General features: G+C 62.7%; 58 protein-coding genes and 1 pseudogene. 26 read left to right on the top strand and 33 right to left on the bottom strand.

All coding sequences use genetic code 11. From position 1 onward, the window contains the following. Positions 1–255: 255 nt before the first annotated feature. Both NKH28_RS21685 and NKH28_RS21680 read left to right on the top strand, forming a co-directional pair. Entirely contained in the window at positions 256–651 is a 396-nt protein-coding gene (locus NKH28_RS21685) for an acyl-CoA thioesterase (RefSeq protein ID WP_023678380.1), read from the top strand. 143 nt (positions 652–794) lie between these two features. Continuing rightward, entirely contained in the window at positions 795–1,115 is a 321-nt protein-coding gene (locus tag NKH28_RS21680) for a hypothetical protein (RefSeq protein ID WP_352541039.1), read from the top strand. Between the two features lie 50 nt (positions 1,116–1,165). Here NKH28_RS21680 and NKH28_RS21675 read toward each other — a convergent pair whose 3' ends face one another. Beyond that, a complete protein-coding gene (locus NKH28_RS21675; RefSeq protein WP_352774308.1) occupies positions 1,166–1,534 on the bottom strand; it encodes a winged helix-turn-helix transcriptional regulator in 369 nt (122 codons plus the stop codon). Positions 1,535–1,624: 90 nt separating this feature from the next. Between NKH28_RS21675 and NKH28_RS21670 the strand changes: the two genes are divergently transcribed. Further along, a complete protein-coding gene (locus NKH28_RS21670) occupies positions 1,625–2,230 on the top strand; it encodes an NADPH-dependent FMN reductase (RefSeq protein WP_352469781.1) in 606 nt (201 codons plus the stop codon). Between the two features lie 74 nt (positions 2,231–2,304). Here NKH28_RS21670 and NKH28_RS21665 read toward each other — a convergent pair whose 3' ends face one another. Next, the gene (locus tag NKH28_RS21665) at positions 2,305–2,697 is read right to left on the bottom strand and encodes a winged helix-turn-helix transcriptional regulator (RefSeq protein ID WP_352450464.1); all 393 of its coding nucleotides are present in this window, start codon (positions 2,695–2,697) and stop codon (positions 2,305–2,307) included. Positions 2,698–2,795: 98 nt separating this feature from the next. Between NKH28_RS21665 and NKH28_RS21660 the strand changes: the two genes are divergently transcribed. Next, on the top strand, positions 2,796–3,776 hold the full coding sequence (locus tag NKH28_RS21660) for a quinone oxidoreductase family protein (protein ID WP_352774310.1): 981 nt from the start codon (positions 2,796–2,798) through the stop codon (positions 3,774–3,776). 49 nt (positions 3,777–3,825) lie between these two features. Here the strand turns inward: NKH28_RS21660 and NKH28_RS21655 are convergent, their stop codons facing one another. The 5 genes from NKH28_RS21655 to NKH28_RS21635 form a co-directional block, all read right to left on the bottom strand. Then, positions 3,826–4,554 carry an HAD family acid phosphatase gene (locus tag NKH28_RS21655; RefSeq protein ID WP_352980395.1) on the bottom strand — a complete coding sequence of 243 codons (729 nt, stop codon included), beginning with the start codon at positions 4,552–4,554 and terminating at the stop codon, positions 3,826–3,828. A gap of 702 nt (positions 4,555–5,256) precedes the next feature. Beyond that, the gene (locus NKH28_RS21650; protein ID WP_352468461.1) at positions 5,257–5,691 is read right to left on the bottom strand and encodes an FKBP-type peptidyl-prolyl cis-trans isomerase; all 435 of its coding nucleotides are present in this window, start codon (positions 5,689–5,691) and stop codon (positions 5,257–5,259) included. 229 nt (positions 5,692–5,920) lie between these two features. Continuing rightward, on the bottom strand, positions 5,921–6,646 hold the full coding sequence (locus tag NKH28_RS21645) for an SDR family oxidoreductase (protein ID WP_352775099.1): 726 nt from the start codon (positions 6,644–6,646) through the stop codon (positions 5,921–5,923). Between the two features lie 34 nt (positions 6,647–6,680). Further along, positions 6,681–7,166, bottom strand: a complete 486-nt coding sequence (locus NKH28_RS21640; RefSeq protein ID WP_352980374.1) for a VOC family protein — start codon at positions 7,164–7,166, stop codon at positions 6,681–6,683. A gap of 72 nt (positions 7,167–7,238) precedes the next feature. Beyond that, a complete protein-coding gene (locus NKH28_RS21635) occupies positions 7,239–7,424 on the bottom strand; it encodes a DUF1127 domain-containing protein (protein ID WP_352567970.1) in 186 nt (61 codons plus the stop codon). 205 nt (positions 7,425–7,629) lie between these two features. Between NKH28_RS21635 and gcvA the strand changes: the two genes are divergently transcribed. Next, positions 7,630–8,523 (top strand): transcriptional regulator GcvA, encoded by an 894-nt coding sequence (gene gcvA / locus NKH28_RS21630; RefSeq protein ID WP_352775091.1) that lies wholly within the window; start codon positions 7,630–7,632, stop codon positions 8,521–8,523. A 56-nt stretch (positions 8,524–8,579) separates the two neighbouring features. Here gcvA and NKH28_RS21625 read toward each other — a convergent pair whose 3' ends face one another. From NKH28_RS21625 to NKH28_RS21610, 4 genes are all read right to left on the bottom strand, one after another. Beyond that, positions 8,580–9,053 carry a VOC family protein gene (locus NKH28_RS21625; protein WP_352450557.1) on the bottom strand — a complete coding sequence of 158 codons (474 nt, stop codon included), beginning with the start codon at positions 9,051–9,053 and terminating at the stop codon, positions 8,580–8,582. 247 nt (positions 9,054–9,300) lie between these two features. Next, positions 9,301–11,298 carry an ABC transporter ATP-binding protein/permease gene (locus tag NKH28_RS21620; RefSeq protein ID WP_352980373.1) on the bottom strand — a complete coding sequence of 666 codons (1,998 nt, stop codon included), beginning with the start codon at positions 11,296–11,298 and terminating at the stop codon, positions 9,301–9,303. Between the two features lie 236 nt (positions 11,299–11,534). Continuing rightward, entirely contained in the window at positions 11,535–12,023 is a 489-nt protein-coding gene (locus tag NKH28_RS21615) for an SRPBCC family protein (RefSeq protein WP_023678366.1), read from the bottom strand. Further along, the gene (locus NKH28_RS21610) at positions 12,020–12,337 is read right to left on the bottom strand and encodes an ArsR/SmtB family transcription factor (protein WP_023678365.1); all 318 of its coding nucleotides are present in this window, start codon (positions 12,335–12,337) and stop codon (positions 12,020–12,022) included. Before NKH28_RS21610 ends, NKH28_RS21615 begins: the two co-directional genes overlap by 4 nt. Before the next feature lie 195 nt (positions 12,338–12,532). Between NKH28_RS21610 and NKH28_RS21605 the strand changes: the two genes are divergently transcribed. Further along, the gene (locus tag NKH28_RS21605) at positions 12,533–12,823 is read left to right on the top strand and encodes a hypothetical protein (protein ID WP_352980372.1); all 291 of its coding nucleotides are present in this window, start codon (positions 12,533–12,535) and stop codon (positions 12,821–12,823) included. A gap of 52 nt (positions 12,824–12,875) precedes the next feature. On the opposite strand, the pseudogene NKH28_RS21600 reads toward NKH28_RS21605, so the two are convergent. Then, positions 12,876–13,168: pseudogene (locus NKH28_RS21600) on the bottom strand (hypothetical protein). A 179-nt stretch (positions 13,169–13,347) separates the two neighbouring features. Between NKH28_RS21600 and NKH28_RS21595 the strand changes: the two are divergent. Continuing rightward, positions 13,348–13,608 (top strand): NAD(+)--rifampin ADP-ribosyltransferase, encoded by a 261-nt coding sequence (locus NKH28_RS21595; RefSeq protein ID WP_352933218.1) that lies wholly within the window; start codon positions 13,348–13,350, stop codon positions 13,606–13,608. Positions 13,609–13,727: 119 nt separating this feature from the next. Here NKH28_RS21595 and NKH28_RS21590 read toward each other — a convergent pair whose 3' ends face one another. From NKH28_RS21590 to NKH28_RS21580, 3 genes are all read right to left on the bottom strand, one after another. Next, complete coding sequence (locus tag NKH28_RS21590; protein ID WP_352819948.1) at positions 13,728–14,465, bottom strand: class I SAM-dependent DNA methyltransferase; 738 nt, start codon at positions 14,463–14,465, stop codon at positions 13,728–13,730. A gap of 76 nt (positions 14,466–14,541) precedes the next feature. Beyond that, a complete protein-coding gene (locus tag NKH28_RS21585; protein WP_352469792.1) occupies positions 14,542–15,852 on the bottom strand; it encodes a hemolysin family protein in 1,311 nt (436 codons plus the stop codon). Positions 15,853–15,911: 59 nt separating this feature from the next. Continuing rightward, a complete protein-coding gene (locus NKH28_RS21580; RefSeq protein ID WP_352819949.1) occupies positions 15,912–16,853 on the bottom strand; it encodes a LysR family transcriptional regulator in 942 nt (313 codons plus the stop codon). 127 nt (positions 16,854–16,980) lie between these two features. Between NKH28_RS21580 and NKH28_RS21575 the strand changes: the two genes are divergently transcribed. Next, positions 16,981–18,000 (top strand): zinc-dependent alcohol dehydrogenase family protein, encoded by a 1,020-nt coding sequence (locus tag NKH28_RS21575; protein WP_352816108.1) that lies wholly within the window; start codon positions 16,981–16,983, stop codon positions 17,998–18,000. Between the two features lie 47 nt (positions 18,001–18,047). Here NKH28_RS21575 and NKH28_RS21570 read toward each other — a convergent pair whose 3' ends face one another. The 4 genes from NKH28_RS21570 to NKH28_RS21555 all read right to left on the bottom strand — a co-directional run bounded on the left by NKH28_RS21570 (position 18,048) and on the right by NKH28_RS21555 (position 21,186). Next, positions 18,048–18,755: an LssY C-terminal domain-containing protein gene (locus NKH28_RS21570; protein ID WP_352980371.1), complete on the bottom strand. Its 708-nt coding sequence runs from the start codon at positions 18,753–18,755 to the stop codon at positions 18,048–18,050. Between the two features lie 66 nt (positions 18,756–18,821). Then, positions 18,822–19,676 carry an extensin-like domain-containing protein gene (locus NKH28_RS21565; protein ID WP_352980370.1) on the bottom strand — a complete coding sequence of 285 codons (855 nt, stop codon included), beginning with the start codon at positions 19,674–19,676 and terminating at the stop codon, positions 18,822–18,824. Between the two features lie 111 nt (positions 19,677–19,787). Continuing rightward, positions 19,788–20,651 carry an extensin-like domain-containing protein gene (locus tag NKH28_RS21560; protein ID WP_502906649.1) on the bottom strand — a complete coding sequence of 288 codons (864 nt, stop codon included), beginning with the start codon at positions 20,649–20,651 and terminating at the stop codon, positions 19,788–19,790. A gap of 109 nt (positions 20,652–20,760) precedes the next feature. Further along, positions 20,761–21,186: a DUF3775 domain-containing protein gene (locus NKH28_RS21555; RefSeq protein ID WP_023678354.1), complete on the bottom strand. Its 426-nt coding sequence runs from the start codon at positions 21,184–21,186 to the stop codon at positions 20,761–20,763. A gap of 236 nt (positions 21,187–21,422) precedes the next feature. Between NKH28_RS21555 and NKH28_RS21550 the strand changes: the two genes are divergently transcribed. Continuing rightward, positions 21,423–21,980: a tetratricopeptide repeat protein gene (locus NKH28_RS21550; protein ID WP_352541060.1), complete on the top strand. Its 558-nt coding sequence runs from the start codon at positions 21,423–21,425 to the stop codon at positions 21,978–21,980. A 318-nt stretch (positions 21,981–22,298) separates the two neighbouring features. Beyond that, entirely contained in the window at positions 22,299–22,772 is a 474-nt protein-coding gene (greA, locus tag NKH28_RS21545) for a transcription elongation factor GreA (RefSeq protein ID WP_023719113.1), read from the top strand. 207 nt (positions 22,773–22,979) lie between these two features. Here greA and waaC read toward each other — a convergent pair whose 3' ends face one another. Genes waaC through rfaD form a run of 3 tightly spaced genes read right to left on the bottom strand, consistent with a single transcriptional unit; the run spans position 22,980 to position 25,890 of the window. Then, positions 22,980–23,963 (bottom strand): lipopolysaccharide heptosyltransferase I, encoded by a 984-nt coding sequence (gene waaC / locus NKH28_RS21540; RefSeq protein WP_352816117.1) that lies wholly within the window; start codon positions 23,961–23,963, stop codon positions 22,980–22,982. Beyond that, positions 23,960–24,967, bottom strand: coding sequence for a lipopolysaccharide heptosyltransferase II (gene waaF / locus NKH28_RS21535; protein WP_352980368.1), 1,008 nt, complete (start codon positions 24,965–24,967; stop codon positions 23,960–23,962). The genes waaC and waaF overlap by 4 nt, the downstream gene beginning before the upstream one ends. Beyond that, complete coding sequence (gene rfaD, locus NKH28_RS21530) at positions 24,940–25,890, bottom strand: ADP-glyceromanno-heptose 6-epimerase (protein WP_352980367.1); 951 nt, start codon at positions 25,888–25,890, stop codon at positions 24,940–24,942. The genes waaF and rfaD overlap by 28 nt, the downstream gene beginning before the upstream one ends. A gap of 424 nt (positions 25,891–26,314) precedes the next feature. Here rfaD and NKH28_RS21525 point away from each other — a divergent pair, with 424 nt between their 5' ends. From NKH28_RS21525 to NKH28_RS21515, 3 genes are all read left to right on the top strand, one after another. Further along, complete coding sequence (locus tag NKH28_RS21525; protein WP_352980366.1) at positions 26,315–26,947, top strand: LysE family translocator; 633 nt, start codon at positions 26,315–26,317, stop codon at positions 26,945–26,947. A 139-nt stretch (positions 26,948–27,086) separates the two neighbouring features. Continuing rightward, positions 27,087–28,565, top strand: coding sequence for a D-glycero-beta-D-manno-heptose-7-phosphate kinase (rfaE1, locus tag NKH28_RS21520; RefSeq protein WP_352980365.1), 1,479 nt, complete (start codon positions 27,087–27,089; stop codon positions 28,563–28,565). Between the two features lie 7 nt (positions 28,566–28,572). Next, the gene (locus NKH28_RS21515; protein ID WP_023678348.1) at positions 28,573–29,148 is read left to right on the top strand and encodes a D-sedoheptulose-7-phosphate isomerase; all 576 of its coding nucleotides are present in this window, start codon (positions 28,573–28,575) and stop codon (positions 29,146–29,148) included. 325 nt (positions 29,149–29,473) lie between these two features. On the opposite strand, the gene NKH28_RS21510 is transcribed toward NKH28_RS21515, so the two are convergent. After that, complete coding sequence (locus NKH28_RS21510; RefSeq protein ID WP_352469300.1) at positions 29,474–29,950, bottom strand: Lrp/AsnC family transcriptional regulator; 477 nt, start codon at positions 29,948–29,950, stop codon at positions 29,474–29,476. 255 nt (positions 29,951–30,205) lie between these two features. On the opposite strand from NKH28_RS21510, the gene trxB reads away from it, so the two are divergent. Next, positions 30,206–31,180, top strand: coding sequence for a thioredoxin-disulfide reductase (gene trxB / locus NKH28_RS21505; RefSeq protein WP_352980364.1), 975 nt, complete (start codon positions 30,206–30,208; stop codon positions 31,178–31,180). A gap of 98 nt (positions 31,181–31,278) precedes the next feature. Further along, entirely contained in the window at positions 31,279–32,175 is an 897-nt protein-coding gene (locus NKH28_RS21500; protein ID WP_023678345.1) for a LysR family transcriptional regulator, read from the top strand. Between the two features lie 104 nt (positions 32,176–32,279). Here the strand turns inward: NKH28_RS21500 and NKH28_RS21495 are convergent, their stop codons facing one another. Further along, positions 32,280–32,924, bottom strand: a complete 645-nt coding sequence (locus NKH28_RS21495) for a TetR/AcrR family transcriptional regulator (protein WP_352450432.1) — start codon at positions 32,922–32,924, stop codon at positions 32,280–32,282. Positions 32,925–33,045: 121 nt separating this feature from the next. On the opposite strand from NKH28_RS21495, the gene NKH28_RS21490 reads away from it, so the two are divergent. Continuing rightward, the gene (locus tag NKH28_RS21490; protein ID WP_352469808.1) at positions 33,046–33,798 is read left to right on the top strand and encodes an SDR family oxidoreductase; all 753 of its coding nucleotides are present in this window, start codon (positions 33,046–33,048) and stop codon (positions 33,796–33,798) included. 19 nt (positions 33,799–33,817) lie between these two features. Here NKH28_RS21490 and NKH28_RS21485 read toward each other — a convergent pair whose 3' ends face one another. The 4 genes from NKH28_RS21485 to NKH28_RS21470 all read right to left on the bottom strand — a co-directional run bounded on the left by NKH28_RS21485 (position 33,818) and on the right by NKH28_RS21470 (position 38,214). Further along, positions 33,818–34,315, bottom strand: a complete 498-nt coding sequence (locus NKH28_RS21485; protein WP_352541068.1) for a methyltransferase family protein — start codon at positions 34,313–34,315, stop codon at positions 33,818–33,820. A gap of 48 nt (positions 34,316–34,363) precedes the next feature. Beyond that, positions 34,364–34,681, bottom strand: coding sequence for a hypothetical protein (locus tag NKH28_RS21480; protein WP_352980363.1), 318 nt, complete (start codon positions 34,679–34,681; stop codon positions 34,364–34,366). 451 nt (positions 34,682–35,132) lie between these two features. Next, a complete protein-coding gene (locus tag NKH28_RS21475) occupies positions 35,133–37,184 on the bottom strand; it encodes an elongation factor G (RefSeq protein WP_352683561.1) in 2,052 nt (683 codons plus the stop codon). 163 nt (positions 37,185–37,347) lie between these two features. After that, the gene (locus tag NKH28_RS21470; RefSeq protein WP_352475048.1) at positions 37,348–38,214 is read right to left on the bottom strand and encodes an alpha/beta fold hydrolase; all 867 of its coding nucleotides are present in this window, start codon (positions 38,212–38,214) and stop codon (positions 37,348–37,350) included. Between the two features lie 144 nt (positions 38,215–38,358). Between NKH28_RS21470 and NKH28_RS21465 the strand changes: the two genes are divergently transcribed. Then, on the top strand, positions 38,359–38,958 hold the full coding sequence (locus NKH28_RS21465) for a methyltransferase family protein (protein WP_352541071.1): 600 nt from the start codon (positions 38,359–38,361) through the stop codon (positions 38,956–38,958). Positions 38,959–38,988: 30 nt separating this feature from the next. After that, positions 38,989–39,384 carry a (R)-mandelonitrile lyase gene (locus NKH28_RS21460; protein WP_352980362.1) on the top strand — a complete coding sequence of 132 codons (396 nt, stop codon included), beginning with the start codon at positions 38,989–38,991 and terminating at the stop codon, positions 39,382–39,384. A gap of 6 nt (positions 39,385–39,390) precedes the next feature. Here the strand turns inward: NKH28_RS21460 and NKH28_RS21455 are convergent, their stop codons facing one another. After that, complete coding sequence (locus tag NKH28_RS21455; protein WP_352980361.1) at positions 39,391–40,593, bottom strand: pyridoxal phosphate-dependent aminotransferase; 1,203 nt, start codon at positions 40,591–40,593, stop codon at positions 39,391–39,393. Positions 40,594–40,795: 202 nt separating this feature from the next. On the opposite strand from NKH28_RS21455, the gene NKH28_RS21450 reads away from it, so the two are divergent. From NKH28_RS21450 to NKH28_RS21440, 3 genes are all read left to right on the top strand, one after another. Beyond that, a complete protein-coding gene (locus NKH28_RS21450) occupies positions 40,796–41,689 on the top strand; it encodes an EAL domain-containing protein (RefSeq protein ID WP_352541073.1) in 894 nt (297 codons plus the stop codon). Then, positions 41,686–42,540, top strand: a complete 855-nt coding sequence (locus NKH28_RS21445; protein ID WP_352980360.1) for an EAL domain-containing protein — start codon at positions 41,686–41,688, stop codon at positions 42,538–42,540. Before NKH28_RS21450 ends, NKH28_RS21445 begins: the two co-directional genes overlap by 4 nt. Positions 42,541–42,803: 263 nt before the next feature. Beyond that, a complete protein-coding gene (locus tag NKH28_RS21440) occupies positions 42,804–43,412 on the top strand; it encodes a glutathione S-transferase family protein (protein WP_352541074.1) in 609 nt (202 codons plus the stop codon). Between the two features lie 332 nt (positions 43,413–43,744). Here the strand turns inward: NKH28_RS21440 and NKH28_RS21435 are convergent, their stop codons facing one another. After that, on the bottom strand, positions 43,745–43,957 hold the full coding sequence (locus NKH28_RS21435) for a cold-shock protein (RefSeq protein ID WP_023678332.1): 213 nt from the start codon (positions 43,955–43,957) through the stop codon (positions 43,745–43,747). Between the two features lie 295 nt (positions 43,958–44,252). Between NKH28_RS21435 and NKH28_RS21430 the strand changes: the two genes are divergently transcribed. Further along, entirely contained in the window at positions 44,253–44,579 is a 327-nt protein-coding gene (locus NKH28_RS21430; protein WP_352541076.1) for a hypothetical protein, read from the top strand. Positions 44,580–44,631: 52 nt separating this feature from the next. Here NKH28_RS21430 and NKH28_RS21425 read toward each other — a convergent pair whose 3' ends face one another. After that, the gene (locus tag NKH28_RS21425; protein WP_352541077.1) at positions 44,632–45,201 is read right to left on the bottom strand and encodes a methylated-DNA--[protein]-cysteine S-methyltransferase; all 570 of its coding nucleotides are present in this window, start codon (positions 45,199–45,201) and stop codon (positions 44,632–44,634) included. A 207-nt stretch (positions 45,202–45,408) separates the two neighbouring features. On the opposite strand from NKH28_RS21425, the gene NKH28_RS21420 reads away from it, so the two are divergent. The 4 genes from NKH28_RS21420 to NKH28_RS21405 all read left to right on the top strand — a co-directional run bounded on the left by NKH28_RS21420 (position 45,409) and on the right by NKH28_RS21405 (position 47,795). Continuing rightward, positions 45,409–46,185: a transglycosylase SLT domain-containing protein gene (locus NKH28_RS21420; protein WP_352774805.1), complete on the top strand. Its 777-nt coding sequence runs from the start codon at positions 45,409–45,411 to the stop codon at positions 46,183–46,185. Further along, positions 46,178–46,666: a GNAT family N-acetyltransferase gene (locus NKH28_RS21415; RefSeq protein ID WP_352816141.1), complete on the top strand. Its 489-nt coding sequence runs from the start codon at positions 46,178–46,180 to the stop codon at positions 46,664–46,666. The genes NKH28_RS21420 and NKH28_RS21415 overlap by 8 nt, the downstream gene beginning before the upstream one ends. Positions 46,667–46,952: 286 nt before the next feature. After that, positions 46,953–47,336 (top strand): DUF6152 family protein, encoded by a 384-nt coding sequence (locus NKH28_RS21410; RefSeq protein ID WP_352772968.1) that lies wholly within the window; start codon positions 46,953–46,955, stop codon positions 47,334–47,336. Beyond that, positions 47,337–47,795: a hypothetical protein gene (locus tag NKH28_RS21405; RefSeq protein WP_352980359.1), complete on the top strand. Its 459-nt coding sequence runs from the start codon at positions 47,337–47,339 to the stop codon at positions 47,793–47,795. It abuts the gene before it with no gap. A gap of 126 nt (positions 47,796–47,921) precedes the next feature. On the opposite strand, the gene NKH28_RS21400 is transcribed toward NKH28_RS21405, so the two are convergent. Then, a complete protein-coding gene (locus tag NKH28_RS21400) occupies positions 47,922–50,027 on the bottom strand; it encodes an ATP-binding protein (protein ID WP_352980358.1) in 2,106 nt (701 codons plus the stop codon). 316 nt (positions 50,028–50,343) lie between these two features. After that, the gene (gene carB, locus NKH28_RS21395; protein ID WP_352980357.1) at positions 50,344–53,847 is read right to left on the bottom strand and encodes a carbamoyl-phosphate synthase large subunit; all 3,504 of its coding nucleotides are present in this window, start codon (positions 53,845–53,847) and stop codon (positions 50,344–50,346) included. Between the last annotated feature and the right edge of the window lie 276 nt (positions 53,848–54,123).

The following is a 54,123-nucleotide window of genomic DNA, read 5'->3' as shown; positions in this document are numbered from 1 at the left end:
CACACGCAAGAAGGTGCTCGACATGGTGTCGGCGGATGGCCTGCTCGTCGCAGGCATGCACCTGCCCTTTCCAGGAATCGGTCATGTTATTCGCGAGGGCAACGCCTATGCCTACGTCCCGCTCCGCACAGCATCTTTTCAACACTGTCGACCGATAGCCGAACCTCAGGCCGCGACACTGTTCAGTGGCGCGTTGACCTGCCCGTGCCATGACGATACGGGATCGGGACAATCGGCTTCGAGAGGATTGGCCAAATGGTGCATTACGCGGACGGGCGGCCGATCGGCGATCTGACGCTCAGGACGCTGGCCATGCCTTCCGACGCCAATGCGGCAGGCGACATTTTTGGCGGCTGGGTGATGGCGCAGATGGATCTCGCCTGCGGCATCCGCGCCGCCGAGCGCGCCAAGGGCCGCGTGGTGACGGCGGCGGTTAAGGAAATGTCCTTCGCCAAGCCGATGAAGATCGGCGACACGCTGTGCATCTATACGCATGTCGAACGCGTCGGCCGCACCTCGATGACGCTCAAGGTCGAGGCCTGGGCGCAGCGCTATCTCTCCGACCTGATGGAGAAGGTCACCCATGCCGACTTCGTCATGGTGGCGCTGGACGGCGAAGGCAAGCCGAAGGCGGTTCCGGCCGAAGGCTGACCCGGCCTGATTCCAGAAGACGGATTTAAACAGCCGTCTCTCCCGCGCGGGGGATGCGGACAGCGATACCGCGTGGTCTTTGGCTAACGGGTTCCCGCATGCGCGCCTGCAGCGCGACCGACGGGATATTGGGAGGAAAGACAATGCGTCAACACATGCTGAACGCTGCCCTGGCGGGTGCCTTTGCAGCCTTGCTCTGCCTGTCGTCCGCAAGCGCTTTTGCCGAGGTCAAAAAAGGCGATCCAGGCGCCACCTGCACGTCGGAAAACCGCACCATCAACGGGCAAGCGGCCAAGTGCGAGATCTGCTCGGCGACGAAATGCGACACCAGCGGCACGACGGTGAGCAATTGCCGCAAGGAGACGACCACGACCTGCACGATTGGCGGCAGGGTGGTCAGTCCCAACCCGAAATGGAACCGGATCGAGAAGCTGCCGAAGACCAAGATGCAGTTACAGCAGTAGCGCTCATCCGGAGGCTCCCGGGCAGGTTCAAACCTTTGCAGCACAAGGGTTCAGCTGTGCACGGCGTCGAACTTCTCGCGCGCCGCCTTGACGCGCTCGGTGTTCTTGCGTGCCCATTCGCCGAGCGCATCGACCGGCACCAGCAGTTCGTAGCCAAGATCGGTCAATTCGTAGTCGACCCGCGGCGGGATGGTCGGGAACACGGTGCGTGTAACGAAGCCGTCGCGCTCGAGCCCGCGCAAGGTCGTGGTCAGCATCTTTTGCGAAATGCCGCCGACCGCGCTGCGCAACTCGTTGAAACGCAGCGGCCCGTTGCCAAGCTTGCCGACGACGAGCACCGTCCATTTGTCGCCGACGCGCTGCAGGATTTCCGAGATGGCGCGGCAGTCCTCGGTGCGGTGCGGGTGCCTTGGTAACAAAAAAGTGCCTCCTTGCACATTGAGCGGCCAGTTACTCATATAGCTCAGGTATCTAAACGATACCAGTATTCCCGTAAGGAGAGCCCCTCTATGTCAAAACCCAAAATTGCCATCGTCATTGGTTCGACCCGCGCCGCGCGCTTTGCCGACGTCCCGGCCGAATGGATTGCCAAGATCGCCAAGTCGCACGCCGATATCGACGTTGAAGTCGTCGACCTGCGCGATTTCCCGCTGCCGTTCTTCGATGAGGTCGCATCCTCCGCCTGGGCGCCGTCGCAGAACGAAGTGGCGCAGCGCTGGCAAAAGAAGGTCGCCGGATTCGACGGCTTCATCTTCACCGCCGCGGAATACAATCATGGCCCGACGGCCGTGCTGAAGAACGCCATCGACTACGCCGCCAACGAGTGGAACAAGAAGCCGGCCGGCTTCGTTGGCTATGGCAGCGTCGGTGGCGCGCGCGCGGTCGAGCAGCTGAGGTTGCATGCGGTCGAGTTGCAGATGGCGCCGGTGAAGTCCGCCGTACACATCTCCTGGGCCGATTTCCTTGCGGTCAAGCAAGGCGACAAGAAGCTCGACGAGTTCGAGCACCTCAACCAGGCGGCAACCGCGCTGGTCAACGACATTGCATGGTGGGCCAGGGTGCTGAAGACGGCGCGTCAGGCCGATGCCGTCGCCGAGGAAGTCAAGGCGGCCTGAGCACAGGTTCGAACAGTCCTCCCAAGGATTAAGTCTCCCAAGCATTGGGGCGGCGCGTGCGCCGCCCTTTTTGTTCATACGGCATGGGCGTCCTGCGCTTGCCGTGGTCTGATGATGCAATCGGCAAGGCGGTCCATCTCATTCAGCTCGTCGGCGTGATGCTGGCCCCACTGGCAAAGTGCCAGCAGGATCGGCTCGAGGCTGAGGCCGAGCCGCGTCGCCGAATATTCGACGCGCGAAGGTATCTCGGCAAAGATCTCGCGGCGGACGAGACCGTGCTCTTCCATTTCGCGAAGCTGCTGGATCAGCACTTTCTGGGTGATATCGGGCATCAGCGCCTGCAGCGCCGACAGCCGCCGGGGCGCGTCGAAGAGATGGTACAGGATGACCGCCTTCCAGCGGCCCGAAATCACTTTCAGCGCGCGCTCCGCCGGCAGCATCGGCAGTCTCTTGATCGGCTTGGCCATGGTCACCTCCCGGTCAGCAGCGGACAAATTGGTGTGTAGTCGAAGCCAGGCAGATAGTGGCAAACAGCGGCCGATGCCAACAGCGATCGGTGCATGCGATGAGAGCCATTCAACTGAGCCGCTTCGGCGGGCCCGACGTTCTCGACATAGTCACGGTGCCGAAGCCTGAGCCGCAAGCCGGCGAGGTCCTGGTCCGCGTTCATGCGGCCGGGGTGAATTTCTTCGAAGTGCTGATGCGCGCGGATCGCTATGCGGTGACGCCGCAACTGCCGATGATCCCTGGCGTCGAGGCCGCCGGGATCGTGGAGGCGCTTGGGCAGGGGGTGGACGCTTCCTTGCTCGGCACGCGCGTCGCCGCGCCGTTGTTCGCCTCGAGCCGCCCGTTTGGCGGCTATGCCGAGTATGTGACGATCGACGCAAGCCTGGCCGTGCCCTTGCCGGATTCGCTCTCGTTCGAAAACGCGACGGCATTGATGGTGCAAGGACTGACGGCATTGTATCTATCGCGGCAAAGCCCGCCGGCCCGCAGATCGGTGCTGGTCGCCGCTGCCGCGGGCGGCGTCGGTTCGTTGCTCGTCCAGCTTGCCAAGCGCGCCGGCGCGAGCCGTGTCATCGCGGCAGCCGGCAGCAAGGCCAAGCTCGACCTTACTTTGTCGCTGGGAGCCGATGCTGCCGTCAACTACAGCAACACGGATTGGCCGGTGCACGTCCGGGCAGCCACAGACGGCGCCGGCGTTGACATCATCTACGACATTGTCGGCGGCCCGCTGACGGCGGTTGCGCTGGAGGCTCTGGCACCTCGCGGAGAGTTGGTGTTTGCAGCACTCGGCAGATACGCGCTCGGCGCCCCGGAGATGGAGGCGATGATCGGCCGCAACCAGTCGCTGAAGGGTTTTGCCCTGCTGCCGTTGCTGTCTACGGACGGGCTCCGTGACGGCCTTTTGGAGCTGTTCGATCTGGCCGCTGGTGGTCAGCTTGTGGTGACCAAAGGTGGCCGCTTCCCGCTCGACCAGGCCAGCCACGCACATCGCCTGCTGGAGGAGCGCGGCGCGACCGGCAAAGTTGTCTTGATACCTTAGTAGGTGCTCGGCAAGGAGCCGAGGATCCGGGCTTGTGCCGTTCCGGCCGTCAACGAACCCGGTAGAACGGATTAGGCAGCAGGAACAGCTTCTCGGCATGCCCACCGAACAGGTCGGATGGCTGGTCACCGACATTGGCAATTATTGTGTAGCCGGCCTTTTCGATTTCGGCCCTTATGGGTGCCTTGAAATCTGCGGCGGAACCGTATTTGGCCCCAGGCTGGACCATGTAAAGGTGCTCGTAGCCGGCATAGCCGGCCGACTGCAGGTTCTGTTCGGTTGCCTGACGCTGGTCCTCCGGACGTCCGGTGATGAAGAACACCGCGACTTTCGCCGTTCGCGCCTGCCGGAAAACCTCCAGCACCGGGTCGATCGCCGGATCCTTCGCAAGCTGATCCCAGGCGGCCCAGCCACAGGGACCGTCGATTGCGATGTCGCAGGCGCCGCCGATAGGGCGGCCGAAATTGTCACGTGTGATCACTTCCCAGTTGGCCAAAGCCGTCTCGTCGATATCGAGCACCAGTGCGGGGCGAGGCACCTCCATTGCGCGCTTGACGACCCAGTCGCCTGCCTGCTTCGCCACAGCGGCCAGGTCGCGATCATAGTCGCCGGAATCATGATAATTGGCAGCCGCCAGCATCGCATCGCCGACATTGGCCGGCTGGGACGGGCTTGTGAGAAGGAGCGAGTCGGAACGTGCCGGCGCAGGAACATTTGTGCCAATCATCAGCACGATTGCCCCGACACGCGCAATTCTATTCCAGCCAATCGCCCGCATCACGGGACTTTGCGGTCACGAGAAGTCGGCTGTCAAGCGAGGTCTTCCACAGGTAGTGTCTCAGTTTGAAATTTGAAATATGCGAAAGCGCCTATCCCGGTTTGCTCGTCTAGGCGAAACCGCCTATGTGCTCAGCGGAAAGCATGGAAGGCACCCAATGTCAGATCCGATTCAGTTGCTACCATTCGCCTTGTTGACAGTCCTCACAGCAATCCCCGCGTGGGTGCTGTTTGGGCGACTAAGAATGTCTCGGGCGTGGGTGCTTCTCTCTGTGGTCCCGTTGGGAATGATAATCATTCTCTGGGTCGTCGCGTATAAGCGCTGGCCAATTCAGGAGGCAGCAATTGCCCACCGGACCTAGGGGCCAGAAGCGCCCCGCCGATGTGATCGGCAACGCCGTCCGCGTCATGCGCATGCAAGACTCCTGCGAGGAAGTCGAGCTTCGGTGGCCAGGCACGCCGCCACCGCCTGACTACGATGGACAGTCGTCTTAATTTCAAACTGAGACACTACCCTTCCACAGGTCCGCGAACCTGCGACGCTGAATTGGACATTCCAGATGCCGAATGTCTCTATGGGTTGCTGCACGCTACACGATTTCCGCCGTCGCGGTCTTTGCCTCCGAACAGGTGACGCACCGCCGGAACCGCCGGTCGAAATGCGTCACCCGAAAATCATGGCCGTTACGCGCTTTGCCGTGCCCTACGCCGCCTGAACGATCTCGACCAGTTCAACGTCGAACACGAGATCGCGTCCGGCCAACGGATGATTGCCGTCGAGCTTGACGCTGGTGTCGTCCACGCCGACGACTGTTACCGGCATCGGGCGCCCTTCCGGGGTTCTGACCTGCAATCGAGCGCCGATATCGACATTGATGTTGTCTGGTACGCGGGCGCGATCGACGGTCATGACCGCTTCGGGGCGGTGGGGGCCATAGGCGGCCTCGGCGGGAATGGTGACGGTGCTTTTCGCGCCCACCTCCATACCCTCGACATGGGTTTCGAGACCGGCGATCACTTGTCCTTCACCCAACGTGAATTGCAGCGGTTCGTTGCCGGAAGAATCGAACTGAGTGCCGTCAGCCAGGCGGCCATTGTAATTGATGCGCACGGTGTCGCCATTCTTGGCCTGTGTCATGATAGCCATCCTTTGAAAGTTTCGAGGGGCCGGCCAGAGCTCACGGTCCCGTCCTCGATCATCCACACACTTAGGTGCGCGGCGCGAAACGCTAAAACTAGGGACCTGGCTGCCGATGTAAACCCCGATTGCGCCGGCATGACCCGCCGGCGTTCGTCGCCTTCGGCAGCAGTGCACCGGTCCAGCAGTCATGCCGGCTCAACCCATCCAGGCGGCGTGCAAATGGCGGCTAGATCAGGTTATGGCCGCCATCGATGCGGATCGTCTCGCCGGTCGTGAAGTCGCTTTCCATGAGGTAGAGGTAGGCGGCGGCGACGTCCGCAGCGGTCGGAATTTTTCTCGATGGCAACCGGGCAGCCATGTCGGCAAAGAAGCTGGATTTGGCTTCTCCAACAATGTCCCACATCGGTGTATCGACCCATCCGGGCGACACGACATTGACGCGCGTCGGGGCCAGTTCGAGCGCCAGGGCGCGGGCGAAGTAGCTGAATGAACCGGCAATCGCGGAGACGACCGAGCCTCCCGGCACCGGCGGCCGATCCTTATTTATTCCCGAGGTGAAGGTCATCGAGCCGCCGGCTTTCAGGGTGCGCACAGCGTGCTTGGAAAGCATGACGGCGCCAATCAGCTTGTTATCGACGAAGCCTCGCACAGCCTCCATGTCGGTACTGCCGATGGGATCGACGGGCGGCAGTGTTCCGGCGGTCGATACGAGGTGATCGAAGGGACCGACCTCGTCGAACAGGCGAGCGACGTCCGCTTCGTCGGTCATGTCGGCGACCACGCTGGTCACGCGGCCCGCATTGAGCGTCCGTTCGGCAGCCAGCAGTTTCTCGGGCGAGCGTCCGACGATCACGACCTTCGCTCCGCCGTTGAGAGCAGCTTCCGCGACGCCGAGACCGATGCCGGAACTACCGCCGACGACGATGACTTTCCTGTCCACGAGCGATGTCATGAGGGTTCTCCGTTCGTTGCGATTGCGGTGAGGGTCAGGCCTTGCCGGCATATGCGGCTTCGAGGTCGGCGATGATGATCTTGCGCATCCCGTACATCGCCTGCCGGACGCGGTTGGCCTTTTCGCGGTCCGGATCGGCACTCAGCCGCGGCAGGATTTCCGGGATGACCTGCCAGTAGACGCCGTATCTGTCGGTGAGCCAGCCGCAGGGTTGTGCCCTGCCGCCGCCGGCGGTGAGCGCCTCATAGTAGTAGTCGGTCTCGGCCTGGTCCCTGGTCTCGATGTAGAGCGAGAGCCGCTCGTTGAAGGGCGGCTGCGGCCCGGCATTGAGCGCAGTGAGGTGCAGTCCTTCGAGCTCGAAATCGAAGATGGCATGCGGGACCGTCTTGTTGGTTCCGGACACCCAGTCGGTGTATTCGACGGTCTGGAGCGCTGTGCTGTTCTTGAAGACCGAGAGATAGAAATCGCGAGCTTGCTCCGCGTCGGTGTTGAACCAGAGGAATGGGTGGATGGTGGCCATGTCCGTTCTCCATTAATTCCTTGCGACAGCGATCTTTTGCGAAGAGCCTGTCCGCTGTTGCTTTCGTTCAGGCTAGCGGTGGTCCGACGGCCGATAGACCGAGCCGTCCCAGTCGCGGGCAAATCCGAGGTCTTCGAGCCGGCGGGTGGAGAAGCGTGCAATCTGCCGCCCAGTCCGGCGCCGGCTGCTCGAGGCGAGGATGCGGCCGGCCATGCCGGTCAGGACGTCGACGATCGGTTCAACTCGTTTGGCGTTCATGGTGCTCTCCCAGAGTGGCGGCAGTTTTGGTTTCAGCAGTTGCCCCGCGACTTTTGTCAGCGAGAGTATCAGTCACATCAAATTCGCCTTTTGCAGCGACGGTGAATGACTGATTACGCGAACAAACATGCCGGCTTCTGGCCTGGACGACAAACGACTTATCGGCGACAATGTGTGAGCGATGCTCACACATAGGTCTCGGTCCATGCCCCGGAAGCTGCCTCCCCTCACCACCTTGCCGAGCTTCGAGGCCGCGGCGCGCCTGTTGAGTTTCTCCAAGGCGGCAGAGGAACTTCATGTCACCCACGGCGCGATCAGCCGGGCGATCAAGAACCTTGAGGATCAGCTCGGTGTGCAGCTGTTCGAGCGCGGTACGCGTTCGGTGAGTCTGACAGCCGTTGGCGAGCCCTATGCGCGGGCGGTGCGCGAGGCGCTCGCCCAGTTGGCCACCGCCACCGCTGCAGCAACAGCCCGCTATTCGAGCTCGACATTGAACGTCAGCACCTCCGATGGCTTCGCGGGGAGATGGCTGGTGCCGCGCCTCTATCGCTTTCACCGTGCGCATGGCGACGTCGATGTGCGGGTTTCGACAAGCGGGAAGCTGACCAACTTCCTCGGCGACGGCATCGATGTCGCCGTCCGTTATGGCAATGGAAACTATCCGGGGCTCACGTCGGAGTTCCTCACCGGCGAGGAGGTGTTTCCAGTGTGCAGCCCAAAGCTTCTTGAGGGTGCACATCCGCTCCGCACGCCTCAGGACCTCAAACACCACACGCTGATCCGTGACAGCTTTCCGATCGACTGGGCGACCTGGCTGGCTAGCGCCGGGGTCGAGGGCGTGGACCCGCAGAGCGGGATTACCTTCGACTCTGCCACCTTTGCCATGGAGTCGGCCGCACAAGGCGAGGGGGTGGTGCTCGGCCGGACCATGCTCGTTGCGGCCGACCTTGCCGCCGGGCGACTTGTCCGCCCCTTCGGCTACGCCCTGAAATCCCCCTCCAGCTTCTATTTCGTCTACCCGCCGGAGGCGATCCGTCAGCGCAAAGTCAAGGCTTTCAGGGATTGGCTGCTTTCAGAAGTCACGCCGCAAATGGACTGACGGGAAGGCCGGACCGGGTGATGCACCGACTTCCGCTTCGGGTCACCGCAGGACTGTCAGCCGCGCCGCGCCGCCTCGATCGCTGCAACGTCAATTTTCTTCATCTCCATCATCGCCTCGAATGCGCGCTTTGCTTCATCGCCGCCGGCGGCCATCGCTTCGGTCAGCACGCGCGGCGTGATTTGCCAGGAGATGCCCCATTTGTCCTTGCACCAGCCGCAGGCACTTTCCTGGCCGCCATTGCCGACGATGGCGTTCCAATAGCGGTCGGTCTCCTGCTGATCGTCGGTGGCGATCTGGAAGGAGAAGGCTTCGTTGTGCTTAAACGCGGGCCCGCCATTGAGGCCGAGACAGGGGATGCCGGCGACCGTGAACTCGACCGTCAGCACGTCGCCTGCCTTGCCGGACGGGTAGTCGCTGGGAGCGCGGTGGACGGATTTCACCGAACTGTCGGGAAAAATCTCGGAATAGAAGCGGGCCGCAGCCTCGGCGTCCTTGTCGTACCAAAGGCAGATCGTGTTCTTGGCGATTGTCATTGCTGGTCCCTTTGCTTTCGAAATCAATCTGGGCTTTTGAAATCAACCCGGGTTGCATCGGCGTTGCACCGGACATGGAAATGCGCTCGTGCCATCGACGTTCCGACAGCAGCAGCTGCCCGGAATCAAGGTACCACGACTGCTGCTTTCAGGACCAGATGCGGGCAGTGACTCGAACCGGCGATGGTCCGCCTGATCCGACCGGCGGCCTCACTCTTTGCGTAGGGCAGCGCCGCTTTGCTCAAGGTCGCGCTGGCTTTCCGTTGGCGCGCCGTTGCCTCAGAAGGCGCATGAGCAAGTTCCGTCTGTCCTTGCGCGGGACGAGTTCGATATCGCTGACAAGTTTTGCGCCGCCCTTGTGCCGCTCCAATGTGATCTTGCGGCTGTGGAAGGCCTCCAGCTCGGCGCGGTGCGCTACGCTTATGATGGTGACCTTCGGCAATTCGCGAATAATCATCTCCATCATCTTGTCCTGGCTCTTCTCATCGAGTGCCGACGTTGCCTCGTCCAGCACGATGATATCGGGGCGGTGCAGCAGAAGACGCGCGAAGGCGAGGCGCTGCTTTTCGCCACCCGACAAGGTCTGGTCCCATGGCGCGTCCTCCTCGATCCGGTCGTTGAGGTAGTCGAGCCCCACCTTGTCGAGGGCAGCCTTGATCTTATCCAGCGTCCAGTTGTCGGCGGCGCCTGGATAGGCGACAGCGCGGCGAAGCGTCCCGGTCGGGATGTAGGGCCGTTGCGGCAACATGAACAACCGTCTGTCGGCGCGGATGTTGACGCTGCCGCTGCCCCATGGCCACAGACCCGCGACGGCCCGCACCAGCGTACTCTTGCCCGAGCCGGATTCGCCGGCGACGAGCACCCGCTCGCCTGGTTCGATCACGACCTCGGTTTCCTTGACCACGGCGGTGCCGTCGTCGAGCGACACGGAGAGATTGTTCAGGCTGAGCATCGCATTGCCGCCGGTCTCGCCGCGCTTTATGCGTCCCAGCGTGTTGCTCTGTTCCGCCCGCTCGAGCCCGTCGAGCGACATCATCAGCGAAGCGATGCGTCGAGCACAGGCGTTCCAATCGGCGAGACGGGGATAGTTGTCGACCAGCCATCCGAACGCGCCCTGCACGATGGCAAAGGCCGAGGCAGCCTGCATGACCTGTCCAAGTGTCATGCTGCCTTCGAGGAACTTTGGAGCGCAAAGCAAGACCGGCACGACAGGCGCAAACAGGCTCGACCCCTGAGACACCAGCGCCGTGCGCATGTGCTGGCCTGCAAGGAGCGCCCATTGCCTGAGCACATGGGCAAATGTCTTGTCCATGCCGCTGCGCTCCTCCTCCTCGCCGCCGAGCAATGCGATGCTCTCGCCGTTTTCCCGCACGCGCGTCAGCGTGTAGCGGAACTCGGCTTCCGCCTGATTTTTTTCCTCGGAGAGGTGGACGAAATGACGGCCAATGACCGCCATCGAAGTGGACGTGATCGCGGAATAGAGCACTGCGGTGATGACCAGGAAGCCGGGAATGGTGACGGTCGAACCTGCAATCGTCAGGGTCAGGGCGCCGCCGATCGTCCACAGCACCACGATGAAGGTCGAGGCCGACAGAAATGCGACGATGACACCGGCGATGAAATCGACGGGCGATTCGGTGGCAATCCGCAAATCCTCGGCGATGCGGGCTTCGGGGTTGCTATGATCGCCGCCGACGAGGTTAAGCTGATAGTAGCGGCCGCTTGCGAGCCAGCGCGCAATGACCGCGGTGGTGAGCCAGGACCGCCAGCGGCGCTGTATCCTCATGCGAAAGAAGACCTGTGCCACCACAAGGCTGGCGCTTCCGAGCACGAGTGGCAGGAATACGGCGCTCAGCCAATATACGGTGTGGGCATTGCGTTGCTCAATGGCGTCGAAAATTGCGCGGTTCCAGACATTGATCCCATACTGGAAGCCGACATTGGCGATGATCAGGACCAGCAGCCCGATCGTCAACGGCCAGGCCACCCTGTCGCCGCTGCCGCCCCAGTAACCGCGCGCGCTGATCCAGAAGCGCTTAAGCAGGTATCTCTTGCGCGCCCGCTCGGCCTCTTCAGGTGTCAGCTCAGGATCGGGTTCGGTGACGTCCGGCGGCGGCGCGGGCTGGCCGACGACCTCTGACGCGACTTCGACAGTCGATTGTTTCTCGCGGCGCGACTTCTCGGAATCGCGCGTTCGGGCGCCGTCAACCGATTTCAGCTTAAATTTAGCCTCGGGCATCCGGCGATAACGGCTTAAAAATCAGAAGGTTTCATAGCGTCAGCCGCCGAGTCTCGCGAACTGTAGCCTCAAGAAGTGGCGCCAACGTCAATTGAGCGCTGCCCATCCAGTCAAAAGGATGAGGGCCAACGTGACCAACGCTCCAGAGACGTACAGAATCGTCCCGAGACTATCTCCCTTGGCGGCGTTTCCGCCATTGGTTCTTGCCAGTCACGCCCTCAAAGTCGCCAACGGTGTCAGGCGGTCGCACCGGGGAAAAGGTCGTGGAACCGCCGCAAGTACAGCGGCCAGCCTTGATCGCTATCAACCCCCCCGCGCACGCCCTCCCAGCCTTCGCCATGGCGTTCGAGATTCCGGTGCTCGATCTCAACCCGGGTTCGGTTCTCCGTCTCAGCCGTGAACCGGACTTCCCATTCGCTGGTTTTGTTCAGGTCGCTCTCAATCTGCCACCGAGGGCTGATGTCCCAGCTCAGAATCAGCCGGCTGGGGGGATTGTAAGCCAACACACGAGCCCAGCGGCACTCGCTGCCGTCCACGCCGCGATCGTAAACGTGGCCCCCGACCCAGGGTTCGAAGATCGTCTCTGCGATCGGTACGGCAAGAAGATTGTGCTCGCGAGGTTTGAATTTCCCGAAATCCTCGGTGAAGACCTTGAAGGCACGCGCGATAGGTGCCTCGACAACGACGAAATGCCTTACGGGCGCGGTTGCAGGAAGCTTGCTCATGGCTGGTCCTTCTTTGGGTGCTCGACGGCCAGTTTGTAGCTCGCCAGGGTCTTGCTCCAGAACTGATCGATTTCCGCGCGCAGACTTGCTAGGCCGTCCGGATCGATACGGTATATTCGTTCCTTGCCTGAGCGCGTGTCGGCCACAAGCCCGGCATCCTTGAGTACTTTCAAGTGCTGAGAGACCGCCGGCCTGGTTACAGGCAGCACACGAGCAAGTCCGCTGACCGAACAAGGCTGTTCGACCAACAATTCGAATATCGTGCGCCTCGTCGAGTCTCCGAGCGCTGTCCAATGTTTCGCGTTAGTGGCCACTAACGCGAACTTAAATCGATGGGCCTGCGCTGTCAACCTGGAGGGGTCGACGGTGCGGAACCACAGCCCCGGTCGGACCCTATCGGTTAACGGGAAAACTGTTGCTCGCGTTTTCGGAATTGCTCACGTGCCGTCGCTGGATTCCGGAACAAGGGTGCGATTTTGCCGTTGAGCCAGAAACTGGAAGCGACCCGCATGTCCGAATTGCCGAATGAAGAGATCGAAGGGCGGCTGAACGCCCAGCGCGAGACTCTGGCGCTGGTCGTTGCGCTGCTTGCCAGCAAGGATACGGCACCCGAGCGAATATGGGCCGAACTGGAGGCCCGATTTCAGTTTCAGAACAGTCAGGAGGACCCCGGCGTTTTGCCTAGCCGTGCGTTTGCCATCGAGGCTGCGAAGATGCGGGAGTTCAAGCTGATCGCCGAAGAGGCGCGGGCGCGCAATGCGGAATGGAACGACAGGGACAAGCCACAGGGCGCCAGCTGAAACCGCGGCGAGTGGATGCAAGACCGGCTATTTTACGATGACTGAGCAAGCGTCAGCTTTGCTGCAAAAGTGTACCTGCCAACTCTTGCCATTCCTCGTCAAGCGTCAAGGTCGACGGCGCCGCGTTGCTGCGGCGATACCAATATTCCGCATTCGACTGGTCGCCTTCCTTGCGGTGGAGATAGGCATGCACGTGCATGCCCGCCGTATCGTCGCGCTGCTGCGCGCACTCGTGCGCCTTAGCCCAATCGCCCTTTGCATCCCACCACAGCGCCTGCAGGGCAGGGCTCAAGCCGGCTGGCGGCTGTGGTTTCGCAATCGTTCCCTGAAGGCTTGCAGATCCATCTTTCCACGTTAGCGACGGTGCAGGCGCCGATAATAACCGCGCCGGCAGCCGACCGCTAGCGCGCATCGGGCGGTATGGCCGAAATGGGTGTCGGCAGCGCTAAGCGCGGACGGCCGATAACCGCGCGGCCGGAGGCTTGATTCGATGGCGTGCATGAAATAGTGCGCGCCACGACACCATGATGCCTGGGACGACGAGGATGAGTAGCGAGCCGATGACAGCGTCCGACCAGCCGCGCCAATTCTACCACGGCACGCGGGCCGATCTTAAACCGGGAGACCTGATCGAAGCCGGTTACAGCTCCAACTACGGCGCGCGAAAGCAGGCAGCCTGGGTCTATCTAACCGGCACTCTGGATGATGGACCATCTCGAACGGCTGAGGGCACAAGGCATCGAGGCAATCGATTGATCGCTGAGTCCTGCGATTGCCAAGCTTGACCTGGCTGACGGTCGGCAGTCTCATTTCTGCGTCGCAGCCGCCGCAAAATACGGCTCCACGTCCGCAATGGGGCCGCGAGTTGTCGTTGCTTGCAGGGCTGGAGAGCGGATGCTCCTTTTCATCTGGCCGCGAACGTGATGATCTCTGGGCTCGAAGGGCCAAGTGGGCTGCCGTCAAAGTCGCCGAATTGCTGTTCGATCCGTAGCCCCGCGTTCCCCAGCAGGCTCGATAAGGCGTCCGTCTCGAGGAATCGCAAGGTGCTGCGACTAACTTGCGGAAGGCTCGGATGCTTTCCGCCGAACCTGTGGGTGAATGTCACCGTCTGTCCATCGAACGGCACGATCACCTCTGTTGTGATCTGCACCAGCGACCCGTCAGGCAGCTCAACGACGACCGCATTTTCGGGTGTCCAGTGCTCCCACGCCCGCACCGAAGGGTTCCGCGTTTCGAACGCGAAGCATCCGCCTGGGACAAGGGCGTGTCGGACAGCCGCCATGAAATCCCTCAGGTCTTCGTCGCTGACAAGGGCCTGGAATGCGTGCCCCGTCATCACAATGAGATCAAATTCGGCTGTCCAGCCGGCCGATTGGAGATCGCCGAGAACCCATTCGATATCCGCGCGCGTTCGTGCGCGATTCAACACGACGGGTGCTGGGTCGATGCCGCAGAGCCGCCCTGAATGTCCGGCCAGGCGTGCCTCGTGAAGGAGGGTGCCCGTTCCACATCCGACATCAAGCACCGCGTCTGCTGTTAGAATGCGGGGCAGGTAGAAATCATAGTCGTCGCGCGCAGATCTCGGGTGCCAGGCATCGTAGACGGCAGCGAGATATGGGTCGGCGAAAAGCTGGTCGACCATAGGCGGTATTCCCAATCAACTTTGACTGTGCGAGCGGTGTCGCCGCGAGCATATAGCCCATAAGTAGCGTCGATCCTTAGCGCACGACCTCGCGGTGGCCGCCGGGCAGGCGGGTGGCGATGAGCTTGTCGATGCGGCGGCCGTCGAGGTCGACGACCTCGAAGCGCCAGCCTTGCGCGTCGACGCATTCGCCGGTCGCCGGCAGATGGTGCAAATGCGACAGCACATAGCCGGCGACGGTTTCGTAATCGCGGCTCTCAGGCAGGTCGATGCCGAGGACCTCTGCCATCTCGTCGGCCTGCATGTAGCCGGCGAGCAGCCATGAGCCGTCCTCGCGCTTGACGGCGTTTTCCTCTTCGCCGGCGTCGAGATCCGAACGGAAGACGCCGGTGATCGCTTCCAGAATGTCGGCCGGGGTGACGATGCCTTCGAAATGGCCGTACTCGTCATGCACCAGCGCCATCGGCACGTCGGATTCCTTCAGCGTCGCAAGCACGTCCAGCGCGTCGGCCTGGTCATGCACGATTGGCGCGGCCCGCACGTGCCGGCGCGGGTCGAGAGCGCGGCCGCCGAGCATTGCGGCCAGCACGTCGCGGGTCTGGACGACGCCGATCATGGCGTCGACGCCGCCGTCGCCGGCCGGCAGGCGCGAATGCTGGGTGTCCATCAGCAGCTTCCTGATGGCCGCCTCGTCGGATTGCAGATTGATCCAGTCGACCTCGGTGCGCGGCGTCATCACCGCGCGCACGGCACGGTCGCCGAGCCGCATGACGCCGGCGATCATCCGCCGTTCGTCGGATTCAATGGTGCCGTGGTGCTCGGCTTCGGCGACCAGCATCTTGATCTCCTCGTCGGTGACCTTATCCTCGCTCTGACCGCGCTGGCCAAGCAGCCACAGGAGGGCGCGGCCGGAAAAATCGAGCAGGAAGACCAGCGGCGCCGAGACGCTGGCGAGGATGGTCATTGCCGGGGCGACCCTGACGGCTACCCGTTCGGGGTCGCGCAATGCGATCTGCTTGGGCACCAGTTCGCCGATGATCAGCGAGCCATAGGTGATGAGGGCGACGACGATGCCGACGCCGAGCGGATCGGCGAGGCTTTCGCGGATGCCGGCCGACGCCAGGGAGGTGGCCAGCCGCTCGCCGAGCGTGGCGCCGGAAAAGGCGCCGGACAAGACGCCGACCAAAGTGATGCCGATCTGCACCGAGGACAGGAATTTTCCCGGATTGGCGCCGAGCGCCAGGGCCCGGCCGGCGCCCTTGACGTTGCGGTCGATCATCGTCTTGAGGCGCGCCGGCCGCGACGAGACGATGGCGAGCTCGGACATCGACAGAAGGCCGTTAATGCAGATGAGGACGACCACGATGGCAATTTCAGCATAAAGCATGCCGGGTCCATAGCATTGCCGCGCTGTTTTCGAAAATAGGACGGTCGCGCTTTTTAAATTTAGCGAGCCGGGCAATCAGGCGGCACTCCTGCCGCATCCCAGGACGGCGCGGCAAAATGCTCGATCAGGGCGTCGACGACGACGCGCACCTTTGGCGCGAGATTGCGTGTTACCGGCCAGATGGCATGCACCACGGTGTTTTCGACAAGACAGTCCGACAGAACCATTTCGAGCTCGCCGCGCCTGATGCTGTCGGCCGTCAGCCATGTCGGCAGATAGACGATGCCGCAGCCGGCCAGTACCGCATCGAGCATCGGTTCGCCGTGACCGAGCACCAGCCGCGCCTTGGGCGCGAATTTTTCGAGACGGCCGTCGGCATGCCTGACGGTCCAGGGATGGACCGTGCCGTCGCGGCCGTAGCCGATGAGGCTGTGCCTGGCCAGGTCCTCGATCGATTGCGGCCTGCCATGGGCGTCGAGATAGGCGGGGGCGGCGCAGACGCCCGAACGCTGGGCATAGATGCGGCGCGCGGCGAGCGACAAGCTGTCGTCGAGGTCGCCCATACGCACCGTCAGGTCGATGCCTTCCTCGATCAGGTCGACGCGCCGGTCGTTGAAGGAGATTTCCATCGTCAGATCCGGATATCTTTTGGAAATCTCGAACAGCACTGGGGCGACGCACCGGCGGCCGAAGGCCAGAGGCAGGTCGACACGAAGCCGGCCGGAAGGCACCTGCTTGCGGGAAGCGAGCAGCGACTGGGCGGCATCGATCTCGGCCAATGCCCTGACGCAGGCTTCGTAATAGCTCAGGCCCTCGCTGGTCGGGCTGAGGCTACGGGTGGTGCGGTTGAGCAGGCGAACGCCCAATCGCTGTTCCAGCTGCGCGATCGACTTGCCGACCGCCGATTTCGTGACATGCAGCCGCGCGCCGGCGCCGGTGAAGCTTCCGGCCTCCACCGCGTGAACGAATGCGACGATGCCTTGCAAATTGGCCGATTCCAATGAAGCGCTCCTATTGTAGAGTTTTGCTCCTTAATCTGTTGCAGAACATGCCACATGGAAGCACTTTTCTCCATAGTGAAACGGCGTAAATGTCTCGCGCAATCATCAACCACGGAGCGCGAACCAAATGAGCACCGAAAACAGATCCTGGCAGATGAACGGTTTCGGCCTGTCCAGGTTGAAGCCGGCTGATGGAAAGCTGCCCCAAGCCGGGCCGCATGATCTTCTGGTACGCGTCACAGCGGTATCGCTGAATTATAAGGACAGGATGATCGTCGATGGCGTGCTGATACCGGACCTCAGCTTTCCGTTCGTGCCGACATCGGACGCGGTAGGCGAAGTAGTCGCCATCGGCAGCGAAGTCAGCCGCTTCGGCATTGGGCAGCGCGTGCTCGGCCAGGTGATCGCCGACTGGCCGGACGGCGACGCCCCGCCGGTGCTGCACAAGCATACGCTTGGTTCGTCACTGCCCGGCATGCTGTCCGAGCATGTGCTTTTTCATGAGGATGCCGCCGTGGCGGCGCCGCCGTCGCTCAGCGACGTCGAGGCATCGACGCTGCCGATTGCGGCGCTGACGGCGTGGTTCGCGCTGGTCGAGGCGGCCAAGCCGATCCCGGGCGAAACCGTTCTCATCCAGGGCACCGGCGGCGTGTCGCTGTTTGCGCTGCAATTTGCCGCCGCCTTCGGCCTGCGCGCCATCGTCACCTCGAGCAGCGACGAGAAGCTCGAACGGGCGAAGGCGCTCGGCGCCTGGCAAGGGATAAACTATCGCAGCCGGCCGGCGTGGGACGAGGCCGCGCGTGAGCTGACAAACGGCGCCGGCGTCAGCCACGTGCTGGAAATGGTCGGCGGCGACAATGCGCGACGCTCGCTCAACGCGCTGGGCGCCGACGGCCGGCTTTCGGTGATCGGCCTTCTCGGCAGCATGGAACTCAATTTTCCGGTCCTGCCGTTCATACGCAACCGGATCGTCGTACAAGGCATATCGATCGGCCACCGCCGCGCCTTCGAGCGAATGAACCAGGCGATCGAGACGCTCGCGATCAAGCCGGTGATCGACAAGGTGTTTGGCTTCGACGAGGTGCCGCAGGCATTTGAGCGTCTGGAGACAGGACCGTTCGGCAAGATCGTGATCACCGTGCCCTGAGCCCGTCGGGACGAAATGGCTGTCAGACGGGAAGGCCGATTGCGCGCCTACGGCAGTTGCAGCAGGACCCCGATGATGGCCCTGCCGTCGGTGAAATAGGGATCGCCTTCGCCGTTGCGCCCGGTCTTTGTGGCGCCGACGCCTGGTATCTCGCTGGTCGAGATCAGCATGCCGGCGGCGGAGAGGTCGTGCATCAGCCCGTCGCGCTCGGCGTCGACGTCGGGGCCGATATGATGGGTGATCGCGCCGGTGTCATGGCTGAGGCCGACGCCCCGGTCGAAGCTTGCCGAGCCGAGCCAGAGCGGCCGGCCGTCGTCTCCGGTCGCATGGGTCTGCCAGAAGCGGACGTGGTGGCGCCGGTCGGCGCTGTCGCCGACCGGCTTTTCGAAGGCTAGGTCCTGGGAGCGGCCTTCGAACAAAAGCCGGCTGACCGGCGCGTCGGGATAGGGGCGGTTGAACAGCACGCTTTCGCCGATCTCGATGGCGGTCTTCAGCGTGATGGCGTCTGCCGTATCCCAGCCGGCGACGGCAAAAGCATGGACAACCTCCTTCTTGGTGCCGACAAGGCCGACATTGATCGGATCGCCCGGAATGCCTTGCGGCGTGTGCGTCACCATCTCGAATTGCTGATTGCGAAAATTGCGGTCCCGTAACGTCCAGAACTCAGGCGCGGCGAAATAGGCGAGCGAAAGATAGGCGGCACAGCATGCCACCAGCCAGGTCGTTGCACGTCGTCGAAGGCTCCGTTGGCTCAAGAGGCACCACCCAAGCGTCTGCGCACCATCTTAACCGGCGCAGCAAGTCTTGGGCAGGGGCTGCAATCAGCGGCAGGCGCGATAGCCGTTCTTGCGGTTCTTGATGTCGAAATGGAAATGATTGCGGTGGTCGTAGTTATAGCCGGGGCCGAGCACGGTGGTGAAATACTGGCAGCCGTCGGCGCGCACATTGTTGAGGAAGCCGCGCGTGCGGAAGGCGAACAGGCCGGGCTTGCGGACGTCGATGTCGTCGCCATTGTTAAGCTCGATGCTCATCACGTCGAGCGCATTGCCCTTGCCGTGTTCCGACAAAACACCTTCGCCGGCAATCCTGCGGCAGGAATAGCTCGAGCCCTGGTGGATGGTCTTGACGCCTGAAAAATAGCGCCAGCGGGCCGACGGCACGAGTTCGTTCCTGGTCCAGCCGGCAAAGCTGGCGGCCATGTCGCAGGTCAGCGTCGCGGCCGGCTTCATCTCGACGCTGCCGATGGCCGACATCTTGACAGGATAATCGATGCCGCACTGGCCTTCATGGATCGGCGCAACATCGGTGTAGACGACGCCGAGGCGTTTCAGTTCCTTGCGGCAATCGATCTCGGTGGCCGGCATCTGTTCGGCCGGCGACATCGGGTTGTCCAGGCGCGGATAGGCGGCCGTCATAAAGGGATTGGACGGGACGAGGCGCTGCATACCCGAATATTGCGGCCCGGAATCTTGTGCGCCGGAATATTGCGCGCCGGAATTGGGCGGGACGGCAGCGGTCTGGCTGCCGACATCGACGGCCGGCTGCAGCGACAGCACGCTGCCGGTATTGCAGGCTGAGACCGCCGCCACGGCAAGCAGGGCGGCAAGCCTGCCGGCTATGCGCGCGCATTCTATGTGCCGCGCAGCGGCAAGCGCAGCGCGAAGTAGCCCGGCCATCGGAAGGGTTCCTGTCCCCAGATGGCACAGACTCTAAACCTGAAGAGTAAAGGAAAAATCAGCGGCGCCGTTCACGCCTGCGGCCAAATTGCGGCGCCCCGGCGGCCGGCGTCATTGGCAAAACGTGCCGCCATTGCGGCGCGGTTCAAGATCGAAATGGAGATGCAGCGAATGATCCGCATCGCTGCCGGGGCCAAGCACGGTCTTGAACGGCCCGCAGGCCGCCTTGCGCACTGTGTCCAGGAATTTCGCGTCCTTGTCTGGCGGCGTTGGCCCGACATCGATCTCCTTGCCGTCGGAAAGCGTGAAGCTGGCGATGTCGAGCGCGTTGCCGAAGGCGTGCTCGGACAGTTTGCCGCCGGCGTGGCGCGGCCGGCAGACGAAGGCGGAGGCCTGGCCGATCGATTTGATATCCATACCGAACTCGGCCTTTGCGGCAGGCTGGATGACCGAAGCAGCAAAGCGTGCGGCCGCTTCCGCCATCTGGCAATTGAGCTCTGGGTCCGGGCCGATGGCGATGGATTTGCCGAGCGTCTTCAGCACGATCGGGTAGGGGATCGAGCAACCGACCGCCGTATCATGCTCGGGCTTGCGCTCCTCGAAATCGACGCCCATCGACTTCAGCCGCCTGCGGCAGGCCAATTCCTCGGCCGGCATTTCTTTCCCGGCAATGGCGACCGATCGAGGATCAGGAAGGATTTTTTGCTCCGCCTTCTCGTCTGCCTCGGCCGGGTTTGGTGGCGCGCCTGGTGGGCTTGCCGGCGGCTCAGCCCGCGCCGGCTTTTCGGGCGGCTGCGGTGCAATCGTCGGCGGCTCCGGAGCATCCTCCGGGCGCGGTTCGGGGACCGGGATCTCGGTTGGTGGCGGCGGAGTGACTTGCTGGTTGAGCTGCGGAACCGGTGCAGTTTGCGGTAGGTCGGGTGCCTTGGCTAAAACGGGTCCCGCCAGCGGCGTAGCCGCAACGGCCAGCAGCAATCTGCCCAATCTGAAAAAGCCAAACGCCGCCATTACGTCGCAACGGCCAGAATGCAGGGAAGTTGCCTTGGACGAAGGTTCGAGGCGATCACAATCGGTAACCGCGCCGTCACGCGCCGATCGCCTCCAGGCCTTCCTCGAGCCAGTCCGCCAGCAGCGGCATGCCGAGCAGATATTTTGCCGTGCGCTTGTTGGCGCGCTCGCGGGCGGCGGACAGCGCGTCCGTCCATTCCGTCGCGTCATAGTCGCCGCGGCCGACCCAGGCCAACGCAATCAGTTCGGCCGCTTCGTCGACATTGAGATCGTCGATCAGCTCGCGCAATTCTTCTTCGGTGAGATCTTCGGAGCTTTCCTCGGCAAGGCCGTCATGATGGTGGTTGTCGTGCGCGTTGCCGTCGAGCTCTACCTCGTGCTCGGCGCCGTCGGCATAGTCTTCGTTGACGGCGGCGCTGAGCGCCTTCGCCTTCAGGATGAACAGGCGCACGGTGTCGGGACCGATCGAAAGCTCCCAGTCTCGTTCAACGCGTTGCTGCACCGGCCGTCTCCCTGCTTCGTGCTCGGTCGGCCCGATGATAGCGGATTTGCAGCGCTCGTCACGTTATCTTGCGCGGCGGCGTTGATCGTGAGCATGATTTCCGATGCCCTCTCTTCCCGGGATAAGATGGCCTTGCTGGGAGAGATCGCGGTTTTGAGATAGGATGGCATTTTCCGGGGACGAAACGGCTTCGGCCCGGCGTTAGTGTTGCATTGTCAGGTTCAAAGGAGAGTGTAATGCGCAGACGATTGCTGATTTACGCCATGGCCATTGCCGCCCTGCCGCTGATTGCGGCTCCGGCGTTTTCGGCTGGTGAAGGCGGGGGAGGTGGTGGCGGCGGCGGCGGCAATGGCGGCGGCGGCCAGAGCCAGTGCAAGAAGGGGCAGGCCTGGGACAAGAAGCAGAAGAAATGTGTCTCGCCGAAGCAAGGCATGCTGGATGACGACAGCATCTATGATGCCGGTCGCGCGCTGGCGATGGATGGACGCTACGACGAGGCGATCGCCGTGCTCAGCCTCGCCGCCAACAAGCAGGACCCGCGCATCCTCAACTATCTCGGCTATTCGCACCGCCATTCCGGCCGCGTCACCGTCGGCCTCGGCTATTACGAGGAAGCGCTGCGCATCGACCCGAATTACACGCTGGTGCGCGAATATCTCGGCGAGGCGCACCTGCAGATCGGCGATCTTGCCGGCGCCCAGGAACAGCTCCGCGAGATCGAGAAGCGCACGGGCAAGGGGTCTCGCGAATACGGCATGCTGTCGGAGCAGATCGATCACTTCATGAGGAGCTGATCCGCCTTCCGGAACGCTGCTCATAACCGGCTGCGAGCGATCGCAGCCGGTTTTTTGCTGTGCTCACATGCTGCTCGGAACTGGAATTTGGCATCACGGTACACGTGATGCGCTCCTTGACGTTAGGTCAGCCGCGCAATCGGTGGATGATTTTTCAAAAACCGACTTTTTGGACGTGAAAAACCCGCGAAGATTGCTATATCTTGCAAGATTGTGGTGAGACGGTTCCGTTAGCGAGGCTGCCGGACCGTTTTCTTTTTGTACCATCGACAAGGTCGCTCCCGATTGCGGGGGCGGCGGCAGGAAAGGTCAGGCATTATGAACAAGGTCCCGATGACAGGCGAGGGGTTCGCGTCATTGAAGGAAGAACTGCGCTGGCGCCAGCAACAGGAGCGGCCGCGTATCATCGAGGCGATTTCCGAAGCGCGCTCGCATGGCGACCTCTCCGAAAATGCCGAATATCACGCGGCAAAAGAGGCACAGAGCCTCAATGAGGGCCGGGTCAACGAGCTCGAGGACCTGATCGCGCGGGCCGAGGTGATCGATGTCACCAAGCTCAGCGGCGACAAGGTCAAATTCGGCGCCACCGTGGTGCTGGTCGACGAGGATACCGAGGAGAAAAAGACCTACCAGATCGTCGGCGACCAGGAAGCGGACGTGAAATCCGGCCGCATCTCGATCTCCTCGCCGATCGCGCGCGCCCTGATTGGCAAGGAAGTCGGCGACGCCATCGAGGTCAACGCACCGGGCGGCGCCAGGGGCTACGAGATCGTCCAGGTGCAATTTATCTAGGGGATTGGCGCTGCTCTGCCTTCTCCCCCTGTGGGAGAAGGTGGCCTCGCGAAGCGAGGTCGGATGAGGGGTGTTCCAGCTTGGCTCCCTCCGCACTCCGTCCAACACCCCTCATCCGTCTCGGCGCTTCGCGCCGATCCACCTTCTCCCACAAGGGGAGAAGGGAAGGGGCAGCGCTGACCTTTCCGATTGAATTGATTGAGCAAATCAGCGGTCACCGGCCTGACCAAGCGTCTGGCGCTCCACAAGCCTCTCGGCTTCCGCCATCACCTCCGGCGGCGTGACACTGTGACCGGGCCTGGCCAGCAGCGTCGATGAGAATGGTCCGCGCGGGCCGGTCAGGCCGGGCTCGGTAGCGAGGAATATCGCCACCGTCGGCAGGCCGAAAGCGCTGGCGAGATGGGTCAGGCCGGTGTCGGCGCCGATGACCAGCGTCGAGCCGCCGATGACAGCGGCGATCTCGGCTAGCGGCGACCTGGCGACCACCACGGTTTGCGAAACGGCGCCGGCGATCGCTTCGGCAGCCGCCTGTTCCCGATCGTTCGACCAGGTGGTGACCGGCGTCATCCCCTTGTCCACCAGCAGACGGGCGGTTTCGATCCAGTCCGCGACCGGCCATTTCTTGTCCTCGCGGCTGGTGCCATGCAGCAGGAAGGCGGTCTTTTCACCGACAAGAATGGATCTTCCGGCCGGCGGCGCGATGCCCGAGTCAAGCCGGGAAAAATCCGGCTCGTAGCCGAGCGCCAGCCCGAACAGCCGTCTCGTGCGCTCGATGGCATGCAGGCCGCGCGGCACGGGATACCGGTGGTCGTAGAACAAGATCGCCGACGGCTCGCGGGCGCTCGACCGATCGAAGCCGGCGATCGGGGCTGCCGCCAGCCGCGCCACCAGCGCCGATTTCAGCAAGCCTTGCGCATCGAGAACGAGGTCGTAGCGGCAATCGCGCAAGGCGCGGCGCAAGCCGACCACTTCCCGCCATGTGCCGGGCTCGAGCAGCTTCCTGCGCCAGCGCCGGATCGCCACGCTGTGGATGGTTTGGATGGCTGGATGCAGCGCCACGATGCCGGCAAAGGCCTCTTCGACACACCAGTCGAAGGAGATATCCGGCCGAGCGCGGCGCGCGTCCTCGATCGCCGGGAAAGTGTGAATGACGTCGCCCATGGACGATGTCTTGACGATCAGCACTTTCATGCGGCGGTCGGCATTTCCAGCAGCCGCTCCGCTGCCGCCACGACGCGTTCGACCTCCAGCGTCTTCAGGCAGTTGAGATGACCGAGTGGGCAGGTCTTCTTGTGGCAGGGCGAACAGGACAGGCCGAGCCAGACCAGTTCGCGGCGCTCGGCGAGCGGCGGCGTGTTCTGCGGCGAGGTCGAGCCGTAGACGGCGACGACCGGCGTGCCGACGGCGGCGGCGACATGCATCAGCCCGCTGTCGTTGGAGACGGCAAGCCTCGCCGCGGCGATCAGGTCGATGGCATCCTCGAGCCGCGTCTGGCCGGCAAGATCGACGGCGCCCGGAGCCAGCGCGGCGATTTCCGCCGTCACCCCAGCGTCGTTCTTCGATCCGAACAGTGCCACGCCAAACCCTTTCGCCATCATCTCGCGGGCGAGCCCGGCATAGTGTTCGCTCGGCCAGCGCTTGGCCGGGCCGAATTCGGCGCCGGGCATGAGTGCCACGAATTTCCCCCCCGTCAGCCCGAAACGGCTGAGCAGTGCCGCCTGGCTGGCTTGATCGACGGCGAGCTTCGGCGCCTGGAAGGCGCCACCCCGGGCAAGGCTGAAATAGGCCTGCGCGGTGCGCCGTTTCAGGCGATCGGGCAAGGGCACGATGTCGGTCAGCAGCCCATAGCGCATCTCCTTGAGATGGCCGACGCGGCGCGGAATGCCGGCAAAGAACGGGATCAGCGCCGATTTCCAGCTTCCCGGCAGGACAAAGGCCATGTCGTAGCGGCCGCGCAACAGGCGGCCGAAGCGCCTTCGGACGCGGAATTCGAACGCGCCGGATTGCAGCGGCAGGTCGATCTGCTGGCGGATTTCCGGCATGCGCTTGACCAGGGGTGCTGCCCAGGCCGGCGCCAGCACGTCGATGGCGGCATCCGGATGAAGCTCCCTCAGCGCCTGGAACAGGCACTGCGCCATCACCATGTCGCCCACCCAGCGTGGGCCGATCACGAGGATCGTTGGGCTTTCAGCCATTCGACATAGTCTCTGACGCCGGTTTCCACTGTGCGGAACTGGCCATTGTAACCGGCTGCGCGCAAGCGGGACATATCAGCTTGCGTAAAGCTCTGGTAGCTGCCCTTGAGGTGGTCGGGAAACTCGATGAATTCGATCTGGCCTTGGCCGAGCGTATCGATCACCGTTTCGGCAATGGCGCGGAACGGCTGGGCCTTGCCGGTGCCGCAGTTGAAGATGCCGCTCGAGCCGCGTTTCCACAGCCACAGATTGACGTCGGCGACATCGCCGACATGGATGAAGTCGCGGCTCTGCTCGCCGGGCCCGAAACCACCATAGGCGCCGAACAGTTTCGGGTTCTGGCCTTGCTCGACCTGGTTGAACAGATGGAAGGCGACAGAGGCCATGGCGCCCTTATGCGCCTCGCGCGGTCCATAGACGTTGAAATAACGCAGGCCCGCGACCGGCGAGTGATCGGTATCGAAAACGGTGCGGCGGACATAGTCGTCGAACAGTTTTTTCGAATAGGCATAGACGTTGAGCGGCCGTTCGCATTGCGGCTCCTCGCGGAACTCGGCGCCGCTGCCATAGACCGAAGCGGACGAGGCATAGAGGAAGGGCAAGCGCTGGGCCAGGCAGGCGTGCAGCAGGCGCTTCGAATAGGCGTAGTTGACCTCCATCATGAACTTGCCGTTCCATTCGGTGGTGGTCGAGCAGGCGCCCTGGTGGAAGACCGCCTCGATGCGGCCGAGGTCACCGGCCTCCATCCGCGCCAGAAAATCGTCCTTGTCGAGATAATCGGCGATCTCGAGATCGGCGAGGTTGGCGATCTTGTGGCCGTCGGTGAGGTCGTCGACGACGAGGATGTCGCTGAAACCGTCGGCGTTGAGCGCGGCGACGATGTTGGAACCGATCATGCCGGCGCCGCCCGTGACGATGATCATGAAAGCCTCTGGTCTCGCTTGTCGATTCCGGCCCTTATAGGGGAGGTCGATAGGGCTGTCGATAAAGCAGCAGAGAGCAATTGCTTCGGGTGGATGCAGTTCCAACTTCTGGCGGAGACATCGGTTATCTAGTCGGCGCCGCCCCTCACCTGCCTGCCGGCATCCTCTCCCCGTATGGTGACGGGGAGAGGGGCGCTCTCGTCGACGGTTTCGCCGATCGCCAACATTACAGACGAGCGCTGAAATCGCGGGCAAGCCCCCCTTCTCCCCGTCACTACACGGGGAGAAGGTGCCGGCAGGCGGATGAGGGGCGGCGCCGACGCCTGCAAGAAGGGCAAGGGGGCGATTGCCCTGCGCCACAGTGAGGCCGCAAAGTTGCCGCTTCAGTCGATTCGCTACCCGGTGAGATCGTCAGGGACAAAGAATGCCGTCAACCGAACTGCTTGTCGCCTTTTTCGCCACCACGGCGATCTTCGCCTATATCCCCGGTCCCGCCATGCTCTATGCCGCCGCGCAAACCATGGCGCGCGGCCGCTGGTCCGGCCTGATGGCGGCGCTCGGCATTCATCTCGGCGGCTACATTCATGTCTTCGCCGCCGCCGTCGGCCTGTCGGTGCTTTTCCATGCCGTGCCGGTGCTTTACATGGCGGTCAAGCTGGTCGGTGCGCTGTATCTGGTCTGGCTCGGTGTTTCTTTGTTTCGCGCCAAGGCGCAAGGCGAGGTTGTCTTGCCGGGAATTCAGCCGAAATCCGCCCGCCGCGCCTTTTTCGAGAGCATTGCCGTCGAGGTGCTCAACCCGAAAACGGCGATTTTCTTCATGGCGTTCCTGCCGCAATTCATCGATGCCTCGGCAGCGTTTCCGGTCTGGCTGCAGTTCGTCGTGCTTGGAACGATCGTCAATTTGATGTTCTCGTCGGCCGACATTGTTTGCGTGATACTGGCCGGCGCGGTGATCGCCAGGCTGCGGCAGTCGAGCCGGGCGCAGCGCCTGATGCGGGGCGCCGGCGGTGCGGTGCTTGTCGGACTGGGCGTGCATGTCGCGTTGCAGAAAAGCTGACGCATTGTCGCGCCGCGGCGATCGGTCGAAGGCCTGCCGTTGCGTCGGCTGAAATTGCGGTATATCGGCATCGCCATGAACGGCCGGCCCTGCCAATCGAATTTCCCGTCACCGAAAATCGGCCCTCCCACGCGTTGACATGATCAAGCTGCCCTCTCCCGAACCCCTTCACCGCGCCATTTCGCGCTTCGGCGGCGCCACCGTGCTGGTGGTCGGCGATTTCATCCTCGACCGTTTCGTCAACGGCGTGATCGAGCGCATTTCGCCGGAAGCGCCGATCCCCGTGCTGCACGGGCGCGGCGAAACGCTGGCGATGGGTGGCGCCGGCAATGTCGTCGCCAATATCGTTTCGCTCGGCGCTGCCGTCATGCCGGTCTCCGTGATCGGCGCTGACGAGGCCGGCAAGAACCTCATGCGCATGCTCGGCGAATTTGGCGTCGACACCGGCGGGCTGGCGCAGGATGCCGATCGCATGACGTCGTCGAAAAGCCGCTTCAGCGCGCTCAACCAGCAGGTGCTGCGTTTCGACGAAGAGGAAATCAAGCCGCTGGGCGATGCCGAGCGCGCGACATTGATCGGGCATTTTCGCCAAGCGCTGGCGGGCGCCGACATCGTCATCCTGTCCGACTATGGCAAGGGCGTGCTGCTCGACGGCGTCGCCGGCGAGCTGATCTCGATCTGCCGGCAAGCGGGCAAGCCGGTGCTGGTCGACCCGAAGGGCCGCGACTATGCGCGTTATGCCGGCGCGACGGCAATCACGCCCAACCGCAAGGAACTCGGCGAGGCGGTCGGCCGCGCAGTGTTTGCCGACGACGAAATCGAGGCGGCGGCGCGCCAGCTGATTTCGGCGCACGGTTTCGATTTCGTCGTCGCGACGCGCAGCGAAAAGGGCATGAGCGTCGTCGGTGCGGATGACGCCCGCCATATCGCCACGCAGGCGCGCGAAGTGTTCGACGTTTCGGGTGCCGGCGACACGGTAATCGCGACCTTCGCGCTGGCTCTTGCAGCAGGGGCTGATCGTGCCATGGCCGGATCGATCGCCAACGCCGCCGGCGGTGTTGTCGTCGGCAAGCGCGGCACGGCGCGGCTGACGATCGAGGAACTCACCGGTGCGCTGTTTCGCTCGCACGGTCCGGTCGCCCACCTGGATGCGATCCTCGATGCCGCCGCCGCCGCGCGGCTGGTGGCGGGCTGGAAAGACGAGGGCTTGAGCGTCGGCTTCACCAATGGCTGTTTCGATATCCTGCATGCCGGCCATGTCAGCCTGTTGCATGCGGCGCGCAGCCAGTGCGACCGGCTGGTGCTCGGCCTCAACAGCGATGCCTCGGTGCGCCGGCTGAAAGGGCCGGGGCGCCCGGTCAACGACCAGCATGACCGGGCCTGCGTGCTGGCAGCACTTGCCTCGGTCGACGCCGTCGTCATCTTCGAAGAGGATACGCCGCTTTCGCTGATCGAGGCGCTGAGCCCCGACATACTGGTCAAAGGTGCTGACTATACGGTCGATCAGGTGGTTGGCGCCGATGTCGTGCAGAAGGCCGGCGGGCGCGTCGTGCTGGTCGACCTCGTCGCCGGCAAGAGCACGACCGGCACTATCGGCAGATTGCGCGCCGGGAACTGAGGGTTTCATGTCCGAACTGAACGATTACCTGGCCCGCTCGGCGGCCGCGATTTCGGCGATGGTCGAGCGCGACCTGACCAGCGAGATGGAGCGGGCGGTCAGCGCCGTCGTCGCCGCGCTTTCGCAGGGCAAGGCGCTGCTGATAGCAGGCAATGGCGGTTCGGCCAGCGACGCCATCCATATCGCCGGCGAGCTGGTCGGCCGCTTCCTCAGGGAGCGCAAGGCCTACAACGTCATCGCGCTGCCGGCCAACGCGGCGGTGCTGACCGCCTGGGGCAATGATTACGGCTTCGACACGGTGTTTGCGCGCCAGGTCGAGGCGCATGGTTCGGCGGGCGCCGTGCTGCTCGCCATCTCGACCAGCGGCAATTCGCCAAGCATCCTCGCCGCCGCCCAACAGGCGCGCATGATGGGCATGACGGTGATCAGCCTGACCGGCGACACCGGCGGCAAGCTGAAGCCGCTCTCCGACATCCTGCTCAACGTACCCTCGACCTCGACGCCGATCATCCAGCAGGGGCATTTGTGCCTCTACCACCATTTGTGCGAAATGGTCGAAACGCGCCTCTGCGACGCAGGGTGATCCTCGAACTCTCAGGACCTGGGTTCCTCGCCCTCCGCGAAGCGGGGGAGAGGTGGCCGCGAAGCGGCCGGAGAGGGCGCTTCGTAGGGCGCGGTTCCCCTCGCCGTCTCGGCTTCGCCGAGACACCTCTCCTCACTTTCGTGGGGCGAGGAACCCAAGCTGGAATGAAGCCAATCTTCAACGCTGAAGGCAATTTTGTTCTTGCTTTGTGCCGGCAGCTATGCTATTAATTTGGGTATGGTGATGATTTCCACCGACGATCCCGCCCGCCGAGGCGGGTTTTTTGTTTCCGGTTTTTTGTTTCGCAGCCGCGTTGCCTGCTTTCTTAAGCCGAAAACGCCACCAGCCCTTCATCCTTGACCCGGCGGATGGTCAGCGCGGTTCGCACCGTGTCGACATTGGGGGCCGAGGCCAGTTCCTCGATGACGAAGGTCTGGAAGGTGCCGAGATCGCTCGCCACGCAATGCAGCAGGAAATCGGACTCGCCCGACACCATCCAGGCGTCGCGCACGATCGGCCAGCCACGAGTGCGCTCGGCGAAGGTCTTGAGTTCGGCGTCGGCCTGGTGATGCAGGCCGATCAGACAGAAGGCGACGACGTCGAGGCCGAGCGCCGGAGCGTTGAGCAAAGCGCGGTAGCCGCGAATGATGCCGGCCTCTTCCAGCCGCCTGACGCGGCGCAGGCACGGCGGCGCCGAAATGCCGACGCGGCCCGACAGTTCGACATTGGTCATGCGTCCGTCCTGCTGAAGCTCGCGCAGGATCTTCCAGTCGATGGCATCGAGATCGGCCTTGATCGGCATGGTGGCTTCCGTGGTGACGCGAAAGAATCTTTCGCGACTTTGTAATTAAACGACTTTGCTGTCTATTCCATCCGCTGGATCGAGGATTTTCGCATCATCTTGCTGCGGGTTGCTTGTCGCTGTCGCCGGCGCCGAAGCTTTCCGGGGACGAACGGCAACTTGCCTTGCTGGCGTCGCAGGCAACACTTACATTACGCGCAACAATCGACGAGAGTTCATGCCACAATCCATGGCTGCTCCCCGCAGAGGTTTTTCATGATCACCAAGCACGCGCCTGTTCTCATCATCGGCTCCGGCCCCGCCGGCTATACGGCGGCGATCTATGCCGCCCGCGCCATGCTCAAGCCGATGCTGGTCGCCGGCCTGCAGCAGGGCGGGCAACTGATGATCACCACCGATGTCGAAAACTATCCGGGCTTCGCCGAACCGATCCAGGGTCCATGGCTGATGAGCGAGATGCTCAGGCAGGCCGAGCATGTCGGCACCGACATCGTCAACGACATCATCACCGAGGTCGACCTCAACGTGCGGCCGTTCCGCGCCAAGGGCGATTCCGGCGCGATCTATACCGCCGACGCGCTGATCATCGCCACCGGCGCGCAGGCCAAATGGCTGGGCATCCCGAGCGAACACACCTTCATGGGATTTGGCGTTTCGGCCTGCGCCACCTGCGACGGCTTCTTCTATCGCGGCAAGGATGTCGCGGTGATCGGCGGCGGCAATTCGGCGGTGGAGGAAGCGCTCTATCTCTCCAACCTGGCCAAGAGCGTCACCGTCATCCACAGGCGCAGCGATTTCCGCGCCGAGCGCATCCTGCGCGAGCGGCTGCTGCGGAAAGACAATGTCCGCATCATCTGGGACACGGTGGTCGACGAGATCACCGGCAGGCCCGGCAAGGCGCCGCTGCCGCCGTCGGTCGAAGGGCTGAAGCTGCGCAACGTGGTGACCGGGCAGGAGATGCATCTGGTGGTCGACGGCGTGTTCGTGGCGATCGGCCACGCGCCGGCGGTCGAGCTGTTTGCCGGCAAGCTGAAGCAGAAGCCGAACGGCTATCTGTGGACGGCGCCGGATTCGACCCGCACCGACATGCCGGGCGTGTTCGCCGCCGGCGACGTGACCGACGACATCTACCGCCAGGCGGTGACGGCGGCCGGGCTCGGCTGCATGGCCGCGCTCGAGGCGGAAAAATATCTGGCGGGGATCGAGGTTCACCGCGAAGCGGCGGAGTGATTGTTCGATAAGCGGCTGAGAAAAGCCGCGCAAAAGCCTGATTTTTCATTCAGACGCCGAAAACAGGCGGACGCCAGAAAACAGGACGAGGGGAAATCATGGCGTTGGATTGGGACAAGCTACGCGTGTTTCACGCCGCGGCGGAAGCGGGGTCGTTCACCCATGCCGCGGAAACACTGCATTTGTCGCAATCGGCGATCTCGCGGCAGGTCAGCGCGCTCGAGCATGACGTCGGCGTGCCGCTGTTCAATCGCCATGCCCGCGGCCTGGTGCTGACCGAGCAGGGCGAGATGCTGTTCCGCACGGCGCACGACGTGCTGATGAAGCTCGAAACCATCAAGTCGCGACTGACCGAAACCAAGGACCGGCCCTCCGGCGTGCTCAGGGTGACGACCACGGTCGGCCTCGGCGCCGGCTGGCTGACCGAGCGCGTGCAGGAATTCATCGAGCTCTATCCCGAGGTCAGCCTGCAGCTCATCCTGGCCAATGAGGAGCTCGATCTCACGATGCGCCAGGCCGACTGCGCCATCCGGCTGCGCCAGCCGCAGCAGCCGGACCTCATCCAGCGCCGCCTGTTCACCGTGCATTTCCATCTCTACGCGGCGCCATCCTATGTAAACAAATACGGCAAGCCGAATTCGATCGCCGAGCTGAAAACCCATCGCATCGTCACCTTCGGCGTGCCGGTGCCGGCGCATCTGTCGGAACTGAACTGGCTGGAGACGGTCGGCGATTTCGAAGGCGGGCAAAGGGTGCCGACGCTGCAGATCAACGACATATTGTCGATCAAGCGGGCGGTGCAGGGCGGCGCCGGCATCGCCATGCTGCCGGATTACGTGGTCAGCAAGGATTCCGGGCTGGTGCAGTTGCTGCCCGAGACCGAAGTGCCGTCCTTCGATACCTATTTCGCCTATCCCGACGCGATGAAGAACCAGGCGAAGCTGCATGTCTTCCGCGATTTCATCATCGCCAAGGCGCGCAGCTGGTCGTTCTGATTTAATGCATGTCGCGCAAAAGTGCGCAGCGGTTTTGCGATAACGACATGCATCAAACAAGAACCTAAAGCACGTCGCATCAGCTCGGTCGAACGCAACGCGCTTTAGGAACGCGTATCCGCCAGCGTGCTGGCGCCGTAGCGCAAACCGTCGACCAGCAGGGCAACCATGCGCCGCGCCTGGGCAGGGCCGCCGCCATGTGCCGGCATGGCAAGGCTGGCGGCCGCCCCCAACAGGTCGCCCGGCTCGATATCGGCGCGCACCTCGCCGGCCGCCGCCGCCGCCTCCAGCAATGTTTGAAGCGCGGGCCGGAGCCGTTGGTTGAAATAGGCAGGCAAAGTGTCGAATGCCGGATTGCCTGAGTACAAGGCTGCCGCGAGGCCGCGTTTTGCCGTGATGAAATCCACATAGCGCTGCATCCACAGGGCCAGCGCTTCACCGGGCTCATGCTTTCTGGCCAGGATCGGCGCGGCGTCAGCACAGGCGTCGACCTCGTTGCGGAAGACGGCCACGATCAAGTCCGAGCGCTGTGGAAAATGGCGGTAGACGGTGCCGACGCCGACGCCAGCCTTTTCCGCGATCTCTCGCACCGGAGCCTCCACGCCGGAGGTCGCGAACACCGCCATGGCCGCCCGGAGCAACGCGTCGATGTTGCGCCGTGCGTCGGCGCGCACGTGGCGATCCGCGCGGTCGCGGGGTTCCAGACCATCGCCTTGATCCGTTTTGCCGTTCGGCGTTTTTTCGCCCATCAAATTACCTCTTGCAAACGGAACCTTGTTCCGGATATATGTGGAACGTGGTTCCGTTTGACTTGTATCTAGCACGGCAAAGCGGTGTTGGCCACACATCGGTGCACAAAAGGAGATTACCATGCAGGACAAACCCGTCGCCCTGGTCACCGGGGCCAACAAGGGCATCGGTCTTCAGATCGCCAAGGACCTCGCGGCGAACGGCCTTACCGTGCTCGTAGGATCGCGCAGGCTCGAGCATGCCGAGGCAGCCGCAAATAGCATCGGAGAGGATGCCCACGCCCTGCAGCTCGACGTCACCGATCAGGCGTCGATCGCCGCCGCGGCAGAGCGCATCCGCATCGAACTCGGCCGCCTCGACGTGCTGGTGAACAATGCCGGCATCTCCCATGCGGGAAAGCCGGGCAGGCCGCTTGAGGAGATCATCAATTCGGGCCGCCCGAGCATTGCCTCCCTCGACGACGTACGCGCGGTATTCGAGACGAACGTGTTTGGCATCGTCGCCGTCACGCAAGCGATGCTGCGGCTCCTTCGTGAGGCGCCGGCGGCGCGTATCGTCAACGTATCGAGCGGCGCCGGCTCGCTGACATTGAACGCGGATCCGGCCTTTCCGTACCGCACGTCGTTTGGCGCCGTCTACAACCCGTCGAAGACGGCCGTCAACGCGATGACGCTCGCCTTCGCCATCGAGCTCGAGGAGACCGGCATCAAGGTCAACGCTGCGTGCCCGGGCTACACCGCGACGGAGCTCAACAACTTCGAAGGTCCGCGCACAGTCGAACAGGCCGCGCGGGAGCCCGTGCGCCTCGCGCTTCTCGACGCGAACGGTCCGACGGGCACGTTCTCGAACGAGGACGGCCCGCTGCCGTGGTGACGCAGCGCTGGAGCCTGCTTCAGCCGCGCCAAGGTGTCAGGCGGGGCAGCCAGCCTGGTACGGCACGGCGGTAGGCCTCGTATTCGTCACCGTAGCGGCGGGCAAGCGTCGGTTCCTCGTATAGTCTCACGAAGGAGATCATGGCGGCCGCGGCGATGACTAGATAGGCGGCGACCGTCCAGCTCGAAAACAGCAGTGCCTGGCCGAGGACGATCGACAGCACGGCGACGTACATCGGATTGCGGACATGGCGGTAGATGCCGCCGACGACCAGCCTCTCGGTCGGCGCGACCGGGGCGGGCGTACCCCGACCCTCCAGGGCAAACCGGGCAAAGGCGTGCAGCAGTATGGCTGTGCCGGCGACAACCAGCAGCCAGCCCACAGGAACGAAACCGGGCAGTCTCGACCAGGGCAGGCGATAGCGATCGGTCAGCAGCCAAGGCAACAGTCCGGCGACCACGCCGGGCGCTACAGCAAGAAAGATGACGCTGCCGGCGATCGCCGAAGTGGCTCGCATATAGCTCTCCTTACGGGCGCGGCCTTGAACGGTCTCCTGCAACGCGCTTCAGGTCTTGTCCGGCACGTAACCCAAGCCGCCGCACCTCAGGTCAAGCTCGATGGCGGGCTTTTGGGCGGCATGCACCAGCAAGGTCTGCCTGCCGAAAAAACAAACGCGTGCTGCACGATTCCACGTCATCCTGCGTTTTTCGACTTTCCGAGCAGGAATCGCTGCTGATTCGCGGCCGCGGATCAGATTTTTGCCTTGCCGCAGGCTGTATTTCAGCGATTCAACTGGTCCTATTGCGCTTCGGGACGGATTAGACCACAGCCGGCGCCTTTTTGCATGTGAGTGTTGCAAAATAGATGCTTGTTTCTTGGGCATGAAGAGCACATATATAGATCATCTCCTGAGCGCGTTCTCCTCCCATTAGCGCTCTCGAGTGTTCCCCTCTGGAGGTTAGCCTTAACAGGCACTTCCAATCAAACTCAGCCGGGTCTTCATTGATCCGGCTTTTTTGTTGCCCGAAACCAACACATCGCCAGAAAATCGGCCGGAACGGTCGCGTAACAGTGACATGTAACCTCGGGTAACATGCCGCGGGCGCGCCAAATCGATTAAGCAGAGCATAGGACGCGGTGTGGCTCGTCCGGGGGATGGGGGCATCACTCGGACGACCCGGGCTCAGGCAGCTACCGCGTCCGAACCTTCCTCCGCCAAAACACCGGCGGCAAGCATGCGGCGGACCTGCCGTTTCGCCTCCCACGAAGACGGTCCGCAAGAAACGGCGCCCGGTTAGGGCGGGGGCCGTTTCCTGTTGGGCCGCAAGGGCAGCTCAGGCGGCCTTGCCGTTGGCGTTCAGCGCTTCGTCGGCCAACCGGCCGGTGAGTTCGGCCATGTGGTCGAAGACGGCCCGGTAGCTGGCGACACCCGCAGTGGCCGAGCGCAGCTCGATGATGAGGTCGCCGATCTCAGCCTGCGGCATGGTCGCCTCGACCACGTCCCATCCCGGCCAGTCGGGCCGCGCGTCGTAGCCGAGGATCTGGCCGCGCCGCTGCGGGATCAGAGCGATGATCTTCGACGTCGCATCCGACGGCGTGACGATCTCGACCTTCATCACCGGCTCCAGCAGCACCGGCGAGCACGCGGCCATGCCTTCCTTCATCGCCAGCTTCGCCGCCATCTGGAAGGCCATGTCGGAGGAATCGACCGCATGGTAGGAGCCGTCGGAAAGGTTGACGGCAACATCGACGACCGGGAAGCCGAGCGGGCCCGATTTCAGGTAATCGCGCACGCCGGTCTCGACCGACTGGATGTAGGTCTTCGGCACGACGCCGCCGGTGATCGTATCGGTGAACTGGAAGCCTGAACCGCGCGGCAGCGGTTTGATCTCCAGCACCACATCGCCGAACTGGCCGTGGCCGCCCGACTGTTTCTTGTGGCGGCCGCGCTGCTGCGTCGCTTTGCGGATCGTCTCGCGATAGGGCACGGCCGGCACATGGCCTTCGACCGGGATCTGGTTCTTGCCTTCCAGCCGCTCGCGCACGACGCGCAGATGCATCTCGCCATGACCGGACAGCACGGTTTCGGCGGAATCCTGGTTGTGATGCAGGTTGAGCGAGGGATCTTCCTCGGCCAGGCGCTGGATGGCCGCCGACATCTTGACCTCGTCCTTGCGCTCTTTCGGCCGCAGCGCGAAGGCGAAGACCGGTTGCGGCGGCGCCAGCGTGACCAGCGGCTTGATGCCGCCCTTGGTCGAGCTCAGCGTCTGGCCGGTCCTGACGGCGTCCAGCTTGCCGAGCGCCACAGTGTCGCCGGCCTTGGCCGAAGTCAGCTTGACCTGGTCCTTGCCGAGCATCTTGTAGATGCCGGAGACCTTTGCCGTCTCGCCGCTGGGAAGGAACAGCTCGGCGGCGTCGGCGACCTGGCCGGACAGGATGCGCGACACCGACAGCTTGCCGCCATGCGCGGTGTGGATGGTCTTCATCACTTGGACCACGGTGGCATTGCCATCGGGGGCGCCGAGACGCTGGCGCGTCGCCGCGATGTCGGGTGCGTCGTGACGGATCGCCTTCAACAGGCGCAGCACGCCGTTGCCCTTCTCGGCGGTGCCGATCAGCACCGGCGTCACCGTGCCGTCGCGCAGATCTGCGGCGAGGTCGTCGAAGATCGCGTCCTTCGGCGGTTCGATCTCGTCAAGCAATTGCTCCATCAGCCGGTCGTCATGGTCGGCGAGTGTCTCCAGCATGGAAAAGCGCGCCTCGAGCTCGCGCGCCTTGTCGTCGCTCGGGATCTGGGCGACCTCGCTCTCGGCATATTCGCGGTAGATGTAGGCACGCTCCAGAGCGAGGTCGATCGAGCCGATGACGACGCCGTCCTTGCGCAGCGGGATCTGGCGCAGCAGCAATGGCACCGAGCTTGCCGGCTGCAGCATCTTCAGCGTGTCGCGCACACCTGCTATCGCCTTGTCGACCTTGTTCAGGAACAGCATGCGCGGCACGCCGAGCTCGTCGAGCTTGCGCATGATCAGCTGCAGGGCAGGGATCTTCTTCTCGTCGGCCTCGGCAACGACCACGGCGACGTCGCAGGCGGCCAGCACCGGCTCGGCTTCGAAGGAGAATTCGATCGAGCCGGGACAATCGACGAAGGTGAACGGCTCGCCCATGAAATCGGTGGTGGCGAAGGTCGCCTCGACGCTCATGCCGTGAGCGCGCGCCTCGGGCGAATGATCGGAAACGGTATTTCCGGACGAAACGGGATTCTGGCGGGGAATGGCGCCTGTACGGGCGAGTATGGCTTCGAGAAGTGTCGTCTTACCGCTTGCGAAGGGACCGACTATGGCAATGCATTTCGGTCCCGTGCGTCGTCCTCCGGCGCGAGTACCCATGGCTGACCTCCACTCAGGCGTTTCCCTGTGAGCGGCGGCCGGCCTGTCGGCCGTCGCGGGCGAGGCTTTTTTCAATTTGCCACCTACCCAAAGGGCATCGTCCCACGGGCAGGCCGGGAGGGCAAGGGATTTGAAGTTGAAGGGATTTGAAGTTGGGGCCGGTTCAGCCGGTGCCGGTCAGGCGCGACGCCAGCGGGGGTGCGTCCACGCGCTGCACCGCCACCGTCTCGGCAAAGCGCGCGAGCAACGGATTGAACAGGTCCGCACGCTCCCAGAAAGGCGCATGCCCGGCGCCGGAGACGATGTGGCAATGCTCCCACAGCGAGCCGTAGGCGAGCGTCTCAAAATAGCCGAGCCGGACGAACGGATCGTTCTCGCCATTGACGATAGCGACCGGAAACGCGGCTTGCTCGACCACCTGTCTCTGGTCGGCACCCTTGCCGGTGAGCATGCCGCGCGTCACCGCGGCGCGCAGCCGGCCGTCGGTGCGCAGGATGGCTTGGCGAAAGGACGGATCGGCGGTGTCGCCGAAACACAGCGTCTCGAAGCGCTCGGCATCGCGTTCGGAATACGTCTTTTTGGACGCCAGCAGCATGTCCCAATGCGCGTGGAAGCCGCGCAGCATGCCGAAAGGACCCTTCGATACCGGCGGCGCGCCGGTCAGCATCAGCCCGCCGACGGCGCGGTGAAAACTCGCGAGTTCGATTGCCACGTGCCCGCCAAGCGACCAGCCGAAGACGACCGCGCGGCCGATGCCCAAGGCATCGAGGAGCTGGGCCGCCGATTGGGCAAGGCCGGCGATTGTGTAGTCCGTCGCCGGATCGCGGGCGTCCGACGATTCGCCATGGCCGGGCAGGTCGAAAGCAATCAACCGATGGGCAGCGGCCAACGGGCTGTCGAACTGGCGGGCGAATACGGCGCGCGAACTGCCTGAGCCGTGGATCAGGACAAGCGGGATGCCGGGTCCCGACGACTGGCTGAGGCGCAAATCCGCTTGCGGCGTACGGATCGTGCGGTGGGAAACGGCCATATCTGGTTTGGACCTTGGGATTGTCTCCAGGTCAACATCGCATGCCGAGGTCACCATGTTGTTTAGAACGGTGGTTAAGAAATGATTTCTCGGCTTGCGCCGGGTATGATGAACGAATCCACCACAGCTAACCCCCGGAGCCTGATGATGGAGTCCACACTCGACCTTCTCGTCTCGATCAGCAGCATCGCGACGCTCGGCCAATATGCCTGGTCGATGCGCGCGCATTTCCAGTCGCCGAGCATGTCTCCAGGCGCGATGATCATTTCGGCCGTCGTGGTCGGCACGGCGCTGTTCTTTCTTGCGCTGCTGTGGATCGAGCGGCAGCCATTGGCGGCGAAGATCGGCGGGCTCGCCATCGAACTGGCAAGCTCGGCGCTGTTCTGGTGGGCGATCTCGGTCTCCCGCAAGGCGGGGCTGCGGTTCGCATTCGATCCTGACAATCCTGACAGCCTGGTGACCGAAGGCCCTTATCTCCATGTCCGGCATCCGTTCTACACGTCCTACATCATCTTCTGGGTCGGATGGGGTATCGCGACCTGGTCGGTCTGGGCGGTGGTGCCGGTCGCCGGCATCGTTACGATCTACGTGATCGCGGCCTTGGACGAAGAGCGAAAATTTTCGCGGACAAGGTTGGCCGATGCCTACGACGCTTACCGCACGCGGACCGGTCTGTTCTGGCCGCGTTTTGCCCGCAGCCGGCAGGAGATGCAGCCGGCATCGGACGAAAGTGGTAGGGTCTAAGACACTGGATTGAATCGAGGATTTGCGACGATGAAGATCATTGCCTGCGGCAGCGTGCCGACGATTGTTGCGCCGGAAAAATACTTCACTGGCCGGGTTTTGCAGACGCCGATCATCGAGAAAGAGGCGCCGGCGCGGCTCAGAGCCACGCTGGTCAGCTTCGAGCCCGGCGCCCGCACCCACTGGCACACGCATCCGCTTGGCCAGACGCTCTATGTCACATCCGGTGCCGGTCTCGTGCAAAGCTGGGGCGGGCCGCCGCAGGAGATCAGGGCCGGCGACGTCATCTCCTTTGCGGCCGGCGAAAAGCACTGGCACGGCGCCGCGCCCAAATCGGCGATGACCCACATCGCCATGCAGGAGGCGCTTGAGGGTGTGCATGTCGACTGGCTGGAGAAGGTGAACGACGAGCAGTATGGCGGCTGAAACGTCTCAGACCAGCGCGGCGGTAAAGCGCTGGATGCGCGTGCAGGCCTCTTCGAGCAGAGCCTCCGACGTGGCGTAGGAGATGCGGAAGTTCGGGCCGAGGCCAAAGGCCGAGCCGAAAACAACCGCCACGCCCTCGGCCTCGAGCAGTTCGGAGCAGAAGGTTTCGTCGCTGTCGATCACCTTGCCGTTCTTGGTCCTCCTGCCGATCAGCTGGGCACAGGAGGGATAGACGTAGAACGCACCCTCCGGCGACGGGCAGGTGATGCCGCGCGCCTGGTTGAGCATCGAGACGACGAGATCGCGCCGGCCCTGGAAGATCGCCTTGTTCTTCGGGATGAAATCCTGCGGGCCGTTCAGCGCTTCGACCGCCGCCCATTGGGCGATGGTGCAGGCGCCGGAGGTCTGCTGGCCCTGGATCATGTCCATCGCCTTGATCAGCGGCACCGGGCCTGCCGCGTAGCCGATGCGCCAGCCGGTCATGGCATAGGCCTTTGACACGCCGTTCATCGTCAGCGTGCGCTCATAGAGCTTCGGCTCGACCTCGGCGATGGTCTTGAAGACGAAGTCGCCATAAGTCAGGTGCTCGTACATGTCGTCGGTCAGCACCCAGACATGCGGGTGCTTCAACAGCACGTCGGCCAGGCCCTTGAGCTCCGCTTCGGTATAGGCGGCGCCCGAGGGGTTGGACGGCGAGTTCATCAACAGCCATTTGGTGCGCGGCGTGATCGCCTTTTCCAGCACGGCCGCCGTCAGCTTGAAGCCGTTGTCGATGGAGGTGTCGGCAAAGGCCGAGGTGCCGCCGCAGATCGCCACCATTTCGGGATAACTGACCCAGTAGGGCCGCGGGATGATCACTTCGTCGCCGGGGTTCAGCGTCGCCATGAAGGCGTTGAACAGGATCTGCTTGCCGCCGGTGCCGACGATGGTCTGCTCCGGCGGGTAGTCGAGATTGTTCTCGCGCTTGAATTTTTTTGCGATCGCATCGCGCAGCGGCACAATGCCGGATACCGGCGGATACTTCGTCTCGCCGCGGCGGATCGCCTCGATCGCGGCGTGCTTGATGTTGTCGGGGGTGTCGAAGTCCGGCTCGCCGGCGCCCAGCCCGATCACGTCGCGGCCGGCGTTTTTCAGCTCGCGCGCCTTCTGCGTCACCGCGATGGTCGCGGAAGGCTTTACGCGGGAAAGGACGTCGGCAAGAAAGGCCATGACAGATATCTCCAGAAAAGACCGGCGGGCGAAAGCGCCGCGGCGCCTCTCATGTCGCATCATCTGGTCAAGCGCAAGCCCAGCGCAGGCATTGTCGAATGAGCCAGCGCGCAATGCTGGCAACAATAAATTCACCAACGATCGGTAAAAGCTAGAACGGCAGGACCGTAGCCGGTCCGCCAGTCTCGCACAGCGAGGAACCGTGACGCGCAGCATCGGGCTTGCCCATATCATCCGCCATGATGACGGCACCGCCAGCGGTGTCTGGGGGGTCTATACGCTGCAAAGCGCGTTCCAGCCGATCTTCGCCTTCAACAAGGGCAAGCTTTCCGTCGTCGCGTTCGAGGGGCTGATCCGGCCGTTCCGCGAAGGCGAGCCGCAGCCGCCGATGAGTTTCTTCAACAGCTGTCCGGCGGTCGACCGCCTGCATATCGAGGCGCTGACACGGACGCTGCACCTTCTGAACGCCGGCGCCTGCCTGCCGCGAGACGCCTCCATCTTCATTAATTTCGATCCATCGGTGTTCACCGACCGCAGCATCGCCGACAAGGCGCTGCGCGAAATGCGGCTGGTGCTGCACGAGGCCGACATCGATCCGCACCGCGTCGTCTGCGAGGTCACCGAACAGAAATCGGCGTCGCAGGAAACGCTCTACAATTTCGTCGAGGCGCTCAGGGGCAATGGTTTGCGCATTGCCGTCGACGATTACGGCGCGGACGAATCCGACATCAATCGCATCAAGGAACTCAGGCCAGACATCGTCAAGTTCGACGCCGACTGGATCATGACGCTGATGGAATCCGGTGCCGGCTTCGCCTTGCTGACCGCTATGGTGACCAGCTTCGAAGAGCAAGGCATCCGTACGGTATTCGAGGGCATCGAGACGGGCTGGCAGCTCGAGCTCGCCGAAAAGTCGGGCGCCTCGATGGTGCAAGGCTTCGTGCTGGCACGCCCGGAGCTTGCACCGACCAGCTTTCACGTCTTCGACAAGGCCGGGCAGGCATCAGCGGTGTCGCCCGATAAGGACAAAGTGCCCACGGCCGTTTCGACCTCGCGGCGACCGATGCGGGCTTTCGGGCGCAGGGTGGCATCGTGACCGGGCGGGCCGACATGCGGCGCAAGGTCGGCGAAGCGATCTTTGCCGACGAGGTCGGCATCGAATATGGCGTCTACGGCGCATTCCGGCTGAGGAGCGCCTATCAGCCGGTCTTCGCGCCGCGCGGCAGGTTTCTCGCCGCCGTTGCGGTCGAGGGACTGATCGAGCCGCACCGTGCAGGCAGGCCGGTGGCGCCGCAAATCTTCTTCGAAGGCGTGCCGGCAGCGGATCGGCTGTTTGTCGAAACCATGTGCCGGGTGCTGCATTTGCGCAACTTCCGCAACATCGGCGTCGACGGGCTCGACCTCTTCTTCAACTACAATCCGCTGATCAACGATGACCCCGCACGGGCGCTGGCCGAAATCAGGCTGATGACCAGGCATCTGGCGGATTTCGGCCTGCATCCCGGCATGCTGGTCTGCGAGATCACCGAACAGGCGGCCGGCGACAAGGTGCTTGTCAGCCTGGCGCGCGAGATGCGGCGCGACGGCGTCCGCATCGCCATCGACGATTTCGGCACCGGGCATTCGACCGAAGAAAGGGTAGCGCCGGTGCAGCCCGACATCGTCAAGATCGACGGCACCTGGTTCGCAGAATTCTGCCGCCATGCCGCCGCCGAGCGGTTTTTCCGGCCGCTGGTTTCGACGCTGCACGACCGTGGCGCCAAGGTGCTGGTCGAAGGCGTCGAGAACGCCACGCATCTGCGCGTCGCGCTGGATGGCGGCGTCGACCTGCTGCAGGGCTTTTACCTTGCCCGGCCGGCGCTGGCCGGTACGCTGTTCGACGAGGAGCCTCTGTCGATCGACAGGCTGCTTGGCAGGGATAGCAACGTCATCCCCTTGTTCGGCTAGGATATGCCGATATTCAAGTGATGCCGGCCTGCGAACGGGGGGTCCTGCGCTTCCGGTGCTCACGTACCCAAAAAGTACGCTCCGCTCCGGTTCTCGGAACCCGCTCTTCTCGGCTCGGCCTGACTTGAATCTCGACATATCCTGAAATGCATCAGCGGCGCTGATGCTTACGCCAAAACAAATCACTGGATGAAGCCGCCGCTGCCGCGATAGAGGCTGGATCAAGCCCTGAGAGGGGTGGTTGCGAGCAAGGGGGAGCACCGATGATACTCTATGGAATGATCGACAGCGGCAATTGCTACAAGCCGCGCCTGTTGATGGCCAAGCTCGGCATCGCTTTCACCAATGTCGAGGTCAGCTCGCACACCGGCGACACGCGCAAGCCCGACTATGTCGCGAAAAACGCGAACGCCATGGTGCCGCTGCTCGAACTCGACGACGGCCGGCGGCTGGCCGAATCCAATGCCATCCTGCTCTATCTCGCCGAAGGCACGCGGTTTCTGCCAGCGGACAGATACGAACGCGCGCTGGCCTATCAGTGGCTGTTCTTCGAGCAATACAGCCACGAGCCTTATATCGCCGTGCGCAGGGCGCTGCTGACCTTCCCTGAAAGAGCCAAGGACGCAACGCCCGAGCGGCTGGCGCTGACGCTGGAGCGCGGCAACAAGGCGCTCGGCGTCATGGACAAGCACCTGGCCGGGAGCACGTTCTTTGCCGGCAATGCGCTCAGCGTCGCCGACATCGCGCTCTATGCCTATACGCATACGGCCGAGACGGGCGGGTTTCAGCTCGACGCCTATCCGGCGGTTGCCGCCTGGCTGAAAAGGGTCGAGGCCGATCCGGGGCATGTGCCGCTGGAGTGGGTGGGTTGAGCGCAGCTCGCCGACTTTGCTGAGCAACGTTGACAATTGGCGAAAGCTTTGGCGAAAGCGTCCTTCTCCCCGTCACTATACGGGGAGAAGGAGCTGTATCGCCGGTTTCGCCAATTGTCGGCGTTTAAAATCCAGACAGCAAAAAGGCGGGACAAAATCCCGCCTTCCCATGCTTGGTAGCCTGATCGGGAGCGTTTTGGCCGGGCCGGCAGCAATCTGCTGCTTCGGCTTGTCGGGGTCTTTCGCTCCGGCGCGCTTCTCGCGCGACCGCCAGTACATCCGTGACTTGCCGCGCGCCCCGGGCTATCGCCCGGCGCGCGCCATTCGCAAAATCAGGCTGCCTTGCTCAGAGATCCAGCGGACGACTTGCCAGTGCGGCGGTCCTGCTCGATCTCGAAGTTGATCTTCTGGCCTTCAACCAGGGTCGACAGTCCAGCACGCTCGACTGCGGAGATGTGGACGAAAACGTCCGCGCCGCCGCTGTCAGGCTGAATGAAGCCGAAACCCTTGGTGGAATTAAACCACTTGACCGTACCTGTTGCCATTTCGATAGTCCTTTACGTTTGCTTTAGTTTGACTGGGCCGAAACCCAGCCGGTTTGTATCGAGATTTTGGAGATAGAACGTCAGCAAACGCGAAGATCGCGAGGCCCGGATCGATCGGCCGAAATATCAATGGACCGCATATAATATGCCTTCGCGCAAAAAACAAGACGGGGCGGAAAATGGCGCGACGGCAACGCTGCCCAACGGCCGCCCCAATCACGTGAGAGCGTCGTCGTTGCGCGCCTGACGCGGGAGGATCGCGACAGCTTCGGGCACGGGTTTTGGGGGGAGGGACATGAAAATCGTTCTGCTTGCCGCTTGCCTGACCCTGGTGGCCGCCGAGGCGCAGGCGGTCTCACGCTACGACCCGACCCGCATGAGCTGCGGCAGGGTGCAGGCGACGATCGCGCGCGAGGGCGCGGTCATCCTGCGCTACAGATCGGCGCGCGTGCCGGGGCTGGCGCTCTATGACCGCTATGTGCGGAGCCAGCAATTCTGCGACATCGGCGAGGTCAGGGCGCGGGCCTCGGTGCCGAGCGCCGACACGAATTCCTGCACCGTCTACAAATGCAAGCGGGTGGAGATCGACCGGCGTTTTCGCCGGCGCCTGCTTCCGGATTAGAGTGGGACGAAATGGTGCGCCGGGTGCCGGCCTCGCCTGAATATCAGCACCACTAAAACCCGAACGACACCTGCGCCGGGGGCGGCGGGCCGACGCGTACGCCTTCCATTGCCAGCATCTTTTCTTTGGTGGCCGAGCCGCCGGCCGCGGAAAATCCGCCGATCTTGCCGCCGGCGGCAAGGATGCGGTGACAGGGGATGACCAGCGGCACCGGGTTGGCGCCGAGTGCGGCGCCCGTCTCACGCGCCAGCCCGGCATGGCCGGCGCGTTTGGCCAGTTCGCCATAGGTGGTGGTTTCGCCGAAGGCGAGTTTTCGTGCCGCGTCATAGATCGCCAGGCGGAACTCGTCGACGCCGCTGAGATCGACCGGCACGTTGGAGAAATCTATATCCTCGCCGGCGGCATAGGCCTTGATCGACGCGATCAGCTCGGCAACCCATTGCGGCTCGGGCTTCGCAGGCTGGTCGGCGGCGGCATGGCGCAGCAGCCGGCGCTCGACCGCGTCGCGATTGCGCTGCGGCAGGCAGAGCCGGGTCAGTCCGGCATCGCTCCAGGCGATGCCCATGAAGCCGAGCACGGTTTCGAAGACCGCGTGGCCGGCGGTGGCATGAGAGGCGTGCATGGCGTGCTCCTTTCCGGAATCCTTCGAAGTACAAATCCAGAACAATATCGCATTTCGCGGCCCGGCTCGCCACCCGAAAACCACCGGCTACCGCGGATTGCCCGAGGAAAGATGCTGGTGTAAGGACTTCTTAACACCCGACGAACCGGACCCGAGCGCCGCTTGCCAGCAAAATTCCTCTTTCCCGTCCTTGCGGCGGTGTTGGCCGTGGCCGCTCTCAGCGGTTGCACCTCGACTTCGCCGGTGACCCCGACGCCGGCCTTCACCGAAAATACGGCCAATACCGATGCCGGCTTTACGCTGGCGCTGCCTGACACGGTTTCGGTGCTGCCGGAGCCGTCCGGCGTCGCCCAGACAGCGGCGCTGCCGATCGAGCCGGCCGCCGCCTTTGCCGGGCCGACGCCGCTGGCGGCAACTACCCCCGCCGTCATGACCGCCAATGCCCTGCCTGTTACCGCGACGCCAGCCGTCGCCATGCCGGTCAGCCAACAGACCGAGGCCATGCCCGGCGTTCAGCCGGTTTCCTACACGCTGCCGCAGGACCCGGCCGTTCTGGCCGCGACCGACCCCACCGAGCGTCAGTCGAACGCCGGCGGCCGCAGCGAGATCGAGCGACTGATCGAGAAATATTCCGCGCTTTACCAGGTGCCGGTCGATCTGGTGCGCCATGTCGTCAACCGCGAGAGCACGTTCAACCCGAAAGCCTACAATCACGGCCATTGGGGGCTGATGCAGATCAAGCACGCGACGGCGCGCGGCATGGGCTATGACGGGCCGGCAAGCGGCCTGTTCGATGCCGAGACCAATTTGAAATATGCGGTGAAATATCTGCGCGGCGCCTGGCTGGTCAGCGGAGGCAACCCCAAGCGGGCCGACCGGCTCTACCAGAGCGGCTATTATTACGACGCCAAGCGCAAGGGGATGCTGGGCGAAACCGGCCTCGGCAGCGACAGCCTGCGCCGCCGCATGCAGCCCGATGCCTGAGCCGGGTCCGCCGGCGCCAAACGACATCCGCCTGCGCAAGATCCTCGACGACACGCTTCTGGCGCCGCGCTGGCCCGAAGGTTTTTTCATGCGCGCCTTCGAAGCCGCGGATGCACTCGCTTTGCATACGCTGTTGACCGCGGTGTTCGACGACGGCGCCGACGGGCCGTTCGACGAATGGTGGCCGCGCATTTCGGCCGACGCGGAATTCGACCCAGCTTTGTGTTTCCTGGTCATCGACGGCAAGGGCCGGCTGACGGGCGCGGCGCTCTGCTGGACACGGGCGTTCGTCAAAGACCTTGCCGTGCATCCCGAGGCGCGCGGCAAGGGCATCGCCGAGGCGCTGATGCGGCACGCTTTCGCCGTGTTTCAGGCAAGGGGTGCTGCGCATGTCGATCTCAAGACCAACACTGTCGAGAACGCCGCCGCGGTCCGGCTCTACGAACGGCTGGGGATGTCCGAAGTCGACTGGGCGGCGTGAGGGGTCGGGGCAAGCGGGCGCTCGATCGTAGAAGTCGGCGCCGCCCCTCATCTGCCTGCCGGCATCTTCTCCCCGTAGAGGGACGGGGAGAAGGGGGCTGGCGGCAAACTCAGCTCCCTTTCTTCAACTCTGGAGATTGGCGAAATCCTTGGCGAAGGCACCTTTCTCCCCGTCACTATACGGGGAGAAATGCCCGGCAGGGCAATGAGGGGCAGCGCACACCTCATGTGATTTGACGCTGCCGCGCGCTGACCTACCCTCTAATGCCGAACCGAGGAGACGAGCGATGCAGTCACCTTTCAACCGAAGCGTCATGCTGGCAGCGGCGGTGATCCTTGCCGCCGCCACCGCAGCCTATGCCCATCACGGCTGGTCGTGGACGCAGGACGGATTTTTCGAACTCAAGGGCAAGATCACGGCCATCTATATCGGCAATCCGCACGCCACGCTGGACGTCGATGCCGAGGGAGAGGCCTGGCGGGTGGAGATGGCGACGCCGTCCCGCACGATCGCCGCCGGCTTTACCGAGGAGGTCGCCAAGATCGGCGACGAGGTGACCGCGATCGGCAACCGCTCGCGCGACGAAAACGAAAAACGCATGAAGGCAGTGCGCGTCATCGTCGGCGGCAAAACCTATGATGTCTATCCCGACCGCGTGCCGCCGGCCTGAATGGACGGGTTTTTTGCCGGCATCGAGCAGCTTGCTATGGTGCGGGGACTGAAGGCCTCGTTCGTCGCCTACCCCATCATCAATGCACTGCACATTATGTCGATCGGCGCGCTGCTCACCAGCGTCTGGCTCATGGATCTCAGGATCCTCGGCGCCTTCCGCTCGCTGCCGCAGACGGCGTTCGTCGCGCTGCTGCGCCGTACCGCATTGGCCGCGTTCGGCGGCGCGCTTGTCACGGGGTCGCTGCTGTTTTCAGTCCGGGCGAGCGAGTATGCGGCGATGCCGATCTTCCTCGCCAAGATGACACTCATCCTGCTTGCCGGGGTCAACTTCCTCGTCTTCATGCGCCGCGCAGGTGACGAGCCGGCCGGCGGAACCGTCACCGTGCTGGCGGTGCTTTCGCTGGTGCTGTGGACGGCCGTGCTGTTCGCCGGACGGTTTATTGGTTTCTTTGACTGAGGCGAGCGTCGGCACTGGCCCGCCGAGGCGGGCATGGAGTTTGACATGAGATCGAGTATGTCGCGGTGGGTGAGACGAGATAGCGGCGCTTCTCGGCCTGAGTGGCACGACCGTCACCCGCAATGCCTACATAAGCGGCTTTGGGGCAATCAGTTGGTTGAGGATCGCTGCCATTCCCGGCGGTCGATGTCCGTGATCCCTCATCCTAGAGATTATCAAGTTCCTGAAATGGTTGTATCTAGCTCCATTCCCATGTTTCCCGACAAAACGCTTCAGAATATCGCGCCCGCGAAATGACCGCTTCCATTTTCCGGTTTGGATATCATCATGAAGAGAGTCGGAGACGGATCTCGCTAACTCAATCAGCGCGGTATCTGAAAGAGAGTCTGAAACAAGTTCATCAATCCTTTTGCGATAGCTCCTAATTGCGTTCGCTACGGCCGCTGCGACATTGGAAGTTTGGGGGTCAACCCGTAACTTGAGAGCGGAAATGATCTTACTATTGGCAGAGTTAGATACCTCATGGGCCACCAAGGACGTCACCGTCTCGGCAGCGCAAAGTTTTAGATCTTCCTCTATGTCCTGCTCGGAGAGGGGTGTTTCATGCCCAAGTAAGTCGTTCATGACAAGTCGCAAATATTTCGGTTCAATGAGGTAGTTTTCGATATGGTATGCATCCCAGCAAAGCCTATTTTCTATTGATCTATTCTCTGAATCATCAGAATCTCTATCAGTGATGGAGAAAATGTGAGAGGTTGGAAGTTTTCCCGAAATAGTTATTTTCTCCAACAAAATGTGTAGTCCCCGCACTCGATGTTTATTCGAGCCAGAGATGAGATTGGCCCTGCTCGGCAACTCAGGGAACAGCTCAGAAGCCATCTGAATGTCAAAGTCAGACTCTTCCCCTTCAAAAATAACAATCTTACCGCCGGGGTTATAGGCTGCCAGATCTCCAACTAGATCGATTACTGCTCGTTCAAGGTCCTGATCCGCTCGGATCAACGTTGCCTGGCTAGAGTGTTCAACTGCGTATGCGCTTGGGGTGATGTGAAAAACTGAGACGCCAGGCCTTCCTACGCTCTCACGGAGGATCGCGTCGGAATGTGTGATTAACCACACCTGATTTCCCAGAGCTTTTGCAAGGTGGCGATGATAGAAATCCGGGAGATTTCTGGTCAGCCTTGGGTTCAGATGGAGTTCGGGTTCATCAAGCAATATAACAGAATTTTTCGGAGTCGAGGTGCGAAGGCGAAGATATCCATATAAGATTTCCTTTTCGCCTGAGCTTAGCTCATCTAAATCGTGTGTCTCTCGTCCTCCAACCTTTACAGGAAAGCGCAAACTACCATTAGAGGTTGGTTGAGGGCCCAAAAATTCTTTGTCTGGGAAAAAAGTTGCAAATAGCTCTTTCAGAACATCGGTCGTAGATTGTGTTTTTTCTACGAAAGATCCAGACTTTTCTGACAGAGCCTCTCTGACATACAGGGCCGCCATTTCGCTTTTGACGTTGCCGTATTTTGCATTGTAGTTGTACAGCGTGCTCTGTTTTTTTTGTGCTTCTATCGCATCCAAGTTTACGTTGATTGAATTCAAAACCTCTCTGCCGTATATTCGGTGAGGCCCGTGATAGTCAATGATGCCAAAATGCTTAATATCAAAGGTGCTAAATACAAGCTCAAGCACCTTTGATGGATTGAATTCAGGCTGTTTGTTAGGTTCAATAACTATACTTGCGGTTATAAATTCAAGATCTATCTCCTCTTCAAACAATTTAAAATCTTGATCGGCCTGTATCTTTACCTCGGGCTCTCGACTGCGGAATTGAGCGGTAAAAGGCGCTGCATTTAATGATCGCCATCCATATAGTTCAGGCACGACAGCTCGCCACGCTTGATCTCTGATTAGCGCCTCAGAATTCTGTTTAAGATAGATTCTCTCAGCTTCGTGGATTTCGATATCAATCTGAATAATGAGCGGTTTATTCGGATCGTTAAAGAGAGATATGAATGCGGCAGGGTCGTTTGAGAAGTTGATCTGAAACTCACCAAACCATTGATGAGCTTCGTTTTGCTGGTATCCGCCATATACTGACTTAATGAGACGTATGGCGTCCAGTACACATGATTTTCCTGAACCATTCTGGCCTGCGAGAACGACTAGGTCATCTAGATTGGGCAGTTCCGTGAGCCGGACGCCTCGGAAGTTTTGAATATGTACTCGCCTTATGCGCATTAAAATCCCACCTCTCAAGATGCGAGACTCTCATACCAATTGGCATATACCGCTAGTGGTTAGCCCGCAGGGCGATCGATTTCCGTTGGATAATCAACAGGAATGTTGTGCAAAAACGTAAGTTATGTCGCTGGGTTGCCGTTCAGCTCCGATAACACTCGTCGCTTCAGGTGGTCCAAGACATCGGGCTTCTCAATCGCGCAGCGTGGTTGCCTGTTGCCCATTTAGAGACGTTAAGGCTACGATTGTCAAAACCCGCGCCGCCCTAGTACCCGCCGGCATCGTCTCCCCATTGAAATGGGGACGAATGCGTTCCTCAGGCAAAATACTCCTGCAAGGGGCGCACTTCCAAACTCCCCGCCTTCAGCGCGGCAATCGCCTCGGCCACCGCGGCGGCCCCCGAGAGCGTGGTGTAATACGGCACCTTCTGCATCAGCGTCGCGCGGCGCAGCGATTTTGAGTCCGACACCGCCTTCTGGCCGTCCGTGGTGTTGAAGACGATCTGCACCTGGCGGTTGCGGATGGCGTCCTCGATGTGCGGGCGGCCTTCCAGCACCTTGTTTATCTTTTCGGCGGCGACGCCGTTTTCGGCGAGGAAGCGGGCGGTGCCGGAGGTGGCGAGCACTTTAAAACCCTGGCCGGCAAGGCGCTTCACTGCCGGCAATATGCCCTTCTTGTCCTCGTCGCGCACCGAGACGAACAGCGTGCCCGCGCGGGGGAGATCAACACCCGCCCCGAGCTGGCTCTTGGCGAAGGCCAGCGCGAAGTCGCGGTCGAGGCCCATGACCTCGCCGGTCGAGCGCATTTCCGGGCCGAGTAATATGTCGACGCCGGGGAAGCGGGCGAACGGGAACACCGCTTCCTTGACCGCGATGTGGCCGGGATTGCGCGGGTCGGGCATGGCGCCGTAATGGGCGAAGGCGTCTTCCAGGCTTTCGCCGGCCATGATGCGGGCAGCAATCTTCGCGATCGGCCGGCCGATGGTCTTGGCGACGAAGGGCACGGTGCGCGACGCCCGCGGGTTGACCTCCAGCACATAGACGGTGCCGTCCTTGATCGCGTACTGCACGTTCATCAGCCCGCCGACATTGAGCGCGCGGGCAAGTGCTGCCGTCTGGCGCTCCAACTCGTCGACCAGCTCGGAGGGCAGCGAATGCACCGGCAGCGAACAGGCCGAGTCGCCGGAATGGATGCCGGCCTCCTCGATGTGCTCCAATATGCCGGAGACGTAGGTCGACCTGCCGTCGCAAAGGCAATCGACGTCGACCTCGATGGCGCCCGACAGATAGGTATCGAACAGAAGCGGGTTCTTGCCGAGCAGCGTGTTGATCTGGCCGGTCTTGTCGTTGGGGTATTTCTGCTTGATGTCCTCCGGCACCAGCCCGGGCACGGTGTCGAGCAGATAGGATTGCAGCATGCTCTCGTCGTGGATGATCTGCATGGCGCGGCCGCCGAGCACATAGGACGGGCGCACCACCAGTGGGAAGCCGAGCTCGCCGGCGACGAGGCGGGCCTGCTCGACCGAATAGGCAATGCCGTTCTTCGGCTGGCTGAGGCCAAGCTTGTGCAACAGCTTCTGGAAACGGTCGCGGTCCTCGGCGAGATCGATCATGTCGGGCGAGGTGCCGAGGATCGGGATGCCGGCCTTCTCCAGCGCATCGGCGAGCTTCAGCGGCGTCTGGCCACCGAACTGGACGATGACGCCGACCAGCTCGCCGGACGCCTGCTCGGCGCGCAGGATCTCCAGCACGTCCTCCGGCGTCAGCGGCTCGAAATAGAGCCGGTCGGAGGTGTCGTAGTCGGTCGAGACGGTTTCGGGATTGCAGTTGATCATGATCGCCTCGAAGCCGGCGTCGCGCAGCGCAAAGGCGGCATGGCAGCAGCAATAGTCGAACTCGATGCCCTGGCCGATGCGGTTGGGGCCGCCGCCGAGGATGATGACCTTTTTCCGGGATGAGACCTGCGCCTCGTTGGCGAGCGCGCCGGCAAACGGCACCTCATAGGTCGAATACATGTAGGCGGTGGGCGAGGCGAATTCGGCGGCACAGGTGTCGATACGCTTGTAGACGGGATGAACGTCGAGCTTGTCGCGTATCTTCTGGATCTCTTCGACATCCTTCCTGACCAGGGAGGCGAGGCGGGCATCGGAGAAACCCATCGCCTTCAGCATGCGCAGATTGGCGGCGTCCTCGGGGATGCCGTGCTCGCGGATGCGCGCCTCCATGTCGAGAATGCCGGCGATCTGTTCGAGGAACCACGGGTCGATCTTGCACATGGCGTGCACGTCTCCCAGCGAGGTGCCCATGCGGATCGCTTGCGCCACCATGCGCAGCCGGTCCGGCGTCGGCGTGCCCAGCGCGGCGCGAATGGCGTTGCGGTCATCGACATGGCTGGCAGCTGTCGTCCCATGGCCGATGCCGGGGATCTCGATCTCGTCCAGACCAGTCAGGCCGGTCTCCAGCCCGCGCAGCGCCTTCTGCAGCGATTCCTGAAAGGTGCGGCCGATGGCCATGACCTCGCCGACCGACTTCATCGAGGTGGTCAGCACCGGCTCGGCGCCGGGAAACTTCTCGAAGGCAAAGCGCGGAATCTTGGTCACGACATAGTCGATGCTCGGCTCGAACGAGGCCGGCGTTGCTCCGCCGGTGATGTCGTTCTCGAGCTCGTCCAGCGTGTAGCCGACGGCGAGCTTGGCGGCGATCTTGGCGATCGGAAAACCGGTCGCCTTGGAGGCCAGCGCCGACGAGCGCGAGACGCGCGGGTTCATCTCGATCACCACCAGGCGGCCGTCGGCCGGGTTGACGGCGAACTGGACGTTGGAGCCGCCGGTCTCGACGCCGATCTCGCGCAGCACCGCGATCGAGGCGTTGCGCATCATCTGGTATTCCTTGTCGGTCAGCGTGAGCGCTGGGGCGACGGTGATCGAGTCGCCCGTATGCACGCCCATCGGGTCGATGTTCTCGATCGAGCAGACGATGATGCAGTTGTCGGCTTTGTCGCGGACAACCTCCATCTCATACTCCTTCCAGCCGAGCACGCTCTCCTCGATCAGCACTTCGGTGGTCGGCGAGGCGTCGAGGCCGGACTGGACGATCTCGAAGAATTCGGCGCGGTTGTAGGCGATGCCGCCGCCGGTGCCGCCCATAGTGAAGGAGGGGCGGATAATTGCGGGCAGGCCGACATGGTCGAGCGCTTGTGCTGCAATCGCCATGGCATAGCTGATATAGCGCTGCTTGCGGTCGCCCTCACCGAGGTTCCAGCGCGTTTCCAGAGCATCGAGCGCGGCGTCGAGATTTTCCGGCTTCTCGGCCTTCAGCGCGGCGCGCTCGGCCTCGTGCGTCTTGCGGTCGGCGTTCTTGACGTCGGTTGCGTTGGCCAGCATCGACTTCGGCGTTTCCAGGCCGATCTTGTTCATCGCCTCGCGAAACAGCGCGCGGTCCTCGGCCTTGTCGATTGCGGTGGCGTCGGCACCGATCATCTCGACCTGATAGCGGTCGAGCACGCCCATGCGGCGCAGCGACAGAGCGGTGTTGAGCGCGGTCTGGCCGCCCATGGTCGGCAGCAGCGCGTCCGGCCGCTCCTTGGCGATGATCTTGGCCACCACTTCGGGCGTGATCGGCTCGATGTACGTGGCGTCGGCCAGTTCCGGATCGGTCATGATGGTGGCCGGATTGGAGTTGACCAGGATAACGCGAAAACCCTCTTCCTTCAGCGCCTTGCAGGCCTGGGTGCCGGAATAGTCGAATTCGCAGGCCTGGCCAATGACAATGGGGCCGGCCCCGATGATCAGGATCGACTTGATGTCGGTGCGTCTTGGCATGTCGAGGGTCCGTTCGGCGGGCGGCTTGCACAAAAAGCCGGACGGGATGACCCGGCCGGTTGTGCTCGCGATTCTGGTATCAGGCTAGGAGGGCCTTATAGGGAAGAGTTTTGCCGGATGTAAGCCCCTAAAATGGCAGGCAGTAGGGCAGTAGGGCAGTAGGGCAGTAGGGCAGTAGGGCAGTAGGGCAGTAGGGCAGTAGGGCAGTAGGGCAGTAAGGCAGTAGGGCAGTAGGGCAGAGGTTCGAGCGCCCTTTAAACATATTGCCCTACTGCC

Origin of the sequence: Mesorhizobium sp. M1227 (genome assembly GCF_040318315.1) — a bacterium.
GTDB lineage: Bacteria > Pseudomonadota > Alphaproteobacteria > Rhizobiales > Rhizobiaceae > Mesorhizobium.
This window is presented reverse-complemented; position numbering and strand designations above follow the sequence as displayed.

Bases quoted from the DNA above. Each gene is read 5' to 3' on its own strand.
- NKH28_RS21685 (WP_023678380.1), top strand. From the start codon at position 256: ATGGTGCATTACGCGGACGGGCGGCCGATCGGCGATCTGACGCTCAGG.
- NKH28_RS21680 (WP_352541039.1), top strand. From the start codon at position 795: ATGCGTCAACACATGCTGAACGCTGCCCTGGCGGGTGCCTTTGCAGCC.
- NKH28_RS21670 (WP_352469781.1), top strand. From the start codon at position 1,625: ATGTCAAAACCCAAAATTGCCATCGTCATTGGTTCGACCCGCGCCGCG.
- NKH28_RS21665 (WP_352450464.1), bottom strand. From the start codon at position 2,697: ATGGCCAAGCCGATCAAGAGACTGCCGATGCTGCCGGCGGAGCGCGCG.
- NKH28_RS21660 (WP_352774310.1), top strand. From the start codon at position 2,796: ATGAGAGCCATTCAACTGAGCCGCTTCGGCGGGCCCGACGTTCTCGAC.
- NKH28_RS21655 (WP_352980395.1), bottom strand. From the start codon at position 4,554: ATGCGGGCGATTGGCTGGAATAGAATTGCGCGTGTCGGGGCAATCGTG.
- NKH28_RS21650 (WP_352468461.1), bottom strand. From the start codon at position 5,691: ATGACACAGGCCAAGAATGGCGACACCGTGCGCATCAATTACAATGGC.
- NKH28_RS21645 (WP_352775099.1), bottom strand. From the start codon at position 6,646: ATGACATCGCTCGTGGACAGGAAAGTCATCGTCGTCGGCGGTAGTTCC.
- NKH28_RS21640 (WP_352980374.1), bottom strand. From the start codon at position 7,166: ATGGCCACCATCCACCCATTCCTCTGGTTCAACACCGACGCGGAGCAA.
- NKH28_RS21635 (WP_352567970.1), bottom strand. From the start codon at position 7,424: ATGAACGCCAAACGAGTTGAACCGATCGTCGACGTCCTGACCGGCATG.
- gcvA (WP_352775091.1), top strand. From the start codon at position 7,630: ATGCCCCGGAAGCTGCCTCCCCTCACCACCTTGCCGAGCTTCGAGGCC.
- NKH28_RS21620 (WP_352980373.1), bottom strand. From the start codon at position 11,298: ATGCCCGAGGCTAAATTTAAGCTGAAATCGGTTGACGGCGCCCGAACG.
- NKH28_RS21615 (WP_023678366.1), bottom strand. From the start codon at position 12,023: ATGAGCAAGCTTCCTGCAACCGCGCCCGTAAGGCATTTCGTCGTTGTC.
- NKH28_RS21605 (WP_352980372.1), top strand. From the start codon at position 12,533: ATGTCCGAATTGCCGAATGAAGAGATCGAAGGGCGGCTGAACGCCCAG.
- NKH28_RS21595 (WP_352933218.1), top strand. From the start codon at position 13,348: ATGATGCCTGGGACGACGAGGATGAGTAGCGAGCCGATGACAGCGTCC.
- NKH28_RS21590 (WP_352819948.1), bottom strand. From the start codon at position 14,465: ATGGTCGACCAGCTTTTCGCCGACCCATATCTCGCTGCCGTCTACGAT.
- NKH28_RS21585 (WP_352469792.1), bottom strand. From the start codon at position 15,852: ATGCTTTATGCTGAAATTGCCATCGTGGTCGTCCTCATCTGCATTAAC.
- NKH28_RS21575 (WP_352816108.1), top strand. From the start codon at position 16,981: ATGAGCACCGAAAACAGATCCTGGCAGATGAACGGTTTCGGCCTGTCC.
- NKH28_RS21565 (WP_352980370.1), bottom strand. From the start codon at position 19,676: ATGGCCGGGCTACTTCGCGCTGCGCTTGCCGCTGCGCGGCACATAGAA.
- NKH28_RS21550 (WP_352541060.1), top strand. From the start codon at position 21,423: ATGCGCAGACGATTGCTGATTTACGCCATGGCCATTGCCGCCCTGCCG.
- greA (WP_023719113.1), top strand. From the start codon at position 22,299: ATGAACAAGGTCCCGATGACAGGCGAGGGGTTCGCGTCATTGAAGGAA.
- waaC (WP_352816117.1), bottom strand. From the start codon at position 23,963: ATGAAAGTGCTGATCGTCAAGACATCGTCCATGGGCGACGTCATTCAC.
- waaF (WP_352980368.1), bottom strand. From the start codon at position 24,967: ATGGCTGAAAGCCCAACGATCCTCGTGATCGGCCCACGCTGGGTGGGC.
- rfaD (WP_352980367.1), bottom strand. From the start codon at position 25,890: ATGATCATCGTCACGGGCGGCGCCGGCATGATCGGTTCCAACATCGTC.
- NKH28_RS21525 (WP_352980366.1), top strand. From the start codon at position 26,315: ATGCCGTCAACCGAACTGCTTGTCGCCTTTTTCGCCACCACGGCGATC.
- rfaE1 (WP_352980365.1), top strand. From the start codon at position 27,087: ATGATCAAGCTGCCCTCTCCCGAACCCCTTCACCGCGCCATTTCGCGC.
- NKH28_RS21515 (WP_023678348.1), top strand. From the start codon at position 28,573: ATGTCCGAACTGAACGATTACCTGGCCCGCTCGGCGGCCGCGATTTCG.
- NKH28_RS21510 (WP_352469300.1), bottom strand. From the start codon at position 29,950: ATGCCGATCAAGGCCGATCTCGATGCCATCGACTGGAAGATCCTGCGC.
- trxB (WP_352980364.1), top strand. From the start codon at position 30,206: ATGATCACCAAGCACGCGCCTGTTCTCATCATCGGCTCCGGCCCCGCC.
- NKH28_RS21500 (WP_023678345.1), top strand. From the start codon at position 31,279: ATGGCGTTGGATTGGGACAAGCTACGCGTGTTTCACGCCGCGGCGGAA.
- NKH28_RS21495 (WP_352450432.1), bottom strand. From the start codon at position 32,924: ATGGGCGAAAAAACGCCGAACGGCAAAACGGATCAAGGCGATGGTCTG.
- NKH28_RS21490 (WP_352469808.1), top strand. From the start codon at position 33,046: ATGCAGGACAAACCCGTCGCCCTGGTCACCGGGGCCAACAAGGGCATC.
- NKH28_RS21485 (WP_352541068.1), bottom strand. From the start codon at position 34,315: ATGCGAGCCACTTCGGCGATCGCCGGCAGCGTCATCTTTCTTGCTGTA.
- NKH28_RS21480 (WP_352980363.1), bottom strand. From the start codon at position 34,681: ATGCCCAAGAAACAAGCATCTATTTTGCAACACTCACATGCAAAAAGG.
- NKH28_RS21475 (WP_352683561.1), bottom strand. From the start codon at position 37,184: ATGGGTACTCGCGCCGGAGGACGACGCACGGGACCGAAATGCATTGCC.
- NKH28_RS21470 (WP_352475048.1), bottom strand. From the start codon at position 38,214: ATGGCCGTTTCCCACCGCACGATCCGTACGCCGCAAGCGGATTTGCGC.
- NKH28_RS21465 (WP_352541071.1), top strand. From the start codon at position 38,359: ATGATGGAGTCCACACTCGACCTTCTCGTCTCGATCAGCAGCATCGCG.
- NKH28_RS21460 (WP_352980362.1), top strand. From the start codon at position 38,989: ATGAAGATCATTGCCTGCGGCAGCGTGCCGACGATTGTTGCGCCGGAA.
- NKH28_RS21455 (WP_352980361.1), bottom strand. From the start codon at position 40,593: ATGGCCTTTCTTGCCGACGTCCTTTCCCGCGTAAAGCCTTCCGCGACC.
- NKH28_RS21440 (WP_352541074.1), top strand. From the start codon at position 42,804: ATGATACTCTATGGAATGATCGACAGCGGCAATTGCTACAAGCCGCGC.
- NKH28_RS21435 (WP_023678332.1), bottom strand. From the start codon at position 43,957: ATGGCAACAGGTACGGTCAAGTGGTTTAATTCCACCAAGGGTTTCGGC.
- NKH28_RS21430 (WP_352541076.1), top strand. From the start codon at position 44,253: ATGAAAATCGTTCTGCTTGCCGCTTGCCTGACCCTGGTGGCCGCCGAG.
- NKH28_RS21425 (WP_352541077.1), bottom strand. From the start codon at position 45,201: ATGCACGCCTCTCATGCCACCGCCGGCCACGCGGTCTTCGAAACCGTG.
- NKH28_RS21415 (WP_352816141.1), top strand. From the start codon at position 46,178: ATGCCTGAGCCGGGTCCGCCGGCGCCAAACGACATCCGCCTGCGCAAG.
- NKH28_RS21410 (WP_352772968.1), top strand. From the start codon at position 46,953: ATGCAGTCACCTTTCAACCGAAGCGTCATGCTGGCAGCGGCGGTGATC.
- NKH28_RS21405 (WP_352980359.1), top strand. From the start codon at position 47,337: ATGGACGGGTTTTTTGCCGGCATCGAGCAGCTTGCTATGGTGCGGGGA.
- NKH28_RS21400 (WP_352980358.1), bottom strand. From the start codon at position 50,027: ATGCGCATAAGGCGAGTACATATTCAAAACTTCCGAGGCGTCCGGCTC.
- carB (WP_352980357.1), bottom strand. From the start codon at position 53,847: ATGCCAAGACGCACCGACATCAAGTCGATCCTGATCATCGGGGCCGGC.